General features: G+C 68.5%; 61 protein-coding genes (2 of these 61 only partly in view). 37 read left to right on the top strand and 24 right to left on the bottom strand.

The window, feature by feature from the left end:
- On the top strand, positions 1-186 hold the 3' end of the coding sequence (locus AC5Y4Q_RS08665; protein ID WP_125225019.1) for an NAD-dependent epimerase/dehydratase family protein. The gene continues 840 nt to the left of window position 1, outside the view; the window shows 186 of its 1,026 coding nt (coding positions 841-1,026); its start codon lies off the left edge, out of view; it ends in the stop codon at positions 184-186.
- The gene (locus AC5Y4Q_RS08670; RefSeq protein ID WP_064924345.1) at positions 183-563 is read left to right on the top strand and encodes a DUF427 domain-containing protein; all 381 of its coding nucleotides are present in this window, start codon (positions 183-185) and stop codon (positions 561-563) included. The genes AC5Y4Q_RS08665 and AC5Y4Q_RS08670 overlap by 4 nt, the downstream gene beginning before the upstream one ends.
- Here the strand turns inward: AC5Y4Q_RS08670 and AC5Y4Q_RS08675 are convergent.
- Positions 560-949, bottom strand: coding sequence for a nuclear transport factor 2 family protein (locus AC5Y4Q_RS08675; protein WP_064924346.1), 390 nt, complete (start codon positions 947-949; stop codon positions 560-562). The two genes, AC5Y4Q_RS08670 and AC5Y4Q_RS08675, sit on opposite strands and share 4 nt — an antisense overlap.
- A gap of 64 nt (positions 950-1,013) precedes the next feature.
- Here AC5Y4Q_RS08675 and AC5Y4Q_RS08680 point away from each other — a divergent pair, with 64 nt between their 5' ends.
- Positions 1,014-1,928, top strand: a complete 915-nt coding sequence (locus AC5Y4Q_RS08680; protein WP_125225018.1) for a DNA-3-methyladenine glycosylase family protein — start codon at positions 1,014-1,016, stop codon at positions 1,926-1,928.
- Here AC5Y4Q_RS08680 and AC5Y4Q_RS08685 read toward each other — a convergent pair.
- Positions 1,915-2,508, bottom strand: coding sequence for a TetR/AcrR family transcriptional regulator (locus AC5Y4Q_RS08685; protein WP_125225017.1), 594 nt, complete (start codon positions 2,506-2,508; stop codon positions 1,915-1,917). The genes AC5Y4Q_RS08680 and AC5Y4Q_RS08685 overlap by 14 nt on opposite strands.
- Before the next feature lie 115 nt (positions 2,509-2,623).
- Between AC5Y4Q_RS08685 and AC5Y4Q_RS08690 the strand changes: the two genes are divergently transcribed.
- From AC5Y4Q_RS08690 to AC5Y4Q_RS08700, 3 genes are all read left to right on the top strand, one after another.
- Entirely contained in the window at positions 2,624-3,289 is a 666-nt protein-coding gene (locus AC5Y4Q_RS08690; protein WP_064924349.1) for a TetR/AcrR family transcriptional regulator, read from the top strand.
- A 70-nt stretch (positions 3,290-3,359) separates the two neighbouring features.
- Positions 3,360-4,286, top strand: a complete 927-nt coding sequence (locus tag AC5Y4Q_RS08695; RefSeq protein WP_419179724.1) for a class I SAM-dependent methyltransferase — start codon at positions 3,360-3,362, stop codon at positions 4,284-4,286.
- A gap of 201 nt (positions 4,287-4,487) precedes the next feature.
- Positions 4,488-5,351: an SDR family oxidoreductase gene (locus AC5Y4Q_RS08700; RefSeq protein ID WP_499958658.1), complete on the top strand. Its 864-nt coding sequence runs from the start codon at positions 4,488-4,490 to the stop codon at positions 5,349-5,351.
- A gap of 10 nt (positions 5,352-5,361) precedes the next feature.
- Here AC5Y4Q_RS08700 and AC5Y4Q_RS08705 read toward each other — a convergent pair whose 3' ends face one another.
- The 3 genes from AC5Y4Q_RS08705 to AC5Y4Q_RS08715 all read right to left on the bottom strand — a co-directional run bounded on the left by AC5Y4Q_RS08705 (position 5,362) and on the right by AC5Y4Q_RS08715 (position 8,055).
- A complete protein-coding gene (locus AC5Y4Q_RS08705) occupies positions 5,362-6,900 on the bottom strand; it encodes a PE-PPE domain-containing protein (RefSeq protein ID WP_125225016.1) in 1,539 nt (512 codons plus the stop codon).
- A gap of 95 nt (positions 6,901-6,995) precedes the next feature.
- Positions 6,996-7,811 (bottom strand): tyrosine-protein phosphatase, encoded by an 816-nt coding sequence (locus AC5Y4Q_RS08710; RefSeq protein ID WP_064921100.1) that lies wholly within the window; start codon positions 7,809-7,811, stop codon positions 6,996-6,998.
- Between the two features lie 100 nt (positions 7,812-7,911).
- A complete protein-coding gene (locus tag AC5Y4Q_RS08715) occupies positions 7,912-8,055 on the bottom strand; it encodes a hypothetical protein (protein ID WP_109535621.1) in 144 nt (47 codons plus the stop codon).
- 130 nt (positions 8,056-8,185) lie between these two features.
- On the opposite strand from AC5Y4Q_RS08715, the gene AC5Y4Q_RS08720 reads away from it, so the two are divergent.
- Positions 8,186-8,866, top strand: coding sequence for a TetR/AcrR family transcriptional regulator (locus AC5Y4Q_RS08720; protein ID WP_064921116.1), 681 nt, complete (start codon positions 8,186-8,188; stop codon positions 8,864-8,866).
- On the opposite strand, the gene AC5Y4Q_RS08725 is transcribed toward AC5Y4Q_RS08720, so the two are convergent.
- Positions 8,847-9,755 carry an alpha/beta hydrolase gene (locus tag AC5Y4Q_RS08725; RefSeq protein ID WP_064921099.1) on the bottom strand — a complete coding sequence of 303 codons (909 nt, stop codon included), beginning with the start codon at positions 9,753-9,755 and terminating at the stop codon, positions 8,847-8,849. The two genes, AC5Y4Q_RS08720 and AC5Y4Q_RS08725, sit on opposite strands and share 20 nt — an antisense overlap.
- A 50-nt stretch (positions 9,756-9,805) precedes the next feature.
- Here AC5Y4Q_RS08725 and AC5Y4Q_RS08730 point away from each other — a divergent pair, with 50 nt between their 5' ends.
- A complete protein-coding gene (locus AC5Y4Q_RS08730; protein ID WP_125225032.1) occupies positions 9,806-11,146 on the top strand; it encodes an FAD-binding oxidoreductase in 1,341 nt (446 codons plus the stop codon).
- Between the two features lie 9 nt (positions 11,147-11,155).
- Here AC5Y4Q_RS08730 and AC5Y4Q_RS08735 read toward each other — a convergent pair whose 3' ends face one another.
- The gene (locus AC5Y4Q_RS08735; RefSeq protein ID WP_125225015.1) at positions 11,156-11,692 is read right to left on the bottom strand and encodes a TetR/AcrR family transcriptional regulator; all 537 of its coding nucleotides are present in this window, start codon (positions 11,690-11,692) and stop codon (positions 11,156-11,158) included.
- Positions 11,693-11,856: 164 nt separating this feature from the next.
- Between AC5Y4Q_RS08735 and AC5Y4Q_RS08740 the strand changes: the two genes are divergently transcribed.
- Entirely contained in the window at positions 11,857-12,447 is a 591-nt protein-coding gene (locus AC5Y4Q_RS08740; RefSeq protein WP_125225014.1) for an SDR family NAD(P)-dependent oxidoreductase, read from the top strand.
- Here the strand turns inward: AC5Y4Q_RS08740 and AC5Y4Q_RS08745 are convergent.
- Both AC5Y4Q_RS08745 and AC5Y4Q_RS08750 read right to left on the bottom strand, forming a co-directional pair.
- On the bottom strand, positions 12,444-13,250 hold the full coding sequence (locus AC5Y4Q_RS08745) for a thioesterase family protein (protein ID WP_064921096.1): 807 nt from the start codon (positions 13,248-13,250) through the stop codon (positions 12,444-12,446). The two genes, AC5Y4Q_RS08740 and AC5Y4Q_RS08745, sit on opposite strands and share 4 nt — an antisense overlap.
- Before the next feature lie 11 nt (positions 13,251-13,261).
- The gene (locus AC5Y4Q_RS08750) at positions 13,262-14,080 is read right to left on the bottom strand and encodes an SMP-30/gluconolactonase/LRE family protein (RefSeq protein ID WP_125225031.1); all 819 of its coding nucleotides are present in this window, start codon (positions 14,078-14,080) and stop codon (positions 13,262-13,264) included.
- Positions 14,081-14,209: 129 nt separating this feature from the next.
- Between AC5Y4Q_RS08750 and AC5Y4Q_RS08755 the strand changes: the two genes are divergently transcribed.
- Positions 14,210-15,103, top strand: a complete 894-nt coding sequence (locus tag AC5Y4Q_RS08755; protein WP_125225013.1) for an acyl-CoA thioesterase — start codon at positions 14,210-14,212, stop codon at positions 15,101-15,103.
- On the opposite strand, the gene AC5Y4Q_RS08760 is transcribed toward AC5Y4Q_RS08755, so the two are convergent.
- On the bottom strand, positions 15,098-15,778 hold the full coding sequence (locus tag AC5Y4Q_RS08760; RefSeq protein ID WP_125225012.1) for a DUF427 domain-containing protein: 681 nt from the start codon (positions 15,776-15,778) through the stop codon (positions 15,098-15,100). The two genes, AC5Y4Q_RS08755 and AC5Y4Q_RS08760, sit on opposite strands and share 6 nt — an antisense overlap.
- A gap of 146 nt (positions 15,779-15,924) precedes the next feature.
- On the opposite strand from AC5Y4Q_RS08760, the gene AC5Y4Q_RS08765 reads away from it, so the two are divergent.
- From AC5Y4Q_RS08765 to AC5Y4Q_RS08795, 7 genes are read left to right on the top strand one after another with little or no spacing between them, the layout of a single operon-like run.
- Positions 15,925-16,482, top strand: a complete 558-nt coding sequence (locus tag AC5Y4Q_RS08765; RefSeq protein WP_125225011.1) for a hypothetical protein — start codon at positions 15,925-15,927, stop codon at positions 16,480-16,482.
- On the top strand, positions 16,482-17,198 hold the full coding sequence (locus tag AC5Y4Q_RS08770; RefSeq protein WP_125225010.1) for an NIPSNAP family protein: 717 nt from the start codon (positions 16,482-16,484) through the stop codon (positions 17,196-17,198). Before AC5Y4Q_RS08765 ends, AC5Y4Q_RS08770 begins: the two co-directional genes overlap by 1 nt.
- Positions 17,195-18,421, top strand: a complete 1,227-nt coding sequence (locus AC5Y4Q_RS08775) for a cytochrome P450 (protein WP_125225009.1) — start codon at positions 17,195-17,197, stop codon at positions 18,419-18,421. The genes AC5Y4Q_RS08770 and AC5Y4Q_RS08775 overlap by 4 nt, the downstream gene beginning before the upstream one ends.
- A gap of 3 nt (positions 18,422-18,424) precedes the next feature.
- Positions 18,425-19,393, top strand: a complete 969-nt coding sequence (locus AC5Y4Q_RS08780; protein WP_125225008.1) for a zinc-binding dehydrogenase — start codon at positions 18,425-18,427, stop codon at positions 19,391-19,393.
- A complete protein-coding gene (locus AC5Y4Q_RS08785) occupies positions 19,390-20,145 on the top strand; it encodes an HpcH/HpaI aldolase family protein (protein WP_109535620.1) in 756 nt (251 codons plus the stop codon). Before AC5Y4Q_RS08780 ends, AC5Y4Q_RS08785 begins: the two co-directional genes overlap by 4 nt.
- Positions 20,142-20,882, top strand: a complete 741-nt coding sequence (locus AC5Y4Q_RS08790) for an SDR family NAD(P)-dependent oxidoreductase (protein WP_064921090.1) — start codon at positions 20,142-20,144, stop codon at positions 20,880-20,882. Before AC5Y4Q_RS08785 ends, AC5Y4Q_RS08790 begins: the two co-directional genes overlap by 4 nt.
- Positions 20,864-22,345, top strand: a complete 1,482-nt coding sequence (locus tag AC5Y4Q_RS08795; protein WP_125225007.1) for a flavin-containing monooxygenase — start codon at positions 20,864-20,866, stop codon at positions 22,343-22,345. The genes AC5Y4Q_RS08790 and AC5Y4Q_RS08795 overlap by 19 nt, the downstream gene beginning before the upstream one ends.
- Here the strand turns inward: AC5Y4Q_RS08795 and AC5Y4Q_RS08800 are convergent.
- Positions 22,326-23,438, bottom strand: a complete 1,113-nt coding sequence (locus tag AC5Y4Q_RS08800; protein WP_125225006.1) for an alcohol dehydrogenase catalytic domain-containing protein — start codon at positions 23,436-23,438, stop codon at positions 22,326-22,328. The genes AC5Y4Q_RS08795 and AC5Y4Q_RS08800 overlap by 20 nt on opposite strands.
- Positions 23,439-23,452: 14 nt before the next feature.
- Between AC5Y4Q_RS08800 and AC5Y4Q_RS08805 the strand changes: the two genes are divergently transcribed.
- From AC5Y4Q_RS08805 to AC5Y4Q_RS08880, 16 genes are all read left to right on the top strand, one after another.
- Positions 23,453-23,914 (top strand): acyl-CoA thioesterase, encoded by a 462-nt coding sequence (locus AC5Y4Q_RS08805; protein WP_064921088.1) that lies wholly within the window; start codon positions 23,453-23,455, stop codon positions 23,912-23,914.
- Positions 23,915-23,993: 79 nt separating this feature from the next.
- Positions 23,994-24,434: an SRPBCC family protein gene (locus AC5Y4Q_RS08810; protein ID WP_064921087.1), complete on the top strand. Its 441-nt coding sequence runs from the start codon at positions 23,994-23,996 to the stop codon at positions 24,432-24,434.
- A gap of 87 nt (positions 24,435-24,521) precedes the next feature.
- Positions 24,522-26,141 carry a fatty-acid--CoA ligase FadD5 gene (fadD5, locus tag AC5Y4Q_RS08815; protein ID WP_064921086.1) on the top strand — a complete coding sequence of 540 codons (1,620 nt, stop codon included), beginning with the start codon at positions 24,522-24,524 and terminating at the stop codon, positions 26,139-26,141.
- Between the two features lie 299 nt (positions 26,142-26,440).
- A complete protein-coding gene (locus tag AC5Y4Q_RS08820; protein ID WP_109401185.1) occupies positions 26,441-27,178 on the top strand; it encodes an MlaE family ABC transporter permease in 738 nt (245 codons plus the stop codon).
- A 1-nt stretch (position 27,179) separates the two neighbouring features.
- Positions 27,180-28,049, top strand: coding sequence for an ABC transporter permease (locus tag AC5Y4Q_RS08825; RefSeq protein WP_064921084.1), 870 nt, complete (start codon positions 27,180-27,182; stop codon positions 28,047-28,049).
- Between the two features lie 5 nt (positions 28,050-28,054).
- Positions 28,055-29,269 carry an MCE family protein gene (locus AC5Y4Q_RS08830; protein ID WP_064921083.1) on the top strand — a complete coding sequence of 405 codons (1,215 nt, stop codon included), beginning with the start codon at positions 28,055-28,057 and terminating at the stop codon, positions 29,267-29,269.
- Positions 29,266-30,294, top strand: a complete 1,029-nt coding sequence (locus tag AC5Y4Q_RS08835; RefSeq protein ID WP_064921082.1) for an MCE family protein — start codon at positions 29,266-29,268, stop codon at positions 30,292-30,294. Before AC5Y4Q_RS08830 ends, AC5Y4Q_RS08835 begins: the two co-directional genes overlap by 4 nt.
- On the top strand, positions 30,291-31,889 hold the full coding sequence (locus tag AC5Y4Q_RS08840) for a virulence factor Mce family protein (protein WP_064921110.1): 1,599 nt from the start codon (positions 30,291-30,293) through the stop codon (positions 31,887-31,889). Before AC5Y4Q_RS08835 ends, AC5Y4Q_RS08840 begins: the two co-directional genes overlap by 4 nt.
- Positions 31,890-31,895: 6 nt before the next feature.
- Positions 31,896-33,461: an MCE family protein gene (locus tag AC5Y4Q_RS08845; protein ID WP_064921081.1), complete on the top strand. Its 1,566-nt coding sequence runs from the start codon at positions 31,896-31,898 to the stop codon at positions 33,459-33,461.
- A gap of 17 nt (positions 33,462-33,478) precedes the next feature.
- The gene (locus AC5Y4Q_RS08850; RefSeq protein ID WP_064921080.1) at positions 33,479-34,630 is read left to right on the top strand and encodes an MCE family protein; all 1,152 of its coding nucleotides are present in this window, start codon (positions 33,479-33,481) and stop codon (positions 34,628-34,630) included.
- Positions 34,624-36,216 carry an MCE family protein gene (locus AC5Y4Q_RS08855; RefSeq protein ID WP_064921079.1) on the top strand — a complete coding sequence of 531 codons (1,593 nt, stop codon included), beginning with the start codon at positions 34,624-34,626 and terminating at the stop codon, positions 36,214-36,216. The genes AC5Y4Q_RS08850 and AC5Y4Q_RS08855 overlap by 7 nt, the downstream gene beginning before the upstream one ends.
- Entirely contained in the window at positions 36,186-36,839 is a 654-nt protein-coding gene (locus tag AC5Y4Q_RS08860; protein WP_235663908.1) for an Rv1363c family protein, read from the top strand. The genes AC5Y4Q_RS08855 and AC5Y4Q_RS08860 overlap by 31 nt, the downstream gene beginning before the upstream one ends.
- The gene (locus AC5Y4Q_RS08865) at positions 36,836-37,780 is read left to right on the top strand and encodes an RDD family protein (RefSeq protein ID WP_064921077.1); all 945 of its coding nucleotides are present in this window, start codon (positions 36,836-36,838) and stop codon (positions 37,778-37,780) included. The genes AC5Y4Q_RS08860 and AC5Y4Q_RS08865 overlap by 4 nt, the downstream gene beginning before the upstream one ends.
- Entirely contained in the window at positions 37,777-38,322 is a 546-nt protein-coding gene (locus AC5Y4Q_RS08870) for an Rv1363c family protein (protein ID WP_064921076.1), read from the top strand. Before AC5Y4Q_RS08865 ends, AC5Y4Q_RS08870 begins: the two co-directional genes overlap by 4 nt.
- Positions 38,289-39,002 carry a mammalian cell entry protein gene (locus AC5Y4Q_RS08875; protein WP_065019321.1) on the top strand — a complete coding sequence of 238 codons (714 nt, stop codon included), beginning with the start codon at positions 38,289-38,291 and terminating at the stop codon, positions 39,000-39,002. The genes AC5Y4Q_RS08870 and AC5Y4Q_RS08875 overlap by 34 nt, the downstream gene beginning before the upstream one ends.
- 3 nt (positions 39,003-39,005) lie before the next feature.
- Complete coding sequence (locus AC5Y4Q_RS08880) at positions 39,006-39,671, top strand: YoaK family protein (protein ID WP_499958671.1); 666 nt, start codon at positions 39,006-39,008, stop codon at positions 39,669-39,671.
- 56 nt (positions 39,672-39,727) lie between these two features.
- Here the strand turns inward: AC5Y4Q_RS08880 and AC5Y4Q_RS08885 are convergent, their stop codons facing one another.
- From AC5Y4Q_RS08885 to AC5Y4Q_RS08930, 10 genes are all read right to left on the bottom strand, one after another.
- Complete coding sequence (locus AC5Y4Q_RS08885; protein WP_499958673.1) at positions 39,728-40,555, bottom strand: mannan-binding family protein; 828 nt, start codon at positions 40,553-40,555, stop codon at positions 39,728-39,730.
- Between the two features lie 10 nt (positions 40,556-40,565).
- Positions 40,566-41,174 carry an Rv1363c family protein gene (locus tag AC5Y4Q_RS08890; protein WP_064921072.1) on the bottom strand — a complete coding sequence of 203 codons (609 nt, stop codon included), beginning with the start codon at positions 41,172-41,174 and terminating at the stop codon, positions 40,566-40,568.
- Between the two features lie 19 nt (positions 41,175-41,193).
- Positions 41,194-42,444 carry an MlaD family protein gene (locus AC5Y4Q_RS08895; RefSeq protein WP_125226039.1) on the bottom strand — a complete coding sequence of 417 codons (1,251 nt, stop codon included), beginning with the start codon at positions 42,442-42,444 and terminating at the stop codon, positions 41,194-41,196.
- A complete protein-coding gene (locus AC5Y4Q_RS08900) occupies positions 42,441-43,652 on the bottom strand; it encodes an MCE family protein (protein ID WP_125226038.1) in 1,212 nt (403 codons plus the stop codon). The genes AC5Y4Q_RS08895 and AC5Y4Q_RS08900 overlap by 4 nt, the downstream gene beginning before the upstream one ends.
- 38 nt (positions 43,653-43,690) lie before the next feature.
- A complete protein-coding gene (locus tag AC5Y4Q_RS08905; RefSeq protein ID WP_064921108.1) occupies positions 43,691-44,776 on the bottom strand; it encodes an MCE family protein in 1,086 nt (361 codons plus the stop codon).
- 92 nt (positions 44,777-44,868) lie between these two features.
- Positions 44,869-45,918: an MCE family protein gene (locus AC5Y4Q_RS08910; RefSeq protein ID WP_064921070.1), complete on the bottom strand. Its 1,050-nt coding sequence runs from the start codon at positions 45,916-45,918 to the stop codon at positions 44,869-44,871.
- Complete coding sequence (locus AC5Y4Q_RS08915; protein ID WP_064921069.1) at positions 45,911-47,002, bottom strand: MlaD family protein; 1,092 nt, start codon at positions 47,000-47,002, stop codon at positions 45,911-45,913. The genes AC5Y4Q_RS08910 and AC5Y4Q_RS08915 overlap by 8 nt, the downstream gene beginning before the upstream one ends.
- Positions 46,999-48,579, bottom strand: coding sequence for an MlaD family protein (locus AC5Y4Q_RS08920; RefSeq protein ID WP_499958676.1), 1,581 nt, complete (start codon positions 48,577-48,579; stop codon positions 46,999-47,001). Before AC5Y4Q_RS08920 ends, AC5Y4Q_RS08915 begins: the two co-directional genes overlap by 4 nt.
- Complete coding sequence (locus AC5Y4Q_RS08925) at positions 48,579-49,436, bottom strand: ABC transporter permease (RefSeq protein WP_064921067.1); 858 nt, start codon at positions 49,434-49,436, stop codon at positions 48,579-48,581. Before AC5Y4Q_RS08925 ends, AC5Y4Q_RS08920 begins: the two co-directional genes overlap by 1 nt.
- Before the next feature lie 3 nt (positions 49,437-49,439).
- Entirely contained in the window at positions 49,440-50,309 is an 870-nt protein-coding gene (locus tag AC5Y4Q_RS08930; protein ID WP_064921066.1) for an MlaE family ABC transporter permease, read from the bottom strand.
- Positions 50,310-50,678: 369 nt separating this feature from the next.
- Here AC5Y4Q_RS08930 and AC5Y4Q_RS08935 point away from each other — a divergent pair, with 369 nt between their 5' ends.
- Together AC5Y4Q_RS08935 and AC5Y4Q_RS08940 are read left to right on the top strand one after the other, a co-directional pair.
- Complete coding sequence (locus AC5Y4Q_RS08935) at positions 50,679-51,272, top strand: hypothetical protein (protein ID WP_064921107.1); 594 nt, start codon at positions 50,679-50,681, stop codon at positions 51,270-51,272.
- 36 nt (positions 51,273-51,308) lie between these two features.
- Positions 51,309-51,896 (top strand): Rv1363c family protein, encoded by a 588-nt coding sequence (locus AC5Y4Q_RS08940; protein ID WP_065018845.1) that lies wholly within the window; start codon positions 51,309-51,311, stop codon positions 51,894-51,896.
- Positions 51,897-51,914: 18 nt separating this feature from the next.
- Here AC5Y4Q_RS08940 and AC5Y4Q_RS08945 read toward each other — a convergent pair whose 3' ends face one another.
- Positions 51,915-53,003, bottom strand: a complete 1,089-nt coding sequence (locus tag AC5Y4Q_RS08945; RefSeq protein ID WP_064921065.1) for a phosphodiester glycosidase family protein — start codon at positions 53,001-53,003, stop codon at positions 51,915-51,917.
- Between the two features lie 121 nt (positions 53,004-53,124).
- Positions 53,125-53,847 carry a pirin family protein gene (locus AC5Y4Q_RS08950; RefSeq protein ID WP_125225972.1) on the bottom strand — a complete coding sequence of 241 codons (723 nt, stop codon included), beginning with the start codon at positions 53,845-53,847 and terminating at the stop codon, positions 53,125-53,127.
- 99 nt (positions 53,848-53,946) lie between these two features.
- Between AC5Y4Q_RS08950 and AC5Y4Q_RS08955 the strand changes: the two genes are divergently transcribed.
- Both AC5Y4Q_RS08955 and AC5Y4Q_RS08960 read left to right on the top strand, forming a co-directional pair.
- Positions 53,947-54,117 carry a hypothetical protein gene (locus tag AC5Y4Q_RS08955; protein WP_165604272.1) on the top strand — a complete coding sequence of 57 codons (171 nt, stop codon included), beginning with the start codon at positions 53,947-53,949 and terminating at the stop codon, positions 54,115-54,117.
- 12 nt (positions 54,118-54,129) lie between these two features.
- Positions 54,130-54,969, top strand: coding sequence for an SDR family oxidoreductase (locus AC5Y4Q_RS08960; protein WP_064921063.1), 840 nt, complete (start codon positions 54,130-54,132; stop codon positions 54,967-54,969).
- Here AC5Y4Q_RS08960 and AC5Y4Q_RS08965 read toward each other — a convergent pair whose 3' ends face one another.
- A protein-coding gene (locus tag AC5Y4Q_RS08965) for an NDMA-dependent alcohol dehydrogenase (protein WP_064921062.1) crosses the window boundary here: on the bottom strand, positions 54,970-54,992 show its 3' portion. It continues 1,102 nt past the right edge of the window; 23 of the gene's 1,125 nt are visible here — the last part of the coding sequence; the start codon falls outside the window, past its right edge; the stop codon is at positions 54,970-54,972. It abuts the gene before it with no gap.

A 54,992-nucleotide genomic window follows, 5' to 3' on the forward strand; every position in this document is an offset into this window, starting at 1 on the left:
GCCGAGCTGTCGCTGAAATCGGTGCGGATGATGCGCGCGGAGTCCGAACTCGACCATTCCAAGGCGGTGCGCGAACTGGGCTGGCAGCCACGACCGGTCGAGGAATCGATCCGGGAGGCGGCGCGTTTCTGGATGAAACTGCGCGACGCCAGGAAGCATGCGGACAAGCGAGGCACCCCAGCATGAACAATCGACCGGTTCTCACCCCGACCGCCGAATACCCGATCACCGTGACCCCGACCGGCCGGCACGTCACGGTGCGCATCGGCGGCGAAGTCATCGCCGATACCAACGATGCGCTCACCCTGCAGGAAGCAAATCATGCTGCGGTGCAATATATTCCGCTGGCTGACGTCCGGCGCGAGCTGTTGACCCGGACCGAGACGACCAGTTACTGCCCGTTCAAGGGCGACGCCGCTTACTACACGGTGACCACCGCGGCCGGCCAGACCGTCACCGATGCGATCTGGACCTACGAGCAGCCGTTTCCCGCGGTCGCCGCGATCGCCGGGCACGTCGCGTTCTACCCGGACAAGGCCGAGATCAGCGTCGCTGCAACCTAAATCCCCAGCACCTCAGCGGCGAATCGTGTCTCGGTGTACTCACGCACCGACACAATCCGGCCGTCGTGGGTGTCGACGATGAACACCAGCGGGCTGTCGTAATGGGAGCCGTCGGCGGTGGTGCAGTCACCGTGCGCCTCGATCACCACCGTTTCGCCCTCATTGATGCAGCGGGTCAGCTCGAGAGTGATCCGCAGGCCGTGGCGGCGCTCCTCCACTTGCTGGCGCAAGGCGCCTGCGTCGATCGCCTCGCGGGTCAGGATGCTCCAGTAGGTGAAGTCCTCGCTGACCAGAGTGAAAATGTCGTCCAGGTCGTCGTCGCCAGAGATGCCCTGTAGGAACATCCACGCCAATTCCGCCTGCGGATCGTCGAACGGGGTGGCCACTTCCTCATGGTGGCGCGGCGACGGGATGCGGTCAACGTGCAAACGGCGGTCCTAGGATCACGTCATCAACAGTTCGCTTTGCCGTACCGTCACCTTCCCCGGGCCGGCCAGCCCCGCGCTGACCTTGTCGCCGCTGCGCCGCGGTCCCGGCGATCCCTGCTTGCAGATCATTGACGGCGTCATCTGGCGGACCAGCCTGATGCCCAGTGGGCCGGTGACCGCGCGGATCACCCAGGCGGCGCCGGCGGTGGTGGACTGCGCGGCGTGGGGCGCCGGCGCCGCCGAGTTCCTCGACGGCGTGCCGGGACTGCTGGGCGCCGACGACGACGTCTCGGACTTCGCGCCGACCGAACCGACGGTGGCCGCCGCGCACCGGCGCCTGCCACACCTTCGACTGGGCCGCACCCACCGGGTGCTCGAAGCGCTCATCCCGGCCGTGCTCGAGCAGCGGGTGCCGGGTGTTGATGCGTTCCGGGCCTGGCGGGTGCTGGTCAGCGAGTTCGGTGCCCCGGCGCCGGGACCGGCGCCGGCGCGGATGCGGGTGCCGCCACCGGCCGAGGTGTGGCGAACCATTCCGTCGTGGAAGTTCCACCGCGCCAACGTCGATGGTGGCCGGGCCCGCACCGTCGTGCGCTGCGCGCAGCGGGCGGGATCGCTGGAACGACTGGTGAACCGTCCGGCAGCCGAGGCCCGGGCGGCGCTGATGTCGCTGCCCGGCGTCGGGGTGTGGACTGCGGCCGAGACGGCGCAGCGTGCCTTCGGCGATGCCGACGCGCTGTCGGTCGGCGACTACCACATCGCGAAGATGATCGGCTGGACGCTCCTGGGCCATCCGATCGACGACGACGCCATGATCGACCTGATGGAACCGATGCGACCGCACCGGCACCGGGTGGTGCGGTTGCTGATCGAAAGCGGGCTGGCCGTCGAGCCGCGGCGCGGCCCACGGCTGGCGGTGCAGCGCATCAGCTCGCTGTGAACGGCTGTTCGGGGAAGGCCGTGCTCGCGGCGCCGGCGAAGCGGCCCGAGTCGAGCGCCTCGAGCAGTTGGGCCGATAGCCACTCGATTACGGCGCGGTCGCGCGGCAGCAGCGCCTGCTCGTACCCGATCAGCAGGTACATGCCCCAACTGGCGAACAGGTGGGCCGGACGCTCCTCTCGCAGGACCTGCAGCGCCGACTCGTACATGATGTTGAAGCGTTGCCGGTCCACCTCGGCCTGCACGGCGTGCACCGTCGGATCCGCCCAGCTCCACGCCCGGATCGCGGCCTCGGCTCCGTGCGGCAGTGCCAGGCCGATCTGGATCAGGCTGTCGAGCCGTTCGCGGGGGTCCGGCATGGCCCGCACGAACTCCACGTGCTGGACGGTGCGCTCCTCCAGCCAGTGTTGTACCAGGTCACGGGTGTACACCGGCCAGCTGGTGAAGTAGTGGTAGAACGAGCCCGTCGTCACCCCGAGTCGGTTGCACACCTCGGCCAGCTTGAGACCGCCGTAGCCCAGTTCGGACAGCACATCGAGACCTGTCTCGAAATATGCCTGCCGGGAAAGGACCGCGCCCATAAGTCGACTTTAGTTCGCTGGATCCCGCGTGGGAACGTATCGGGGGATACAGAAGTGAATGATCGTAATGGGGAATTTACCGACGAGTAACGGGTGCGGTGACAGAATCTACATCGTGCAGGAAGCGGCGTTTCACCGGCTCGGGCGCCCGCGTGGCGCGCGATCAAACGTGACCCGGGAACGCATCGTGATCGCGGCCAGCGGGGTCTTCGGGGAGTTCGGCTACCACGCGACGACATTTCAGGCGGTTGCTGCCCGCGCGCATCTGACCCGGCCGGCGATCAACCACTATTTCGCGAGCAAGCAACTGCTCTACCAGGCGGTGCTGAACCGCAACGAGTCGATCCTCGACCACGCCGTGGAGCGGGCGCGCACCGAGCACGGTCTGATCGCCCGGCTGTCGTCGGTCATCTATGCGTTTGCCCAACTCGGCGAAGAAGACCGCACCGCCGCGGCCTTCGCCGTCACCGCGGTGCTCGACGCTCAACGAGACCCGCAGCTGCGGGTGTTGGTCGGTGACCTGCAGGGCCCCACCCGGCGGTTCCTCACCGAGACGCTGACCGAGGCCATCGACCGGGGGGAACTCGCCACCGCGGCGACGGTCGGCGACCTGACGGAGACGCTGTTGGCGCTGCTGTGGGGACTCGGGTTCTACATGGCCGCGGTCGGCGACCGTGACGAGTCAGCCGCGGTGATCGCCAACATGCAGGCGCTGCTGGCGAATCGACTCTGGCAGCTGCATCAGCCGGGCCCGCCGGTTGCCGCCGAAAGCAGTGAATAGCTCGCCTAACTTTTTCGGTAGCATGGCTTGCGACAGCCACGGCAAGCAAGCGAGGTAACCGATGAGTTCACTGCGTACCCATGACGACACCTGGGACATCGCCACCAGCGTCGGTTCGACGGCGGTGATGGTGGCCGCAGCCCGCGCGGTCGAGACCGACAGCCCCGAGGCGCTGATCTCCGATCCCTACGCCAAACTTCTGGTCGCCAACGCCGGCACCGGCGTGTGGGAGACACTGCTCAACGAAGCGCTGATCGACAAGTTAGAGTCCGTCGACCCCGAGATCGCCGCGGTGTATCACCACATGCGCAACTATCAGGCGGTCCGCACCCACTTCTTCGACGCCTACTTCGCCGCGGCGGTCGACGCCGGCATCCGCCAGGTGGTGATCCTGGCCTCCGGGCTGGACTCCCGGGCCTACCGGCTGGACTGGCCCGCCGGCACTACCGTCTATGAGATCGACCAGCCGAAGGTCCTGGCCTACAAGGAGACGACGCTGGCGGCCCACGACGTGACGCCGTCGGTGCCGCGCCGCGCGGTGGCGATCGACCTGCGCCAGGACTGGCCCACCGCGCTGATCGGCGCCGGCTTCGACCCGGCGGCCCCGACGGCGTGGCTGGCCGAGGGCCTGCTGATGTACCTGCCTGCCGACGGCCAGGACCGGTTGTTCGAGCAGATCACCGCGCTGAGCGCCCCGGGCAGCCGGATCGCGGCGGAGACCGCGGCCAACCACGCCGACGAGCGGCGCCAGGAGATGTCGGAGCGGTTCAAAAAGGTCGCAGAGCAGATCGGCCTGGAGCAGACCGTGGACGTGCAGGATCTGATCTACCACGACGAGAACCGGGCGGCGGTGTCGGAATGGCTCAACGGGCACGGGTGGCGTGCCACCGCGCAGCACTCCACCGACGAGATGCGCCGCCTGAACCGCTGGGTGAACGTGCCGATGGGCGACGACGCGCAAGCGTTCGCGGAGTTCGTCACCGCGGTGCGCAGCTAACCGCCGGGGCTGATTCGGCGGTTCAGCGTCGCCTCTCCTTCGTCGAGGCTCGCTAACCGCCGGGGCTGGTTCGGCGGTCCAGCTTCGCCTCTCCTTCGTCGAGGCTCGCTAACCGCCGGGGCTGGCGGGTCGGCCCGCAGTAGGAATGGGCTGCCGGTTGCTTTAGCCTGGCGATGAGCAAGCCCACGCGAAAGGAACCTCATGCCCGGAGTGCAGGATCGTGTTGTCGTCGTCACCGGAGCCGGTGGGGGCCTGGGCCGTGAGTACGCCCTGACCCTGGCCCGCGAGGGTGCCGCGGTGGTGGTCAACGATCTCGGCGGCGCCCGCGACGGCACCGGAGCCGGCCACAACATGGCCGATCAAGTGGTCGCCGAGATCAAAGAGGCCGGCGGGCGGGCCGTCGCCAACTACGACAGCGTCGCCGACGCCGACGGGGCGGCCAACATCATCAAGACCGCGATCGACGAGTTCGGCAAGGTCGACGGGGTGGTCAGCAACGCGGGCATCCTGCGTGACGGCACCTTCCACAAGATGACCTTCGACAACTGGAACGCCGTGCTGCAGGTGCATCTCTACGGCGGGTACAACGTGGTTCGGGCCGCTTGGCCGCACTTCCGCGAGCAGAGCTACGGCCGGGTCGTGGTCGCCACCTCCACCAGCGGACTGTTCGGCAACTTCGGGCAGGCCAACTACGGGGCAGCCAAGCTCGGCCTGGTCGGCATGATCAACACGCTGGCCATCGAGGGCGCCAAGTACAACATCAAGGCCAACGCGATCGCCCCGATCGCCGCCACCCGGATGACCGAGGACATCCTGCCGCCGGAGGTGCTGGAGAAGCTCAAGCCCGAGTACGTGGCACCGGTGGTCGCCTACCTGTGCACCGAAGAGGTCGCCGAGACCGGTTCGGTGTTCATCGCCGGCGGCGGCAAGGTGCAGCGGGGGGCGCTGTTCGAGAACGCCGGCGCGGTCTTCGAGAACCCGCCGTCGGTCGATGACGTCGCGGCCCAGTGGTCGACGATCGCCGACCTGTCGGCGGCCAAGGCGGCCAGCTTCTCACTGCAGTAGCCGCTCTACCTCAGAAGCCGAGGCCGGCGAACGCGGCGTTGATCTCTGCGATCGTGTTGGTGATGAGCTGGACCTCGAAACCGGCTGCCAGCGTGTAGATCGCGGTGTTGGCCGCCATCGGCAGTCCGAACGCGTCGAGTAGATCACCGTTTTGCAGGTTGGTGGTGAGCAGGCTCAGATCGTAGGACGGCACGCTGGTGACCAGGGCGTTGATGATGTCCGAGGTCCCCGACAGCGCGCCGTTGATCGCCGATGTCGCGCTGGTGAACGCGTCGACGATGTCGGTGAACGACGGCAGGGTCGTGGCCGCCGCGTGGGTGACCGCGTCGGCGACCGCGGGGGAGAACGCCGCCATCATCGCCGCCGGGTTCGCCAGATCGGCCTGAAATGCCGTCCAGCCTTGCTCGACCCGGTCGACGAGGTCGTTGAACACCGTGGTCGGGTCGACGTCGGGGAACAGCCCGAACGGGGTGGCCACGTTGGCCGGTGCGGTCGAGTAGCCGAAGTCGCCGTCGCCGTAGCCGAGGTTGATCAGGTACGTCAGGGCCGGACCCAGCAGGTCCTGCAGTGGTTTCGGCAGCAGCGCCACCAGCGGCGCGGTTATGGGCTGCCCGCCCAGCGTGTCGATCATGTAGTAGTCGGTGAGGCTGCCCGTGGTGCCCAGGGACTGCGAGCCGGGCAGAAGATGCGCGTTGGCGATGTCTTCGGCGGTTGGTCCGCTGCCGTCGACGCCGCCGTTCAGGTACGTGCCGTGCAGTGTCCGGATGCCCAGAAAGGCGTTCAGGTCGGCCAGGAAGTTCAACGGGTAGCGGGGGAAGTCGGTGAAGCCGTCGTACTCCATCGAATAGATGGACGTCTGGAAGGCATCCGACGGGGTGGAGCTGTCGAAGCTGAAACCCAGGCTCGGCAGGTTGAGCGGCAGGTCGTGTACCTGTCCCGACGTCGTCTCGAAGCCGCTGAAGCGCTCCAGGATGCCGCCGTTGGGGGCGCTGGGGTCGCCGATGAGCAGGAACTGCACGGGCGAGTTGCCGAGGCCTTCGCCCTGGAGCTTCTCCATCTCCAGGCTGGCGATGGTCGCGCTCTGCGAGTATCCGAACACGGTGGTGGCGGCCCCGGCCGCATTGTTGGCCTTGATCCAGTCGTCCAGAATCGTCAGGCCCTGGCCCACCGAGGTGCTCTGGGCCGGAAAACCGCTGGCATCGTTGGGGTAGTTGAAGCGCAACACGTTGATGCCGTCGAGCGGATACAGCCCCTCCGGGGTGAAGACGCCGTTGGCGAGCACCCCGGGGTAGGTGGTGCCCGGATAGATGGGATGCAGCGGATTGTCGATGTAGAGCTGGTCTGCGGCGCCCACATACTGGGAGCCGGGGATCGGTACGCCGCTGCCGCCGATCACCAACCCGATCGACGGATCGGCGGAGGGATCGCCGGCCGTGAGTCGCACGGCGTGGGACTGGAGGTCCGGGGGTGCGATCGGGCTGACGACGACGATGCCGGCGCCGACCAGGGCGCATCCGATCATCAGATAGGGGCGATGTGCAGCTTTCATGAGAAACCCCCTAGGCGAACCTCAAATATCGACGCTAACTTTCCGGTTCGGTGGAGGCAAGGGGGAATTTCAGGCGGGAGGGATTCCCAAGCCGATCAGGCCACCAGCGCGGCGCGCAGCCCCTCCCGGTCGGCGTCGGTGACCCCCGAGGCGCCCAGGAAGCCGTCCAACGAACCGAAGTTCTGCTCGATCGAGCGTTGCGCGGCTTCCAGGTAGTCGGCGCGTACGCCGAGCACCTCGTCGGAGAGCCGGGCCTCGGTGAAGGTCAGCACCTCGGGGGTGATCTCGTCCTCCGGGCGCTGCCGGATCATGTCCATGATCCGCTCCCGCAAGATCGGTACCGCGGTGTTGCTGCGGAGGTAGTCGGCCACCACCGCGTCCCAGTCGACCCCGGCCGCCTGCAGCACCACCGCGATGACGAACCCGGTGCGGTCCTTGCCGGCGAAGCAGTGTGCCAGCACCGGCCGGCCCGCAGCCAGCAACGACACCACCCGCTGCACCGCCCGGCGGGAGCCGCCCAGCGTCGGGAAGCGCTGGTACTCCTCGAGCATGTAGCGGGCGGCGACGTCAGCGGCCGAGTCGGCGTCGGGCTTCTCGGCCATCATCTTGCGGAAGGCGTCCTCGTGCGGCGAGGAACTGTCGGGCGACTGGTCGCCGGCCAGGTCGGGGAAGGGCAGCAGGTGGATATCGACCCCCTCGGGTACCAGGCCGGGCCCGCGACGTGTCACCTCCCGCGGGGATCGCAGGTCTGCGACATCGGAGACGCCGATCCGCAGCAGCTGTTCGCGGCCGCGATCGTCGAGGCGGCTCAACTCGCTAGAACGAAACAGGCGGCCCGGGCGCAGCGCGCCGGTGGCCTGGGAAACGTCGCGGAAATTCCACGCTCCGGGCAGTTCCGGCTGGGAGGTCACCTGGCCACGATAAGACACGGCCCAGCCGGCCCCGCCGGCCAGACGTAATCGGCCCCCGATCCGCTGGGTGGATCGGGGGCCGTGACGTGTGCTCGTGGAACTAGATCGGCGGGTAGTTCTGCGGGGGGTAACCGCCACCCCCGTCGACACCGCGCAAACCCCAGGTGAGGTACTTGAAGAAGAACTCGGCTTCGTCGGTTATCTCATAATCCGGATTCGGATCGTAACCGTAACCAGGACCCATGTCATCAACCCCTCAGCTCGGATGGCACCAGTTTAGTCGGCTCGTCAACGGTCCAACACCGGACTGCATAGAATCCTTCCAACCAGTTGATTGAGTCCGGGTAGCTCCGGCGGCCGAATAGCGAGTGCACATGTCAAACGACAAGGGCGGGTCGGGGAACTCCGCCCAGGGACCCTCCCGCCGCGAGGAGCTGCTCGCGGTCGCCACCAAGCTATTCGCCGCCCGCGGTTACCACGGCACCCGGATGGACGACGTCGCCGATGTGGTTGGCCTGAACAAGGCGACCGTCTACCACTACTACGCGAGCAAGTCGCTGATCCTCTACGACATTTACCAGCAGGCCGCCGAACGCACGCTGGCCGCCGTGCACGATGACCCGTCCTGGACCGCGCGGGAGGCGCTCTACCAGTACACGGTGCGGTTGCTCGACCAGATCGCCGTCAACCCGGAGGGCGCGGCGGTCTACTTCCAGGAACAGCCCTACATCACCGAATGGTTCACCGAGGAACAGGTCGCCGAGGTCCGCGAGAAGGAGGCCCAGGTCTACGAGCACGTGCACGGGCTGATCGACCGGGGCATCGCCAGCGGGGAGTTCTACCAATGCGATTCGCATGTGCTGGCGCTCGGCTACATCGGGATGACGCTGGGGGCCTATCGCTGGTTGCGGCCCAGCGGCCGGCGCAGCGCCAAGGAGATCGCCGCGGAGTTCTCTACGGCGCTGCTGCGCGGGCTGATCCGCGACGAGGCGATCCGGGTCGAGTCACCGCTGGGTAATGGCGACTCGGGGGCGGCTAAGGCGCCGGTGCTTTGAGGTTGCGGTCCAGGAACTCGATCTGGTCGGCGACCACCCGCTCGAAGGCCTCGCCGACGTAGATGTCGAAATGCCCCTCGGCGTAGCGCTTCACCGTGGCGCGGGGCGCCTGCGCGGCGTAGCGCAACGTCGGGCCCGCCGGGGCGACGGAGTCGGTGTCGCAGACGCAGAACAGAATCGGGCAGCTGACCTTGGCCGCCTCACGGCCCGGCCGGTAGGTCAGGACCTTCATGCCGATCCGCGCGGCGACCTCGTTGCGCACAGGCTGTCCTTCCGGCATCAGCTTCAGGTAGCCCGGGTAGGCGTCGGGTGTGCTCATCAGCGCGACCTCCCCGGGCCGGCCGGCGGTGGCCACCATCACCGGCGGGTTGCCCAGCCGGGCCGCGGCCAGATCACGCAGGGCCAGCAGGGTGATCCGCGCGGTGGTCAACGGCGGAATGGTGCGCGCCGAGGCGATCCCGTCGGTGAACGGGCACTGCGCCACCACCGCCGCCACCGGTAGTCGGGCCGCGGTGGCGATGACGTGCCCGCCGGCAAACGAGGTGCCCCACAAGCCGATTCGGGCCGGGTCGACGCCGGCCAGGGTGTGTGCGAAGTCGACGGCGGCGGCCCAGTCCGCCAACTGCATGCCCACATCGAGCAGCTGGCGCGGGGCGCCGCCGCTGGCCCCGAAGTTGCGGTAGTCGAAGACCAGGCAGGCGTAGCCGGCTGCGGCGAACCGCTCGGCGTAGGCGTCCAGGCGCATGGTGCGGACCGCACCCAGTCCGTGCGCCATGACCAGCAGCGGCGCCCCGTTCGGGCCGCCTGCGCCGGCCGGGTCGGGCCGGTACAGCCAGGCGCTGATGGAGGCATTGCCGGATCGGAAGGAGACGTCGTCGCGGGTAGCCATAGGGAAAAAGGTAGCGCGGCATGTGGTAGACCGGGGCGGTGACAGCGAGCCTGCTGCAGCGCCTGGCCGATGTGGTGGGTTCCGCCTATGTCACCGACGATCCCGACGTGCTGGCCGGACGCAGCGTCGACTACACCGGCCGCTACCGGGGCCGGGCCAGTGCGCTGGTGCGGCCGGGGTCGCCCGACCAGGTCGCCGCGGTGCTGCGGATCTGCCGGGACGGCGGCGCGCACGTCACCGTGCAGGGCGGCCGCACCTCGCTGGTGGCCGGCACCGTCCCCGAACACGACGACGTGCTGCTGTCCACCGAGCGGCTCAACGCACTCGGCGACGTCGACGCGACCGAGCGCCGGGTCGCGGTGGGCTCCGGCGTCACGCTCGCCGCGGTGCAGCATGCCGCCGCGGCAGCCGGCCTGCTGTTCGGGGTCGACCTGACCGCCCGCGACACCGCCACCGTCGGCGGGATGGCCTCGACCAACGCCGGGGGGCTGTGCACCGTGCACTACGGCAACATGGCCGAGCAGGTGCTCGGCGTCGAGGTGGCGCTGCCCGACGGCTCGCTGCTGTCTCGGCACAGCGCGGTGCGCGCGGACAACACCGGCTACAACCTGCCGGCGCTGTTCGTCGGCGCCGAGGGCACCCTGGGCGTGATCACCGGCCTGGATCTGCGGCTGCGCCCAGCCCCGGCGCACCGGGTCACCGCGGTCTGCGGCTTCACCGAGCTCGACGCCCTGGTCGATGCCGCGCGGGTCTTCCGCGACCTGGCGGGCATCGCAACGCTGGAATTGGTCGACGCCCGCGTCGCCGCGCTCACCGCCGAGCGGCTCGGTGTCGCCGCGCCGGTGGACGGCGCGTGGCTGCTGCTGGTCGAGCTGGCCGGCGACACCGACCAGACCGAGCGCCTCTTCGGGCTGCTGCAGCGGGTGTCCTGCACCGGTGAGCCGGCGGTCGGCGTGGACACCGCCACGCAGCAGCGGCTGTGGCGGGTGCGTGAGGCGGTGGCCGACGTACTGGGGGCGTTCGGCCCGCCGCTGAAGTTCGACGTCTCACTGCCGTTGGCCGCCGTCGCCGGATTCGCCGCCGCGGCGGCCACCGTGGTGGGCAGGCACGCACCCGAGGCGCTGCCGGTGTTGTTCGGCCATATCGGCGAGGGCAACCTGCATCTCAACGTGCTGCGCTGCGCGGCAGCGGCCGAACCCGCGCTGTATGCGGCGATGATGGAGCTCATCGCCGAGTGCGGCGGCAACGTCAGTTCCGAACACGGGGTGGGCAGCCGCAAGCGGGCCTACCTGTCGATGTCGCGCGGGCCGGCCGATATCGCCGCGATGCGGACGGTCAAAGCCGCGTTCGATCCGACCGGCTACCTCAACGCCGCGGTGCTCTTCGACTGACCCGTGTCCTCAGTCGCGGTGTTTGATCCCGACGGCCTGGCGCAGCTGGGCGAGGAACTGGTCGGAGTCGTCACTGCGGATGATGTAGTGCGAGATGGCAATCCGGATCGCTGCCGCCGCCTTCACCGCGGCATCCGGACCGGACAGCATCCGCTGCAGCCCCTCGCGCATCGGGACGATGATCCGGGAGAAGTCGCTGAGCACATGCTTGGGTTCGATGTCGATCATCCGCACCCCGGTGGAGGAATGCTGATAGTCGACAATGAAACGCAGTGCGGCATCAAGCTTTTCGGCTCCCTTGAGACCCTGGGTGGCCTTGCTGAGGCCGCTGTCGAAGATGTGCCGCTCATAGCGGGAGAACGCCGAGATCAGCTCCTCTTTCGACGGGAACCACCGGTACAGGGTGGGGCGTGACACCCCGGCCTGGGCGGCCACCTCCGACAGGCTGAGCTTGGTCATCCCGTTGCGGCCGAGCACTTCGGCGGTGGCCGCGAGGATCCGCTGCCGGGTTGAACTGTCGGGGCCGTCCACCGTGCTGCGGGTCATGGGAGAGACTTTACAAAAAATAGCGAGAGTGTCACGCTGGTTCGGTGTCTGACCATCGTTCCTCACCGTCGCGGGACCACCCTGGCTAGTCCGGTAGGGCAATTATCGTGATCGAAGCGCCACAAGTCACGTGCGAGGAACGCAGCCACCCACCGCGTGTCGTCATGATCATCGCTGACGCGTCCGGGATCGGGCGGGCGGCCGCGGCCCGCCTGGCCGGCCACGGCCACCTGGTGCTGATCGGGAGCCGCGAGCTGGAGAGCACCGAACGCTTGGCGGCGCAGCTTCGCGCGCGCGGGGGCAGTGCGTTCGCCGCCCGCCTGGATCTGACCGACCCGCACTCGATCAACGGGTTCCTGGCCGCCGCGGAGTATCTCATCGGCACCCCCGACGTGCTCATCACCGATCTCGGCCTCGCGGCCCCGGGCTCTCGCGCGCACGGGGTCCGGGTGGGAGCGCAAATCCTTGCCGCCCGGGTGATTCCGGCGATGATCGCGCGGGGGCGTGGTGATGTGGTGTTGGTCGGCCCGGAATTGGCCGGGGCGCGCGGCGCCGCGGCCCGCCGCGAGTTCGACGCCTGGTCCGCGGCCTTGGACGCCGAGTTCGTCGGAACCCAGATGCGGGCGTCGACCGTTCGGTCGGCACAGCCCGGCGCCGCATCGAGCGCCGACGCCGGGCATCTGCTCGCCGCGATGATCACCGGCGCGCGGCTGTGTCTGATCGAGCTGCTCCCGCCGGCGGTACCGGCCCGCTAGCGCCGCCGCACCAGCACCGATTGCTGGATGCCCGCCACCGCGCCCTGCTCGTCGAACAAGGTGCCGATGGTCGTGCCGATGCCGTCCGGCCCGTAGTTGGTCTCGGCGCGGATCCCGATCCACTCGCCGTCGGGGATCCGGTGCACGTGCACCACCAGGTCGGTGTTGAGGAACGTCCACGTTCTGATGTCGAGTTTGGCTCCGACACCGTTGGCGTCGTCGGCGACCGCGAACAGCCGCTGCAGCGGGGTCATCGCCTCGCCGGCCACCAGGTCCACGGTCGGGGAGATCCAGGACTCCCCGGCGCCGGGGGCGAGCGGCTGGGTCAGCCACCGCCAGTCCAGGCTGTGCACGTAATTGCGGTCCCAGTTCGCCGCCATGTTGTTGCTGCGTGCCTCGCTGAGCGGCCGCAGCGGCGGAGCCGAGGCGTGCATGAGCTCCTCGGTGTCCAGGGTCTGCAGCCGCCAACCGGTCGCCCGAGCAACCGGCCGCGGGTGTTGGTCGGGGCCCGGCGCCAGCATCTCGGCGCTGATGAGTTCGATCTGCTTCCCGGCCCGCTCGACCTGGGCGCGGACCCACAGCGCACCTTCGACCGGGACCGGCCCCAACAGATCGATGGCGACGCGGCTCAATCGGGTGTCGTCCCGCGTCTCCTGGCGCTCCAGCGCGCGCACCAGCAGCGCCGAAACCGGTGCGGCGTGCTGGATCTGAGCCGACCAGGTGCCGCGCACCAGGTCGGTGGCACCGAACTTCTCGCCCCGGGGATCGGCGGTGTCCAGCAGTTCGTAGTACGAGTCGGACATGCGTTCGCCTTTCAGGGCCGCCCGGCGCCGGGTATCTCCACGGTCACCGTGTCCAGCCGGGAGTCGCGGGTCCCGATCAGGCGCTGGGGGTAGGCGTCGGTGCTGGACAGCAGAAACAGTGTGCGGCGCGCCGGACCGCCCAGGGTGCAGGCGATCGCGGCCCGGTCGCCGATGTCGATGCGGTGGGTGACGGTGCCGCCCTGCGTGATGCGCTCGAACTGGTGGGCCAGCGTCATCGACGTCCAGACTCCGCCCGCCGCGTCGAGCGCGATGCCGTCGGGCGGCCCGTCGAGCCCGTCGGCGAAGATTCGGCGGTCACGCAGCTCGCCGGCGGCGCCGATGGTGAACGCGGTGAGCCGGCGGCCCATCGATTCGGCGACGATCAGCGTGTCACCGTCGCCGGTGATCACCATCCCGTTGGGAAAGTCGAGGTCCTCTGCGACGGTGTGCACGCCGGCATCCGGATCGATCCGCACGATCACCCCACCGGTGTAGGCCTGCGAACCGATGTAGCTGCGCCCGGCCGTATCGACCACCATGTCGCCGAGGGCCGCGGGCACCTCGGCGCGCAGGTCGGCCAGCGTGGTGACCGTGTCGCCGTTGTAGCAGAGCACCTGCCGGTCCTCGGCGGAGGCGATGAGCAGCGAGCCGTCCGGCCGGAACCCCAGCCCGGTGGGGCTGTGCCCGGGCAGCGGCACCGTGGTCATCGAGCCCTGCAGGTCAACGGTGTGGATCGCTTCGCCGAGCATGTCGGAGAACCACAGCAGGCCTTCGAACCAGCGCGGGCCCTCGCCGAAGCAGAAGCCGCCGGCCAGTGGTGACGCAGTCAGGCCGGTGGCCGGTGTGCCGGGCCCGGAGCCTGTTTCGGTGGTGCTCGACACGGGCGTCCTCCTGTCCGGCGGTCGCGGGTGCGACCTGGCCTACTTTACAAAACGTGGCTTAAATGTCACGCTCGCAAAATGTCGGAGCCGAGCATCGAGACGTCCCCATCCACCCACTGGTCAGTCACCGGCCTGCTCGACCTGTTCGACGTGACGCCGCAGGGCCCGGACCGGTTCACCGGTGCGACCGGCCTGGCCGCCGACGACGAACGGCAGGTGGTGGAAGGCACCCAGCTTCTGGCGCAGGCCATCGTCGGGACGGCGAAACGCTTCGGCGACAAGTCGATCCGTTCGGCGCACGCCGTATTCGCCCGCGCCGTGCTGGTGGGCGCGCCGGCGGAGTACACCATCGACGTGGTCAACGAGGGCCGCTCGACGGCCACCGCGGTCATTTCCGTGCTGCAGAACGGCAAGCGCTGCGCGACGATGACCGTACTCGCCGATGTCCCGTCGGCCGACGTCATCACCCACCACCTGCCGCGCCCGGACGTCGCCCCCCCGGCGCAGGCCCACCCCTGCCAGATGCCGATGGCGGGCCGCCAAGTGCGGCTGGTCGACGTCGTCGACGTCAACAGTCCCGACGAGGTGGGCCCGCCCGAGCTCTACGCCTGGCTGCACTACGACCCCATTCCCACCCGCGACGATCTCGCCAAGGCGCTGATCGCCTATTTCACCGGCCATTTGGGGATCTCGACCACGATGCGCGCACACGCCGGCATCGGCACCAGCCAGTCGCATCTGACGGTGTCCACCGCGCCGATGACCGTCACGGTCAGTTTCCACGAACCGGTGCGCTGGGACGGCTGGATTCTCTACGGGCACGAGAGCACCCAGGTGGGCGCGGGCATGTCCTACGTCCGCGGCACCGTGCACACCCAAGCGGGTGACCTCATCGCCTCGTTCGCCCAGGACGGTCTCATCCGCCCGCTGCGCACCAGCGACGGCAAGATCGCCGAACAGGCCCGGCTATAGGCCGGCGGGCAGTTCGGCGAAGCCGTCGACGCGGGTCATATCGAAGCTGAAAAACCCTGCGACAGGGAGGCTTTCGGGCGGCGGATCCGGGTAGCTCCAGGCCACGTCCTCGACGACGGTCTCGCCGACGACCGCCGACCAATACCTGGCGTAGCCCTTGTAGTTGCAGTAGGTCGAGGTCGTCGACGCCTGCAGCAGATCGGTGCGGACGTGGTCCGGGGCGACGTATAACCGCGGCGCAAGGGCCGTCTCGAACAGGATCACGGTGTCATCGGTGTCCACGAGGCCCACTCCGGCGACCTCGACCCGCAAGGCGCGACGGGTGCGCCGGCAGTCGACCCGGTGATAGGGGTTGGGCGGGTAGTGCACCAGCTCGCGACCCTCTTCGAACCAGGTGTCCACCGCATCCCACGGGATTTGGACGAACCCCGGCGCCTCCGGCACCGCCCGATGCGGCAGATCCCCGACCACGTCGGCCGGGAAGGCATAGCTCAGCGGCTGACCTCGGCGGTGCACCAGCAGGACACGTTCGGTGTCGAGCACGGTGCGGTCGCCGCGAAGCGCCTGCACCCGGCGCGGGTGCGGCTCGACGTAGACCAGGTCTGCGGTGATCGCGGGCGCGAACCAGCCGGCTCGCTCGGTGCTGAGCGGGCCGTGCCCGGCGACCAGACTCACAGCGGCTCCCCCCTTTGTTCAACAATTCGTGACTTTACAACTTCAGCGTCAACTGTAATATCTCCCAGAGTTGGGCTCCGCGGTCGAGCGGAGCGCATCCGGCCGGTGGTGCCGTCCGGATTCTCACGACGAGCTGGGATGATGCGATGACAAGCACCGCTGCGGCGCTGGACCCGCCGTCCGAGGAGCCGCATCTGCGCTATCACCTTGATGTCATGGCACTCGACGTCACCGCGCTGGTGCAGGCGGCCGGCGGGTGGCTGTATCACCGGGTGGCCACCGGGTGGGACGTCACCGTGATGGTGCCGGCGCACCAGAACCTCCGGGCGTTGCAGATCCTCGGCGTGCACACCGCCGACCTGGAGGCCGAGCTGTCCGCAGCGACCGGCGACGTGGCCGGACACGGCCTGGCTGTCGCCGCCGACGCGTCCGCCAGAGATCCCCGGATCCGCCAGCGGGTGCAGGCGGCGCTGCGGTGCCGTGTGACCGAGGTCGTCCTGTGGGGCGAAAGCGGGCCGGTGGCGGTGAATCACCGCCTCTGCGCCGTGCGGCACGTGCTCACCGTGGCGGGGCGCGCCTTCAAGCGGCAAGCCCTGCTGGCCGCCGGCGCCCCGGCCGACGGCCGAATCGACGCGCCGGAGATGTTCCGGAGCGACCAGAAGCGCTGCCTGCCGGTCCGTTCCGATCTGGTGCCGGTCGATTGATGCGCAAACACTACGACCACACGCTGCTGTATCTGCACGAGACCATCGAGCTTGGCCGTGGCGGGAGCGCCGAATTCACCGGCGCGTTCACCGAGCTCTACCAGCCGATGATGAGCGAGCTGGGCGCGCGGCTGTTCGGGCTGTGGGAGACCACCCGCTACAACGGTCACTGGCCGCAGGTCACGATCCTCTGGGAGATCGACGCCTTCGCCGACTACGCCCGCATCGGGCGGGCGCAGGGCCGTGGTGGCAGCCATGAGCACACCGCCACCGAGTGGGCGAAGTACCTCACCGGCATCGGCGCATCCGGGGAGGGCCGCATCATGTATCCCGGCCCGCACAACAAGACCCTGGCACAGCTGCGCGACATCGACTTCGATGCCACCCTGGTGATCCAGGAGATCATGCAGACCAAGCCCGGCCGCCAGGACGACTACATCCGGGAACTGGAGCGCCTGTACGTGCCATGGTCAGAACGCACCGGCAAACGCTGGCTCGGTTCGTTCACCACCACGTTCCGTTTCAACGAGGTCATCCACTACTGGGCGCTCGACGGCGACTGGGATTGCTTCGCGCAGCACTACCCGTCCTGGAAGGATCAACCGCCGGCTGAGATCGTCACCTGGATGAGCATGGCGCCGGCACTGCGGGACGGCTGGGAGGACGCCATCCTGCAGGCGCTGCCGCCGTGTCCGCTCCAGGGTGGCGCCGAATGAAAACGGCTGCGCCTCCGGACTTCTCGTATGATCCGTTCGACCCGGCGGTGATGGCCGACCCGCTGCCGTACTATCGCGTGCTGCGCGATCACCACCCGGTGTACTACGTGCCCAAATGGGACCTGTACGCGCTTTCCCGATTCGACGACATCTGGGAGGTGCTCGCGGTCAGCGACGGCACGTTCGTCGCCTCCGAGGGAACGCTGCCCGCGGCCAACGTCCTGGCCCACCACAACAGCGGACCGGTGCCGGATCCCCCGCTGCACCCCCTGCCGTTCCACGCGGTGTTCGACAAACCGATCTACGACGACATCCGCCGGCTGCAGTCACCGGCATTTCGGCCCCGGTCGGTGAACGACTGGGCGGACCGGATCCGCACGCTGGCCAATCAACGGCTCGATGAGCTGCTGCCACAGGGCAGCTTCGACCTGACCGGTGACTACGGCGGAATCGTGGTGGCCCAAGTGGTCTGCGAGTTACTCGGCATCCCCCTCGAGCTCGCCGCCGACGTGCTGGCGGCGGTGAACGCCGGCAGCCTCGCGCAGGCCGGCAGCGGGGTCGACACCGCCGCCGCGCGGCCCAACTACCTGGAATACCTCATCCCGGCCGTGCAAGCCCGGCGCGCCGAGCATCGGCAGGACGACCTGCCGATCGTCGACGGGATGCTGCACTACCGGTTACCGGACGGCCGTGCGCTCGATGACGTCGAAGCGGCAACACAACTGCTGTGCATCTTCATCGGCGGTACCGAGACGGTGCCCAAGATCGTCGCGCACGGGCTGTGGGAGCTGGCGCGGCGACCCGAGCAGCTCGCCGCGGTGCGCGCCGACCTGAACAGAGTGGAACAAGCCCGCGAGGAGATGATCCGCTACTGCGCTCCGGCGCAATGGTTTGCGCGCACCGCCCGCAAACCGTTCACGGTGCACGACACCACGATCGCACCGGGGCAGCGCATCATCACCTTGCTGGCCTCGGCCAGCCGCGACGAACGCCAGTACCCCGACCCCGACGAATTCCACTGGGATCGCCCGATTACCCGATCGCTGGCGTTCGGCCGTGGACAGCACTTCTGCATCGGCTACCACCTGGCCCGCCTCGAAGTCACTGTGCTGGTGGCCGAATGGCTGCGCCGCGTCGGCGACTACCGCATCGTCGAAGACGGGGCGACCAGGCTGCCGTCGAGCTTCCAGTGGGGCTGGAACACCATCCCGGTGGAGGTCTGAGCCATGTGGGCCCACCGGCTGATCGCCCCTTACCAATTCGAGCGGATCGAGGTCCCCGACCTCACCGAGCACCAGGTCGGCGACGGGCAGGTGCTGCTGGCGTTCGTCGCCGCCGGGGTGTGCGGCAGCGACTTGCCCGCGTTCCGTGGGGCGCAGGGCCGGCTGCCGGGGGACAGTGGTGTCAGCGCAGCGGAGAAGAACGGCTTCCCGATCCACGAGATCGTCGGGGATGTGCTCGCCAGCCGGCATCCGCGGCACCGCCCCGGCGACCGGGTCGTCGGGTGGGCATCCGGTTTCGACGGCCTGATGCAGCGGGTCATCGCCGACGGTGACGGACTCGCCCGCTACGACCCGGCGCTGGCGCCCGCGCAGGCGGTGGGACTGCAACCGCTGGCCTGTGTGCTCTACGCCGTCGAACAGCTTCCCGACCTGGCCGGCCGCCACGTGGCGGTGCTCGGCCAGGGCTCGATCGGCCTGCTGTTCAGTGCGGTCGCCAACGCCGCGGGCGCCCGGCGGGTCACCGGCGTCGACCCCGTCGACCGGCGCGCCGTCGCGGCCGCCTTCGGCGTCGACACCGCGGTGCGGTCCACCAGCGATCGCTGGGTACAGCGCCTCGATGCCGACGACCGCCCCGAGATCGTGATCGAGGCGGTCGGCCACCAGGTCGCCACCTTGAGCCACGCCATCGAAGCCGTCGCGCCCGGCGGCACCGTCTTGTACTTCGGAGTTCCCGACGACGACAGCTACCCGATCAGCATGCGCACGATGCTGCGCAACAACCTGACGTTGATATCGGGGGTGACCCGCGACCGCGCGCGGATGCTGGATGCCGCCGGTAGGTTCGCCGCCGAGCAGCCCGCACTACTGGGCGACTACGTCACCCACATCTTCGGTTGCAACGACGTGCAGGCCGCGTTCGAACTGGCGACCCGTCCGGTACCGGATCGGGTCAAGATCGCGATCGTCGCATGATGCCCGCGTTGCGGGCCGCCCTCGGCGACCGGACACCGCTGTGGGGCGGCTGGATCACCGGGCCCACGGTGCTGGGGCCGGAGGAATTCGCCCGGGCGGGCTACGACTACGTGGGTTTCGACGCCCAGCACAGCTACCTCGACGACGCCGCGATCGCCGGCATGCTGCGCCAGATCGAACACCTGCCGATCGCCACCGCGGTGCGGTTGCCGAATGCGGATGCCGCGCCGATCGGCCGGGTGCTCGACGCCGGGGCCGACGCGGTCATCATCGCGCTGATCGAGACCGCCGAGCAGGCGGCGGCCGCGGTGTCCGCCACGCGCTACCCGCCGGACGGGGTCCGCAGCTTCGGTCCGTTGCGGCCCGCGCTGGGCCGCGACCTGTCCGCTCTCGAATCACGCGCGGAGGTGTTCGCGATGATCGAGACCGCCGCCGCCCTGGCCGATGTGGACCGGATCTGTGCGGTGCCCGGGCTGGCCGGGGTCTACGTCGGGCCCGCCGATCTGGCGATCTCGATGGGAGTGCCGGTAGCGCAGGCCACCACCCACCCCGGCCTGCGGGAGGCGATGACCCGGATCCAGCGCGCGGCGTCGGCGGCGGGGGTCATCGCCGCGATCCACGGCGGATCCGGTGCGGCCGGACGCATGCTGGCCGGGCTGGGTTATCAGATGATCACGCTGGCCGCCGAAGCCCAGGCGCTGCGGTGCGGGGCGCTCGAGCATCTCAACGAGGCTCGGGGCAGCCACGAATGACGCACGCACGGGTCGCCCTGGTCACCGGCGCCGCCCGCGGGCAGGGCTGGGCGATCGTGGAACGGCTGCGCGCCGACGGGTTCGCCGTCGCCGCCTGCGACATCGATGAAGCGGAATTGGCGGCCGCCCTGCAAAGCCGTGCCGGCCGGGTCGACGACGCGGTGATCGGGCTTCCGCTCGATGTGACCTCCCCGCCGCAGTGGCAGGCCGCGGTGGCCGCGACCGTGGCTCGCTTCGGGGCGCTGACCGCGCTGATCAACAACGCGGGCATCCTGCACCGGGCGGCGATCGCCGAGGAGACCCCGGGCGGCTTCGAAAGCGCCTGGCGGGTCAACTGTCTGGGCCCGTTCCTGGGGATCCAGGCGGCGCTGGCGCAACTTCGCGCCGCCGAGGGCGCCGCCATCGTGAACACCTGCAGCACCGGGGCGATCCGGCCCTTCCCGCAGCACGCCGCCTACGGGTCGTCGAAGTGGGCGTTGCGCGGGCTGACCCAGACGGTCGCCGCCGAGCTCGCCCCGACCGGGATACGGGTCAACGCGGTGTTTCCCGGGCCGATCGCCACGCCGATGCTCGATGACACCACCCAACAGCGGCTTGCCGCGGTGGCCGCGACCGGTCGGCTCGGCCGCCCGGGCGAGGTGGCCGACGCGGTGTCGTTCCTGGTCTCTGATGCGGCGTCGTTCATCACCGGCGCCGAACTCGTCGTGGACGGTGGCCAATGCCTGCAGATCCGGTGAACATCGGCATCATCGGCGCCGGGCCGGGCGGGCTCGCGCTGGGAATCCTGTTGCGGCGCGCCGGCTTTACCGACTTCACCATCTTCGACCGGGAGGACGGCGTCGGCGGCACCTGGCGGATCAACACCTATCCGGGGCTGGCGTGCGACGTCAAATCGCACCTGTACTCCTACTCGTTCGACCTCAACCCGCACTGGTCGCGGCAGTGGTCCAAGCAACCCGAGATCCTGGCCTACTTCGAACGCTGCGCCACCGAGCACGGTCTCGGGCCGCACCTGATGCTGCGCACCGAGATCCGCTCAGCCCGGTGGGAGCAAGACCGTCGTCAGTGGTGCCTGACCACCAGCGACGGCGCCGAGTACCGGTACCGCATCGTGGTCTCGGCGGTCGGCCTGTTCACCCAGCCAGTGCTGCCCGACCTTGCCGAGGAGCAGCCGTTCACCGGCACCGTAATGCACTCGGCGCGCTGGGACCATTCGGTGCGCCTCGACGGCGCCCGAATCGCGGTGCTGGGAACCGGTTCGACCGCGGCGCAGCTGGTGCCGGAGCTGGCCCGGGTCGCCGAGAAGGTCTATTCGGTGCAGCGGTCGCCGACCTGGATCCTGCCGAAACCGGATCGCCGCTACACCGCCCGCGAGCACTGGGTGTTCACCCGCATCCCACTGGCCAAGCGGCTGTATCGGATTCGGCTATGGCTGCGCAGCGAGGCCAACATCGCGGTGATCGAGAACGGCAGCGACAAGACGGCTGCGTTCACCGCCACCGCGCGCGCCCTGCTGGACACCAGCATCAGCGACTCGCGGCTCCGCGCCATGCTGACCCCCGACCACCCGCTGGGCTGCAAACGGCTGGTGTTCTCCTCGGACTACCTGCCCGCGCTGGGTCGGCCCAATGTCGAGGTGGTCACCAGCCCGGCCAAGGCGTTGCGGTCCCGGTCCCTGGTCACCGAGGACGGCACCGAGTGCGAGGTCGACGTGGTGGTCTGCGCCACCGGGTACGCCGCGGCGGACTACCTCGGCCAGATCGAGGTGGTGGGCGAGGGCGGCAGTCTGCGGCAGGCGTGGCGCGACGGGCCGCGCGCCTACCTGGGCATGGCGGTGCCCGGGTTCCCCAACTTCTTCATGCTGTATGGACCCAACACCAACGTCGGCTCCAACAGCGTCATCTTCGTGCTGGAAGCCCAGGCGCGCTACATCGTCCGGGTGCTGCGGTACCTGCGGCGCAGACGCCACACCTATGTCGCGGTGCGGCCCGCCGCGTTGGCCGACTTCATCGCCAAGATCGACCGCTGGATGCACGGCACGGTCTGGACCACCCGGTGCAGCAACTATTTCCGCGCGGCCAACGGCCGGGTGGTCACCCAGTGGCCGCGTAGCGCCGGTGCGTTCTGGGCGATGACCCGACGGTTCCGGGCCGGCGACTTCGTCTTCGAGCCCGACCCGGTCAGGCCTGGCCGAACGTGATGACCTGGCGCACCGCGGCGCCGTCAGCGAGCCGGTCCATCGCCTCGTTGATGTCGTCGAGGGTGATGGTCGCCGACACCAGCTGCTGCACCGGCAGCCGGCCGGCGCGCCACAGCGCGACGAATTTCGGGATGTCGCGCGCGGGCACCGCCGACCCGAGATAGCTGCCGATCAGCGAGCGACCCTCGGCGACGAAACCCAGCGGGGACAGGCTGATCCGGGCATCGGGTGCAGGCAGGCCCACCGTGATGGTGCGGCCCCCGGGGGCGGTCAGATCGATCGCGGTCTGCAGCGCCGCCGGATGACCGACCGCCTCGATCACCATCGGAGCGCGCACCCCGGCGTCAACGGCCTGCTGCGGGGTGTAAGTGCGTTGCACGCCCAGACCACTGGCCGCGGCGAGCTTCTCGGGGAGCTGATCGATCGCGATCACATCCACACCGTCGTGCGCCAGCACGGTCAGCACCGCCGCCATGCCGACCCCGCCGAGCCCCACCACGGCCACCGTCTGCCCGGCCACCGGGCGGGCCACGTTGAGCACCGCCCCGCCACCGGTCAGCACCGCGCATCCCAGCAGCGCCGCCACCGACGGGGGAACGTCGTGGGGCACCGGCACGGCGCTGGCCGCGCTGACCACCGCATGGGTGGCGAAACCGGAGACACCGAGGTGGTGGAAGACCGGCTGCCCGGCCCGGCGCAACCGGATCCCGCCGTCGAGCAGGGTGCCGGCGCCGTTGGCCGCGGTGCCCGGCCCGCACGGGGTCAGGCCCTCGGTGGCGCACGCCGGGCACTGCCCGCACCGCGGCAGAAACGTCAGCACCACCCGCTGCCCGGGCGCGATGGTGACGCCGGCGCCGATCGCCTCGACGATGCCGGCCGCTTCGTGGCCGAGCAGCATCGGCACCGGCCGCACCCGGTTGCCGTCGACCACCGACAGATCCGAGTGGCAGACCCCGGCGGCTTCCACCCGGACCAGCAGCTCCCCCGGGCCCGGCGGCGCCAGGTCCAGCTCTGTCACCGTGAGCGGCCGAGACCGGGCATACGGTCGTGGCGCCCCGATCCGCTCCAGCACCGCGCCGCGGATGGCAACCATGTTGGAATACAACCATGAGTTCGCCGCCAGCGCCGGAAGGGTTGACCAGCCAGGACTTTCCGGTGCACTGGCCGGTGTTGACCCGCTGGGCCGACAACGACATGTTCGGTCACCTCAACAACGCGGTCTACTACCAACTGTTCGACACCGCGATCAACGGCTGGATCGCCGCCAACGTGCCAGACCTGGACCCGGTCGCGATGCCGGAACTCGGGGTGGTGGCGGAGTCGGGCTGCCGCTTTCTGGGGGAACTCGGCTTCCCGGACCGGCTGGCGGTCGGCCTGGCGGTCACCCGGCTGGGGCGCAGCAGCGTCACCTATCGGCTCGCGGTGTTCCGGGCCCCCAGCGCCGGTGACACCGCCGCTCCGTTGGCCGCGCTCGGACATTGGGTGCACGTCTACGTCGACCGCAGCACCCGGCGGCCGGTGCCGATCCCCGAGGGCATCCGGGCCTTGCTGGCCACCGCGCAGGTGTAGCGCGAAACCGACGTTTGGCAGCCAAACTGCGAGTGGACGCCTGCAAAACGCCGGTCTCGGCGGTGGTTATGCTCGGCGGGTGCCGCTTGTGAGCAAGACCGTCGAAGTCGCCGCCGACGCCGCCACCATCATGGGGATCGTCGCGGACTTCGAGGCGTACCCGCAGTGGAACGACGAGGTCAAGGGCATCTGGGTGCTGGCCCGCTACGCCGACGGCCGGCCCAGCCAGCTGCGGCTGGACGCGTCGTACTCCGGCTTCGACGGCACCTTCATCCAGGCCGTCTACTACCCGAGCGGCACCCAGATCCAGACCGTGCTCCAGCAGGGCGACCTGTTCACCAAGCAGGAGCAGTTGTTCTCGGTGGTCGAAATGGGCGCCACCTCACTGCTCACCGTCGACATGGACATCGAGACCGAGATGGCGGTGCCCAAGCCGATGGTCAAGAAGGCCGTCAACAACGCCCTGGAGTATCTGGCCGACAATCTCAAACGGCGCGCCGAAGAGCTGGCGGCGGGTTAGCCTCAGCGTCGATCGCAAACGCGGCGGAGCCGGGTGCAGCGGGTCGGCGCCGTCCGCACAGTGTCGTCACGAAGCGGGAGATCCGAATTGACCCATCTGACAGTCGATCCCGCCGAGCAGCCCTACCGCGCGCGACGCCAGAACTGGGTCAACCAACTGGACCGGCACGCCCTGATGCAACCGGACGCCCCGGCGCTGCGGTTCCTCGGCCAGACCACCACCTGGGCGCAGCTGCGGGAAAGGGTCGGCGCGCTGGCCGATGCGCTCAGCCGCCGCGGAGTCGGCTTCGGCGACCGGGTGATGATCCTGATGCTCAACCGCACCGAGTTCGTCGAGGCGGTGCTGGCCGCGAACATGCTGGGCGCGATCGCCGTCCCGGTGAACTTCCGGCTCACCCCGCCGGAGCTGGCGTTCCTGGTCACCGACTGCGAGGCGCGGGTGCTGATCACCGAGACGGCGCTGGTGCCGGTGGCCGCCGGGGTGCGCGAGCTGACCGGCCTGCTGGAAACGGTAGTGGTGGCCGGTGATGCGGCCAGCGATGACACCGACGGTCTGATCGGCTACGAGGACCTGATCACCGAGACCGGTGAGCCGCACGCGCCGGTGGACATCCCCAATGACTCGCCCGCGCTGATCATGTACACCTCGGGAACCACCGGCCGGCCCAAGGGCGCGGTGCTCACCCACACCAACCTCACCGGCCAGGCCATGACCGCGCTCTACACCGCCGGCACCGGCCCCGGCGACGTCGCGTTCATCGGGGTGCCGTTCTTTCACATCGCCGGCGTCGGCAACCTGCTGCCGGGGATGTGGCTGGGCATCCCGACGGTGATCAACGCGCTCGGCGCGTTCGACGCCGGTCAACTGCTCGATGTGCTGGCCGCCGAGAAGGTCACCGGCATCTTCCTGGTGCCGGCGCAGTGGCAGGCGGTCTGCGCCCAACAACGGGCCAAGCCGCGCGACATCCGGTTACGGACCATGTCCTGGGGCGCGGCGCCGGCCTCCGATGCGCTGCTGCGGCAGATGGCGGAGACCTTTCCGGGCACCAAGATCCTGGCGGCTTTCGGGCAGACCGAGATGTCGCCGGTCACCTGCATGCTGCTCGGCGAGGACGCCATCCGCAAGCTCGGATCGGTCGGCACCGTCATTCCGACCGTCGCCGCGCGGGTGGTCGACGAGAACATGAACGATGTCGCCGTCGGTGAGGTCGGTGAGATCGTCTACCGGGCGCCCACCTTGATGAGCGGCTATTGGAACAACCCGGAGGCCACCGCCGAGGCCTTCGCCGGCGGCTGGTTCCACTCCGGGGACTTGGTCCGGATGGACGCCGAGGGCTACGTCTGGGTGGTCGACCGCAAGAAGGACATGATCATCTCCGGCGGGGAGAACGTGTACTGCGCCGAGGTGGAAAACGTCCTGGCCGGTCATCCCGACATCGCCGAGGTCGCCGTGATCGGCCGCCCGCACGAGCGGTGGGGCGAGGTCCCGATCGCCGTCGCCGCGGTCACCCGGCCGGATCTGGTCCTGGCCGATCTCGACGACTATCTGACCGAGCGACTGGCGCGTTATAAGCACCCGAAAGGGTTGGAGATCGTCGACGCTCTGCCGCGAAACCCGGCCGGCAAGGTGCTCAAGACCGAGCTGCGGAGCCGCTATGGCAGCGCCCCCGGATCGGAGTCGGTCACCGCCGCAAGCGATACCGCCTAGACCACGACCGGTGAGGTGGCGGCACGTTACTGTCCGGTAGGAAACCTGCGCACGTTGCACCGAATCGATGCCACTCTCACGCGGCCATCAGGTATGGTCCGATGGTCGCCAACGGCACGTTGGGCCGCTAAGGTGACGCGGGTCTCGTAGGAACACATGGACGGACGGAGAGACACTGTGCGACGCGATCCCCTGCTGCGTCGTAACGCGGGGTCTCCGGTGAGGGGGGTGTTGTGACGGCTCCTGCACGTCCCCGCCTGGCTGATTTCGCCCGTGACCGGCTGGTGCCGCCGCTGGTCATGGTCGGCGGGTTTTTCCGGATGTGTGCACTGACCGCGCGGGCACTGTTCGTGCCGCCGTTCCAGTGGCGCGAGACCCTGCAACAGGGCTGGTTCATCACCAGCGTCGCCATCATTCCGACCATCGCGGTCGCCATCCCGCTGACCGTGCTGTTGGTCTTCACCCTGAATATTCTGTTGGCGCAGTTCGGTGCTGCCGACGTCTCCGGCGCCGGCGCAGGCATCGCCGCGGTTACGCAGCTGGGGCCATTGGTCACCGTGCTGGTGGTCGCCGGCGCCGGCTCCACCGCGATCTGCGCGGACCTGGGCGCGCGCACCATCCGCGAGGAGATCGACGCGATGGAGGTGCTCGGGATCGACCCGATCCATCGGCTGGTGGTGCCCCGGGTCATCGCCGCCACCGTGGTCGCCTTGCTGCTCAACGCGCTGGTGATCGTGATCGGCCTCGCCGGCGGCTTTTTGTTCGGTGTCTACCTGCAGAACGTGTCCGGCGGCGCCTACCTGTCCACGCTGACGCTGCTGACCGGCCTGCCCGAAGTCGTCATCTCAACCGTCAAGGCGAGCGTCTTCGGTCTTATCGCAGGCTTGGTCGGTTGTTATCGGGGTCTTACCGTTCGGGGCGGGTCCAAGGGACTCGGCACCGCCGTCAACGAGACGGTGGTGCTCTGCGTGCTCGCGCTGTTCGCCGTGAACGTGGTGCTGACCACCATCGGCGTGAAGTTCGGAACGGGGACCTGACATGTCGACATCGGCAGTGCTGCGGGGCCGGTTTCCCGGCCTGATCGCGAACTATCAGCGCTACGTCGGGGCCGCAGGGCGCTCCCTGGAGAAGAGCGGTCAGCTGGGCTGGTTCTCGCTGACCGCCATGCGGCAGATCCCTTGGGCGCTGCGCCGGTATCGCACCGAGACCCTGCGCCTGGTCGCCGAGTTGGGGATGGGCACCGGCGCGATGGCCGTGATCGGCGGCACCGTGGCCATCATGGGCTTCGTGATGCTGGCCGGCGGCTCACTGATCGCGATCCAGGGCTTCACCTCGTTGGGCAACATCGGGGTGGAGACCTACACCGGTTTCGCGGCGGCGCTGGTCAACGTCCGCGTCGTCGGCCCGGTCAACGCCGGCATCGCCTTGGCGGCCACGGTGGGAGCCGGAGCCACCGCCGAACTCGGCGCGATGCGGATCAGCGAGGAGATCGACGCCCTTGAGGTGATGGGCATCAACTCCATCTCCTACCTGGTGTCGACCCGGGTCGTGGCCGGCTTCACCGTGATCATCCCGCTGTACGCGCTCGCGCTGATCATGGCGTTCGCCTCACCGCAGATCGTCACCACCTTGTTCTTCGGTCAGTCCTCGGGCACCTACGAGCACTACTTCCGTACCTTCCTGCGTCCCGACGACGTGTTCTGGTCGTTTCTGGAAACCATTTTGATCGCGGTGGTGGTCATGGTCACCCACTGCTACTACGGCTTCAATGCCAGCGGTGGCCCGGTCGGTGTCGGCAGCGCCGTCGGCCAGTCCATGCGACTGTCGCTGGTGACGGTGCCCACGGTTGTCCTGCTCGCAGCGTTGGCGCTCTACGGCGTCGACCCCAACTTCAACCTGACGATGTGACGGCCATGGCAACCGGGAAGCAGAACAAGGTGCATAACCCGCCATACCGAGTGGCGGGAGTGGTGACCTTCGCGGTCCTGGCGCTGATCGCCGGGCTGGTGTACGGCCAGTTCCGCGGGGCCTTCACCAAGACCACGTCGCTGACCATGGTGGCGCCGCGTGCCGGTCTGGTGATGGACCCGGGCGGGCCGGTCACGTACAACGGCGTCCAGATCGGGCGGGTGGCCAACATCGCGCCGACGGAGTACGACGACAAGCCGGCGGCCAAGTTCACCCTCGACGTGGACCCGAAGTACCTCAAGCTGATCCCGTCGAATGTCAAAGCCGACATCTTGGCGACCACGCTGTTCGGCAACAAGTACGTGTCGCTGACCGCGCCGGAGCACCCCTCACCGGAGCGCATCACCGCCAAGCACATCATCGCGACCTCGGTGACCACCGAGCTCAACACGCTGTTCGAGACGGTCAACAACCTCTCCGAGCACGTCGACCCGATCAAACTGAACCTGACGTTGCACGCCGCCGCGGAGGCGTTGACCGGGCTCGGCGACAAGCTCGGCGAATCCCTGGTCAACGGCAACAAGATTCTCGACGACGCCAACGCGTACATGCCGTCGTTCCGCCGCGACCTCAAGGGTTTCGCGACCCTGGGTGAGGTCTACGCCGACGGCGCGCCGGACCTGGTCGGCTTCCTGGACACCTCGGTCGTCACCGTCAAGACGATCACCAACCAGCAGAAGGAACTGGACGCCGCACTGCTGGGCGCTGCCGGCGTGGGCAACCTGGGGGCGGACGTCACTCAGCGGTTCGGGCCGTACTTCCGGGCCCAGTTCTCCGATCTGGTTCCGGTGTCGGCGCTGCTGGACGAGTACAGCCCGGAGTTGTTCTGCGCCATCCGCAACCTCGCGCAGGGCGCCCCCAAGGTCTACCAATTCCTTGGCGGCGGTGACGGTTACGCGCTCGACACGGTCAGTGAACTGGTCGGTCCGGCCAACCCGTACATCTACCCCGATAACCTGCCGCGTTACAACGCCCGCGGTGGACCCGGCGGCGCGCCGGGCTGCTGGCAGGAGATCACCCACGACTTCTGGCCGGCGCCTTACCTGGTGGCCGACACCGGAGTCAGCCAAGCGCCCTACAACCACTTTGATACCGGATCGCCCTTCGCCGTTGATTACGTCTGGGGTCGCCAAGTCGGGGATAACACGATCAACCCATGAACATCACCAGAACCGCTATCAAACTCGGCGCCGTCGGCTCGGTGCTGCTGCTCTTCACGGTCGGCTTGGTCGTGGTGTTCGGCCAGGTCCGATTCGACCGGACGGCCGGCTATTCGGCCGAATTCACCAATGCCAGCGGCCTGCGCCAGGGACAGTTCGTGCGCGCCTCCGGCGTGGAGATCGGCAAGGTCAAAAAGGTGCGCCTGGTCGACGGCGGGCGTCGGGTGGTGGTGGATTTCAACGTCGACCGTTCCGTGCCGCTGTTCCAGTCGACCACCGCGCAGATCCGGTACTCCGACCTCATCGGTAACCGCTACCTGGAGCTCAAGCGGGGCGAGGGCGAAGGGGCCGACCAGCGGTTGCCGGTCGGCGGATTCATCCCGTCGTCCCGCACCGAGCCGGCACTGGACCTGGACGCCTTGATCGGTGGCTTCAAGCCGGTGTTCCGTGCGCTGGATCCCGACAAGATCAACACCATCGCGTCGACTATCGTCACCGTCTTCCAGGGCCAGGGCGGCACCATCAACGACATCCTGGAGCAGACCGCCCAGCTGACCTCACACATCGCCGAGCGGGATGCCGCGATCGGTGAGGTGGTCAAGAACCTGAACGTGGTGCTCGACACCGCGGTGCGCCACCGCCAGACGTTCGACGAAACCGTCGACAACTTCGACAAACTCGTCAAGGGCTTGAACGCGAACAACACCGGCCTGGCCAACGGCACCGCCGAATTCGGCAATGCCGCCGGCAATCTGGCCGATCTGCTGGCCGACAACCGGCAGCAGTTGCACAGCCTGTTCCCGGTGGCCGGGCCAGAGCCGCCGGACCGGCTCAACGACATCGATGAACTGCTGCAGAAGATTCCGCGGGCGCTGAAGCTGATCGGGCGCACCGGTGTCTACGGCGACTTCTTCAACTTCTACATCTGCGACGCGACGATCAAGCTTCCCGGATTGCAGCCAGGCGGGCCGGTGCGCAATGTCCGGTTGTGGCAGCAACCGACGGGGAGGTGCACGCCGCAGTGAGGACCCTGGAACCGCCCAACCGGGCACGGATCGGCATCATCGGCGTCGTCACGACGGCGCTGGTGACCCTGGTGGGGCAGAGCTTCACCACCGCGCCGATGCTCTTCGCCGAGCCGAGTTATTACGGGCAGCTCGCCGACACCGGCGGGCTCAACGCCGGTGACAAGGTGCGCATCTCGGGTGTGGACGTCGGCAAGGTCCAGGACCTGTCGATCGAGAACGACCACGTGCTGGTGAAGTTCTCGGTCGGCGCCCACCCGATCGGCAGTGACAGCCGGATCGGGGTCAAGACCGACACCATCCTGGGCAAAAAGATTCTGGCGATCGAGCCCAAGGGCGAGCGCCGGATCGCGCCGGGGGGCGTCCTGCCGTTGGGTCAGAGCACGACGCCGTATCAGCTCTACGATGCGGTCTTCGACGTCACCAAAGCCGCGTCCGGGTGGGACATCGACACGGTCAAGAAGTCGCTGAAGGTGCTCTCGGAGACCGTCGATGAGACCTACCCCGACCTGAGCGCCGCGCTCGACGGTGTCGCGAAGTTCTCCGACACCGTCGGCAAGCGTGACGAGGAGATCACCCACCTGCTCGCCCAGGCCAATCAGGTCGCGGCCGTGATCGGCGACCGCAGCGACCAGGTCGACGCGCTGCTGCGCAACACCCAGACCCTGCTGGCCGCGTTCAACCAACGCAGCCAGGCGATCTCGGCGTTGCTGGGAAACATCGCCTACTTCGGCGAACAGGTTCAGGGCCTGGTCCGCGACAACCCGGGCCTGGATCTGCGGCATGTGTTCGAAGAGGCCGCCAACATCACCGACATGCTGGTGCGCCGGCAAGACGATCTCCGCGAGATGTTCACCATCTTGGGCAGGTACCTGACCATCGTCAACGACGCGGTGGCATCGGGGCCGTACTTCAAGGTCTCCACCTTGAACCTCATCCCGTTCTGGATCCTGCAGCCGTGGGTCGATGCCGCGTTCAAGAAGCGCGGCATCTCGCCGGAGGAGTTCTGGCGCAACGCCGGACTGCCGGAGTTCCGCTACCCCGACCCCAACGGAACCCGGTTCGCCAACGGTGCCCCGCCGCCCGCCCCGCAAGTCCTCGAAGGCACACCCGAGCACCCCGGGCCGGCGGTCGCGCCGGGCTCACCGTGCTCGTATGCACCGGCGGCCGGGATGTTCCCGACACCGGGCAACCCGCTGCCCTGCGCGAACCTGGATCCGAACTCCGGGCCGTTCGGCCCGAGCGGCCCGTACCCGGGTCCGGTCGACGTGTTGTTCTCACCGCCGAACCCCGACGGCGTGCCGTCGTCCCCGGGGATCCCGATCGCCGGCCGGCCGGGCGAGACGCCGCCGGTGGTGCCGGGCACCCCGGTGCCGATGCCGGACGCCAACCCCGGCGCGCGCTCCGAACCGATGGGTCCGATGCCCGGGCCGGCTCCGGCCAACCCGGGCGCGGCGCCTCCTCCGGCGCCCAGGGCACCTGGCCCGCCGGCTCCGCCCGGACCGGGCAACCAGTTGCCGGCGCCGTTCATCACCCCCGGTGAAGGCGGAAACAGCCAGCCCGGCGGTGGCGGCGGCTCACTGGAGGGAAGGTAGCCGGACGTGAGTACCGTCTTTGATGTTCGCAACCTGCGACTGCCCGAACGGTCGCGGGCGACCGTGATCGTCGGATCACTGCTGCTGGTGCTGGCGCTGCTGGCCGGCTTCGGCGGCGTGCAGCTGTTCCGCAAGCTCAACAGCACCACCGTGGTCGCCTACTTCCCCCAGACCGACGCGCTCTACCCCGGCGACGCGGTGCAGATCATGGGGGTCCGGGTGGGCGCGATCGACAAGATCGAGCCGGCCGGCGACAAGATGAAGGTCACCTTGCACTTCAACAACAAGTACAAGGTTCCCGCCGACGCCAAGGCGATCATCTTGAACCCGACCCTGGTCGCCTCGCGGACCATCCAGTTGGAGCCGCCGTACCGGGGCGGGCCGGTGCTGGCCGACAAGGCCGTCATCCCCGAGGAACGCACCGAGGTCCCGGTGGAGTGGGACACGCTGCGCAACGACGTCACCAACATCATCAACAAGCTGGGGCCGACGCCCGAACAGCCCAAGGGGCCGATCGGGGACGCCATCGAGTCGTTCGCCGACGGGTTGAGCGGCAAGGGCCAGCAGATCAACACCGCGTTCAACAACCTGTCGGAGGCGCTGACCGCGCTGAACAAGGGGCGCGGCGACTTCTTCGCCGTGGTGCGCAGCCTGTCACTGTTCGTCAAGGCGCTCGACCACAACGACCAACAGTTCGTCGCGCTCAACCGGGACCTGGCCAAGTTCACCAACAACCTGACCGGCACCGACCAGGAACTCGCGCGCGCCGCCGACCAGTTCTACGCGACCATGACGATCGTGAAGGCGTTCCTCAACCAGAACGCCGACCTGCTGGTCCGCAACATCGACAACGTCGAGAAGATCACGACCGCGATCACCCAACCGGACCCGCTGGACGGCTTCGAAACCTCGCTGCACATCCTGCCGAACGTGTTGGCGGCGACCGGCGAGATCTACCACCCGGCGCAGGGCATGGTCCTCGGGTCCCCGGTGCTGGTGAACTTCGCCAACCCGATGGAGTTCATCTGCAGCGCGATCCAGGCCGGAAGCCGGCTGGGCTACCAGGACTCCGCCGAACTGTGTGCCGAGTACCTGGCTCCGGTGGCCGATGCGATCAAGTTCAACTATCTGCCGTTCGGGATCAACATCTGGACCAGCGCCTTCACCACGCCCAAGCAGATCGCCTACTCCGAGCCGCGGCTGCAGCCGCCCCCGGGGTACAAGGACACCACCGTTCCGGGTATCTGGGTGCCCGACACCCCGTTCTCGCACCGCAACACCCAACCCGGGTGGATCACCGCACCGGGCATGCAGGGCGTGGAGCCCGGCCACGACACCGCCCGGCTGCTGACCCCGGAGTCGCTGGCGCAGTTGATGGGCGGCCCGGACCCGGCGCCGGTCCAGTCGCAGTACCAGACGCCGCCCGGCCCGCCGAACTCCTACGACGAGGCTCCCGGTCCGCTGCCGTTCATCGGCCAGCCTCCCGGGGTGGCTCCGATCCCGCCGCCCCCGCCGGGACCCAACGTGATACCCGGCCCGGTGGCGCCGCTTCCCCCGCGGGGTGAGGGCTGATGAGACGGAGGACTGCGATGAAGACGGTCAGCCGGCGCAGCTGGCAGGGGCTGGTGCTGCTGATGGCCGCCCTGACCTTGACGTCGTGCAGCAGCTGGCGCGGTATCGCCAACGTGTCGTTGCCGGGCGGCCCCGGCAGTGGTCCGGGCGCCTACACCGTCTATGTCCAGGTGCCGGACACGCTGGCGCTCAACGGCAACAGCCGGGTCCTGGTCGCCGACGTCTTCGTCGGCGCGGTGGAGCGGATCGAGTTGAAGAACTGGATCGCGACGCTGAAGCTGAAGCTGAACAAGGACGTCCATCTGCCGCGCAACGCCACGGCGAAGATCGGCCAGACCAGCTTGCTGGGTTCGCAACACATCGAGCTGACGTCGCCGCCGAACCCGGAGGGCGAACTGCGCAACGGCGACACCATCGCCTTGAACAACTCGTCGTCGTACCCGACGATCGAACGCACGCTGGCCGGTATCGCACTGCTGCTGCAGCGCGGCGGGCTATCCGACCTGGACACCATCACCACGGAGTTCGCTGCGCTGTCGCACGGGCGGGCCGATCAGATCCGGGCCTTCCTGACCAAACTGGACACGTTCATCGGCAACCTCAACGACCAGCGTGAGGACATCACCCGGGCGATCGACTCGTCCAACCGGCTGCTGAGCTACTTCGGTGCGCACAACGACAGCATCGAGAAGGCCTTGAACGACTTCCCGCCGCTGTTCAAGTACTTCAACGCCCAGCAGCAGATCTTCATCAACGCGGTCGACGCGTTGGGCGCGATGGGCACCCAGGTCAACGAGCAGATCATTCCCGCGCGGTCCGATCTGCACAAGGTGCTGACCTCGTTCCAGTGCCCGGCGCGGGAACTCCGCAAGGCGTCGCCCTACATCCCCGACCTGATGCAGGTGATGATCACCGCGCCGTATCACGTCGACGGTGCGTTCAAGGCGGTCCGCGGCGACTTCATCAACACCTCGCTGGTGGTCGACCTGACCTACGCGTCCATCGACAACGCGATCCTGACCGGAACCGGCTTCTCCGGGATGCTGCGCGCCCTGGAGCAGTCCTTCGGCCACGACCCCGAGAAGATGATTCCGGACGTGCGGTACACGCCGAACCCCGCTACCGCACCCGGCGGTCCGTATGTGGAAAGGGCTGACCGGAATTGCTGAAACCTGCGATCAAACGTCAACTGGTCATCTTCACCGTCCTGACGACGGCGGCGTTGCTGGTGTTGGGCATCTACTACCTGCGGTTGCCGACCATGGCGGGCCTCGGCCAGTACACCTTGAAGGCGAATCTGCCCGAGGCCGGCGGTTTGTACAAGACCGCGAACGTGACCTACCGCGGCACCATCATCGGCCGGGTCACCGCCGTCGAGCCCACCGAGACGGGCGCGCAGGCGACGATGCAGATCTCCAGTAAGTACAAGATCCCCGTCGACGCCACCGCCAATGTGCATTCGGTTTCGGCGATCGGTGAGCAGTACCTGGACCTGGTGTCCACCGATAACCCGGGGCAGTACCTGAAAGCGGGCCAGACCATCACCAAGGGCACGGTGCCGGCCGCCATCGGCCCGGCACTGGACACCGCCAACCGTGGTCTGGCCGCGTTGCCGGCCGGCAAGATCTCGGCGCTGCTGGACGAGACGGCGACCGCCGTCGGCGGGTTGGGCCCAGCCCTGCAGCGGCTGGTCGATTCCACCCAGTTGATCGTCAGTGACTTCAAGTCGAATCTCGCCGACGTCAACGACGTCGTGAACAAATCGGCACCGATCATCGAGAGTCAGGTCGACTCCGGCGATGCCATCCACCAGTGGGCGCGCAACCTCAACATTCTCGGTGCGCAGGCGGCTAGCAGAGATGAGACGGCCAAGCACATCCTCTCGGACCTGCCGCCGCTGATCGACCAGGTGCACACGGTGTTCAACGACACCAAGGACTCGCTGCCGCAGCTGATGGCCAACGCGGCCATCCTGACCGAGATGGCCCGGCGCTACAACCGCAACACCGAGCAGGTCTTGGTGTTCCTGCCCCAGGCCGGATCGATCATCCAGACGGTCAGCTCGACCTTCCCGGGGCGGGCGTCACTGGGCGTGGCGCTGGGCGCGTTCCCCGGCCCGGTCTTCCCGGTGCCGGTTCCGGGTCTGAGCCTGAACTATCCGCCGCCGTGCCTGACCGGTTACCTGCCAGCCTCGGAATGGCGGGCGTTCGCCGACACCAGCCCCGCCGAGCTGCCGGACGTCGCCTGCCGGATTCCGCAGGACACCCCGGCCAACAACGTCCGCGGCGTGCGCAACATCCCATGTGTGGACGTGCCGGGCAAGCGGGCCCCGACGCCCAAGGAATGCCGCAGCGACAAGCCGTACATCCCGATGGGCACCAACCCCTGGTACGGCGACCCGAACCAGATCCGGAACTGCCCGGCGCTGGGCGCGCGCTGTGACCAGCCGGTCGAGCCGGGCCACGTGATCCCGGCGCCGTCGGTCAACACCGGCCTCAACCCGCTGCCGGCGGATATGGTGCCACCGACACCACCGCCGCTCAACGACCCGCTGACCCGGCCGGGCACCGGTAGCGTGCAGTGCAACGGGCAACAGCCCAACCCCTGCATCTACACCCCGGCCGGCGGACCAGCGGCAATCTACAATCCGCAGAGTGGCCAGGCGGTCGGGCCAGACGGCGTCGAATACTCCGTCGAGAACTCGATGAACATAGGAGACGACGCATGGAAGGGGATGCTGGCACCGTTCCGGTGAGCACGGACGGGGAGCAGCAGACCGCAGACACCGCCGATACCGCAGCGTCGACGGACGAGGACACCGCAGTCCAAGCGGCTACGCCCGACGCGGTCCCGGCCGACGGGGCAGACGCCGGCCCGCCGTCCCGCCTCGGCCGGCGCGCGCTGATCGGGATCTGTGCGTTGCTGGTGCTGTTGGCCGCCGGCCTGTCGGCGGTCGGCTACCAGGCCCTGCGTGACCACGCTGCCAGTCAGGCGATGGCCCGCGACAACGCCGAAGCCATCGAGGCGGCGAAAACCTGCGTGCTGGCGACCCAGGCCCCGGATCCGGGCGATGTGGCGTTGGCCCAGCAGAAGATGATCAACTGCACGGCCGGGGAATTCCGCACCCAGGCCGCGCTGTACGCCCAGATCCTTCCGCCTGCCTATCAGGCGGCCAAAGTCCACGTCGAGCTCACCGAGATGGGTGCCGCGGTGGAACGCAACAATCCGGACGGCTCGATCGACATCCTGGTCGCATTCCGGATCAAGGTCGACAACGTCGAGGCCAAGGGCCGCGAGGCCGGCTACCGGTTGCGCGCCCAGATGGTCCGGGAGGACGGCCAGTTCCGGATCGGCAAGCTCGATCAGGTGGCCCGGTGACCGAAGCCGTTGACGCCGTGCCGGTCAGCCCTCCGGCGCGGTGGCGTCACCGCCTGATCGCCTTCGGGATCGACCTGCTCCCGGGCGCGGTCGTGGTGGCGGCGATGGTTCTTGTGGCGATGTGCTTCCCGCGGGGCGGGGCGTGGTGGTGGCTGGCCATGACGGTCATCGGGGTGGTGATCCTGGCGACCGCGGTCAACCGGGTGCTGCTGCCGGTGATCACCGGGTGGAGCCTGGGCCGCGCCTTCGCCGGACTCGAGGTGACGCGCACCGGCGAGAACACCGGCGCTGTGGGCGCTGGACGGCTGTTGCTGCGCGAAGGGGCGCACCTGCTCGACGCCGTGTTCGCCGGCTGGCTCTGGCCGCTACGGGACCGCCGGGGGCGGACCTTCGCCGACCTGGTGGCGCGCACCGAGGTTCGGCCGGCACGGCGCCGGCCACCGGCGCGCATCCGGGGGAAGGTGATGGCGGTCTTCGTGGCCGCGGCCGTCCTAAGTACGGCCGGGGCGGGCGCGGCCTACGCGGTGGTCTACCGGGGTGAGCACAACTCGGATCTGGCCCGGGTCCAGATCGCCCGGCAGGGCCCGAAGATCGTGGCGGACATGTTGTCCTACGACCCGGCGACGTTACAGGACGACTTCGACCGTGCGCAGTCACTGGCCACCGAGAAGTACCGCGAGCAGCTGGTGCCCCAGCTGGACGCGATCCGCAACGCGACGCCGGTTCCCAATTTCTACCGGGTGACCGATGCCGCGGTGCTCGACGCCACGGCGCACCGCGCGACGATGCTCATGTTCCTGCAGGGCCAGCGCGGCACACCCGGCAAGGAGCGTTTGATCAGCGCCACCGTGCGGGTGGTGTTCGCCGAAGCGGCCGGAAACTGGCGTGTCGACGACCTGTCGGTGGTCAGCAAGCCGCTGCCCGCCGAGGGGGACAAATGAGCCCGCGGCGGCGCGTCCAGGCCGACGCCAAGCCGCTCTTCGCGGAGCGGAAGGTGCCTGACCGGCGGCTGCCGACGGTGATCGGCAGTGCGCTGCTGGCCGCCGCCGCAGCGATCGCCGTCTGCGCCGCCACGCTGGTCACCCATGAGCAACACCGGCGCGCCGCCCTACGCGATGTCGAGGCGCTGGCGGCGGTCGAATCGTTCATGACGATGTTCACCTCACCGGATCCGTTCCATGCCAACGACTACCTCAACAGCGTCCTCGACCACGCCACCGGGGAGTTCGCCCAGCAATACCAGGACAAGGCCAATCAGATCCTGGTCGCGGTGGCGCGCAGTGAGCCGACCGCCGGGACGGTGATCGCGGCAGGGGTGGAGCGGTGGAACGACGACGGCAGCGTCAGCATGCTGGTGGCCGTCGAGAACAGCGGTAAGTCGCCGGACGGTAAACAGGATGTCAAGGTCGCGACTCGCTGGTTGGCGACGGCGCAGAAGGAAGGGGACCAGTGGAAGATCAGCAATCTGAACCAGGTGCTGTGACCGATCCCGCCGCCGAATCCGCCGACGACGCCGAGTCGGCGGCCGAGGCCACCGGCGTGGAGGCCGACGGCGAAGCCGACACCCAGGCGGATCCCGACGCCGACGCCGAGACCGAGGCCGCGGGTGAACCCGAGACGACGGCGGAGGCCCGCCCCGGGCGCCGGAAGGCCGGCATCCGAATCGCGGTCGCAGCGGCGGCGGCGCTGTTCGTCGGCTCCGCGGCCTTCGCGGCGGCCGCAGCCCAGCCCTATCTGATCGACCGGGCGGAGGTGGCCACCAAACTGGACATCGCCCGGACCGCAGCCCGAGCGATCCACACGCTGTGGAACTACACGCCGGAGAACATGGACACGCTGCCGGACCGGGCGTCGATCTACCTCAGTGGCGACCTGGAAGCCCAGTATCGCAAGTTCATCGACGCGATCGCCGAGAGCAACAAGCAGGCCAAGGTCACCGATAGCACCGAGATCGTCGGCGCGGCAGTCGAATCCCTGAACGGGCCCGAAGCCACCGTCCTGATCTACACCAACACCTCGGCCACCAGCGAACTGACCAAGACCATCCCGCAGATCAAGTACCTGACCTACCGGCTGCACATGAAACGCGACCACAACCGCTGGGTGGTCACCAGGATGCCGACGATCACCTCGCTGGATCTGACGCCACGGTTCCAGAGCTGACCCATGGCTGTCGTGTCGCCGCTGTCGCAACGGCGCACGATGGTGGCATTGCTGCTGTTGACCTTTGCCACCGGCGTGGTCGACGGGGTCAGCGTATTGGTGCTCGGGCGCGTGTTCGTGGCCAATATGACCGGCAACGCGATCTTTCTGGGCTTCTTGTTCGTCGCCCACACCGGCATCGACCTGACTGCCGCAGCGGTCGCGGTCGGCGGCTTCCTGCTCGGTGCGATCATCGGCGGTCGCCTGGTGCGGTGCCTGGGCGAGCGTTCTCGAACCTGGGTCACCACCGCCCTGGGCACCGAGGTGGTCTTGCTGCTGGTGCTGCCCGCGCTGGCCGGCGCCGGTGTGCTGAACTACGAGGACGCCAGCAAGCTGGTTCTGATCGTCGGCCTCGCGGTGGCCTTCGGCGTGCAGAACTCGACCGCGCGCCAGTTCGGCATCCAGGAGCTCTACACCACCGTGCTCACTTCGACCATCGTCGGTATCGGGTTGGACAGCAGGCTGGCCGGCGGCACCGGCCAGCGCGAAAAGCTGCGCTACGGAGTGGTGTTGACGATGATCGCCGGCGCCGTCGTCGGAGCGACGCTGACGCATGCCTTCGTGGCGCCGGTGATCGCCCTGGCCGCGGCCGTGGTCTTGGCGAGCCTGCTGCTGTTCCGCTACGGCTAAGGGAAATCACCTGCGCGGGTGCAATCTCGGCGAACGGCAGGCGGGCAGCTTCCGCACTATTGTTGCGGCGGTCCCAGCGCCGCCTCTCCTTCGTCGACGCTGGCTGAACCGCCGTACTCCGGACGCAGGATCGAACGCAGCGCCGACAGCGGGATGTGCGCCTGGACGTTGCCGCCGTCCATGTACCACTGCATCTGGTTGTACTGGATCGGCGAATCATGGCTCACCGGATAGTCAGGCATGTAGAGGATCAGCTCATCGGGGGTCAGCGCCCACGACCGGTAGCCGCCGGAGAACACCTTGTCCGGAGTGAAGCGTTCCGGCACGAAGGGGTAATCACCGGGCCGGTGTTCCCAGAACGCCCGGTCGAGTGCCTCGATGATGTACGGCTCGCCCAGCTGGGGGATGGTCGCAAGCGGATCCACTCCCGGCCTGGTGATGTCGGCCAGCTGCAGTTGGCGGCCGCCGGCCATATCGAAGGTGAAGGTGCGGTAGGCGTTGTTGATGTACGGACCGTCGGAGTGATAGTCCTCGTGGAAGACCACCGAAAGCGCGTTGCCGTGCTGGAAGATCTCGAAATTCTCGTTGCCCCAACTGTCGGCCACCATCGAAGCGCCCTTGGTGCGCCAGTTGGTGAACAACTTCGACAGGTAGTCACGGATCGGCGGTCCGGCCACCGGGTGATCCACCAGATCCCCGGGCACCGCCATCCGGATATAGCGGGTAGCCAGCCGCTCGGAGTGCACGTCGGTGCTGCAGAAGTGCCCGTCCCAGTCGCCGCCCAGCCCGCTGCAGAACGACGGCGCCGACGCACCGGCCAGCGGGGCCGCGCACACCGTCAGCACCGCCGCCGCTATACCCGCCGATAGCCGCGTCGCCCACATAGCCTGCCTCCTACGGCAATTCGACCTTGCTCGCCAGCCACCGGCCGTCGACCTTCTGCATCGTCATCTTCATCCGGCTACGGTCCACCCGCGGGTCGGGGCGGGTGGTGTTGGTGACCGTCTGATCGACCATCAGCAACACCACCACCTTGTCGGTGGATCCGCTCTGCACCGCCGAGTCCACCACCTTGCCTTGCGCTGACGCCTTGTTGTCGATCAGCAGTTGGCGCAGCTGCACGCTGGCCTTGGTGTAGGTGTCCTTGAAATCCCCGGTCGCACCGTTGAGCACCGCGGCAAAATCGTCGTCTACTCGGTCGGAGTCGATGCTGGTCAACACCTGGGCGTAGTCCTCCGCGGCCCGTTGCCCGGCCGCCGCAGCGGCGGAAACCCGATGCTGTTGCCACAGCTGCCAGCCCAGCCCGCCGGCGAGGCCGAACACCACCAGGTAGGCGGCGGCCATACCCCAGGTCGCCAGTGCCGCCCGCGGTTTCCGCGGGGGCGGCGCCGCAGCGACCGGCGCCGCGGCGGCGTCGGCGGCCTGTTCGACGGCGGTCGACTCCGGCTCCTGCGCGGTCGATTCCACGTCTTGGGTGCTGTCCGGCTTCTTGGCGGTGCTCACCGCGGCGTCTCCTTGAACATCAGCGTGGCGGATCGATCAACAGCGGCGGCCCGCCGTACTCGAGCGGAATCGTGTAGCGGCCCTTGGGGGTTGGATCGGTGGTCGCGGCCAGGTCGGCTCCGGGCGGCGGACCCGCGGTGTCGTCGCCCGGCGGGCGCGGCGCATTGTGGGCGCCCCGCACCAACACCGACTGGTCGGTGTCGCGGCAGTAGCCGTACAGGAACGGTTCGGGGAAGTCCGCTGCCGACGGGTTGCGCCGCGGCGTCCCGTAGTCGCAGGTGTAGCGCGGGTAGATGTCGACGGTCGCCCACATCCCGTCCTCGTGGATGGCCGAGCTGAGCGCCTCCACCGTCGAACCCCGGTAGTTGGGGAACAGCGCGTTGAGCGCCGGTGTCCGCACATAGAGCAGCTGCGCCGTGGTGACCAGGTTGCCCAGCAGCCCGACCATGGTGTCGGAGTTGTCGTCGAAGAGGCCGTCGACCGACGACAGCATCGCCGGTGACTGATCGACCAGTTGCCGGTAGCCGCCGATCATCGGGTTGACGCCTTTGAGCACCTTGTCGATGTTGTCCGACGTCGCGGCCAGACCGTTGTTGACGTCGCTGAGCATGGTCAGCACTACCCGGCTGGTCTTCAACAGGCTCACCGTCTGCGGCAGAACCGAATCCAGGGTGGACAGCAGGAAGGTACCGCCGTCGACGATGTCGGTGAGCTTGCGCGGGCCGTCCTCGGAGAGGCTGAGTTCCTTCTTGATCAGATCGAGCTTGCGCGGGTCGGTCTGGGCCAGCATGCCGTCGGCGTCGGCCAGCAGCTGCGAGATCGGGATCGGCGTGGTCGCCTGATCGCGGGCGACCACGCTGCCGCCGGACAGGAACGGGCCGGTGTTCGATGGCGGCTCGAAGTCGATGTACTGCTCGCCGGCGGCCGACAGACCGGAGACCCGCACCGTGCTGGCCGCCGGGATCTTGACCGTCGAGGAGATGTTGGCGACCGCGTCGACCCCGTTCGGCGTGACCCGCAACGATTCGATCCGGCCCACCGGTACCCCGCGCACCGACACGTCCTGGTTGGCCAGCAACCCGCCGGAATCCGGCAGCGCGATCGTGATCTGGTAGGTCGAGCGCGCCGGATTCACCTGCAGTGCCCCGACGAGCAGGTAAGCGGTCGCCACTACCAGTGTCATCGCCAATGCGAGCCCGGACAGCAGGTTCTTGCGCCGGTACCCGGCGCGAACCAATGCGACGATGCGCCGGCTGAGTGCCTCGATCATGGTGTCGGCCCCGGTGTCGGCGGTCCGGGTTCGGCACCGGCCAACTCGGCTTCCGCCGGGGTCGGGGGTATCGGCGGACCGACCGCCGTCCACGGCGCCTGCCCCATGTCGGAGTCCGGGCCACGCCCCACCACGCGTTCTTGCAGCCGCCACAGCGCGTACTTGATCGAGCCGGCCATCTTGGCCCAGTCGTAGCGCTTCGGGCCGTGAAACGCCGGGTCGCCCTTGAACCCGGCATCGGGCATCGAACCCCACACCAGGCGGTCGATGCTGGCGTGCACCGAAACACCCGAGCCGACCGTCATTTTGACGATCGGTGCGACCAGCCGGTTCAGGGCGTACAGGCTGGTGTCGGGATCGGTGGCCACGTCGTTCCACGCGCCGGCGACCGTGTTGGCGTCCTTGATGAAACTGTGCCCGGAGTCGTCGGTCCCGGCGATCGAGGGGAACCGGGCCAGCTGCCGGCTGGTCGCGCCCAGTTGCTCGACCAGGTCGGCGAGCTGGCTGGTGTTGTCCACCAGGGTGTCGGTCGCCGGACCCGCGGCGTTGAGGACGTCGGTGAGCGCGGCGCTGCGCGCATCGAGCTGGTCGGCGAGTCTGCTGGTCTCGCGCAGCGCCGTCTCGATCTCGCCGGAGCGGGCGTTGAGTTTCGTCAGCAGTTCATTGGACTGGTTGATCAGTTTTCCGAACGCCTTGCCCTGGTCGCCGGTCGCCTTCCCGGCTCCGTTGACGATATTGGTGAAGTTCTGCACCGCGCCGCCGTTCACCAGCAGCGCCGCCGAGCTCAGCACCGACTCCACGGTGGCCGCCGACGCGGTGGACTCCAGCCCGATGGTGTCGCCGTTTTTCAGCAGCGGCGCCGACGGGTCGAGGGGCACCGGCGGCTTGATCGCCACGAACACATCACCCAGCGGTGTCGCCGAACGCAATTCCGCGGTGCTGCCCACCGGAATCCGGGCACCGTCCATGATGCGCAGCGTGGTGACCGCGGTGTAGTTGCGGGCCGCCATCGACTCCATCTGGCCGATGTCGGCACCGGAGAGCTTGACCTTGGCGTGCCCGGGCAGGTTCAGCGCGTTGGCGAACACCGCGGTGATCAGGTAGCCCCCGCTGCCGATGCCCGGCGCCGGCAGCGGCAGGCTGTTCAGGCCACTGGTGCCGCAACCCGCCGCCGACGAGGCGATGACCGCGCTGCACAGCAGTGCCATCGCTGCCTTGGGTCCCCGTCTGCGTCGTAGTCTCACGTCTACTGCCCCATCATCGAAAGGCCGTCGAGGACGTAGGTGAGGCCGAAGTCCGGCCCGTAGTCGGCCAAAGTCCCGGTTCCGCAACCCAGTTGACGGAGGTGCATCATGTTGCACAGCTCCTTGGTGCTTTGGCTGTCGACGAGAATCTTGTCGGCCAGGGCGTGCAGGCGGACCGCTCCGTTGTTGGTGTCGACGGCGTTGTAGATGTTCTCCAAGGTCAGCGGCAGCAGGTTGATGAGCTCGGCCAGGTCGCGCTGCTTCTCCACCAGGGTGGTCACCGCGGTGTCGCCGTTGAGGACGGCATGCTTGAGGTGGTCGCGATTGGCCTGCAGCAGCGTCGTCGCCTGGGTGACGATCTCGTTGAACTTGCGGCCGGTACGCCCGGTCCCGAAATCCTCGTTGGCCAGCATCTGACTCAACTGGCGTGTGGTGGAACCGAATTGGCGCAACTTCGCGTCATTGCGAGCCGCCGCGTCCATCAGCGAGCTGAGGTTGGTGATGATCGTGGTCAACTGATCACCGGTCGCCTCGCCGCGGTCGGAGCTCAGTTGTAGGGCTCGCGACAACTCGCTCAGCGCGGATTTGATCTTTTCGCCGTTGCCGTCGGCGATATCGGCGCCGGCGTTGATCACATCGGCTACCGGGCCATTGCCTTTGCCGTCGCCGCCGAGCGATTTGGAGACCTTGTCGAGCATGTCCAGCACGCGATCGAATGCCACCGGTGTCCGGGTGCGGTTCAGCCCGATGGTGGTGCGGTCGGCCAGCACCGGGCCGCCCGCATACGCCGGGGTCAGCTCGATCTGCCGCGCGGTGAGGATCGAGGTGTTGATGGTCACGGCGTGCACGTCGGCGGGGATCTTCACATCGCGGTCGACGGTGAACTCGGCCTCGACGTATCCCCCCTTCGGGGTGACCTTCTTGACCTTGCCCACCGGCATCCCGAGCACCGCCACCACGTTGCCCTCGTATAGCCCTGCGGCGCTGTCGAATTGGGCCGTGACCGTGATGTGCCCGCCGAACGGGCTCAGGTAGTAGGCCGCGGCGGCGGCGACGATCAGAGCCCCGGCGATCAGGGCGGCGAGCATCGCCCGGACGCGGCGCCGGCCGGTGCCGGCGTCGCCGTTACCGTTGCCCGGTTCTTCTATCGGCTCGTCGGCGAGGACGGCCGGTGCCGCGCTCATTTGCAGTCCTTGAAGTACTCGATCATGCCGAACTGCTTGGCGCGGCCGCTGATCGCGCACATCCACGAGTCGATCGCGATGCCGTTGCCGGCGAAGAACTCGATACCGGGGCCGTAGCCGGTGGCGTTGGTCAGGCCCCGCAGGGGCGGCGGCGCGGACTGGATCAGGCTGCGCAGCAGATCGTCATGCTGGCCGAGCATGTCCGACAGCGAACGCAGGTTGACCAGCATGTCGTCGAGCATCACCCGGTCGTTGACCACGACGTTGTTCAGGTTGCCGGTCAGATTGGTCAGCGCAGCCAGCATGGCGTGGAAGGTGTTCTGCCGCGCCACCAGTTCCCCGATGAAATCCTGGCCCTGGTCGACGAGGTTTCCCAGGCTGGTCTGCTGGTTGCGCAGGGTGGTGGCCACCCGCTGGGTGCTGGCGAGCAGGGTGCCGAGCTGATCGCGCCGGTCGGCGGTGATCTTGGACAGCGCGTGCAGATTGGCCATCGCTTGCGGAATCACCGGCGGGAGCCCGCTCAATTGTTGGCCGAGTACGGCTAGGGACTGCCCGAACTGGTCGGAGTCGACCTGGTCGAACGTGGTGGTGGCGTCCTCCAGCAGCGACTCCAGGGAGTAGGGCACCTCGGTGTGGGCGAGGGTGATCCGTTTGCCCGGCAGCGAGCCGGGGCCGTCGGGCTCCAACCGCAGATAGCGCGAGCCCAGAATGGTCATCACCTGGATCGTCGCCCGGGTGTCCTTGCCCAGCGGGATGTCATTGCGCACCGTCAGGCCGGCTTCGACATGGTCACCGGCCAGCCGCATGCTCGATACTCGGCCCACCTCGATGCCCGCGACCACGATCGGGTTGCCGGGGGCCAGTGCGGCGGCCTGGGCGAACTCCGCGGTGTAGCGCGTGTAGCCGAAGCCGAGCACCTTGACCAACAGTGCCGCGGCCACGACGACGGCCACCACGACCAGCGCCCCGAACCCCAGCCAGGTGGTGTTGTAGGACTCCAGCGGCCGCGTGCGCCAGTGACGGACGAACTTCAAGGCGCTACCCATCGGCGGTGTTCCTGCATCTCGGCGTGTGCCACGCCAGGTTCTCCCGGGTTATCGGGCGGGCATTGCCCGGGGTGGCCGCGTTGACGATGATCGTGGTGATGTCGTTGAAGCCGGGGAAGAAGCCGGTCGCATTCAGATCGCACAGGTAGGCGTTGCCGTAGGCGCCGTCTCCGAACGCCCGGCCCAGGCCCTTGAGCACCAGGGGCAGGTTGGCGCCGGTGAACGCCAGCTGCGGCTCGATCCCGGCCATGTGCTTGGTGAACCCGGGCTCCCGGTTGATCATCTCCTCCAGCGATCCGAATACCTCGTCGGCGATCGTCGAGAGCTGCCGGGTGACCTGGGCCAGGGAGCCGACCGAGGACTGCAGCGCCGGGCGGCGCGCGTCGAGGTCGGCGACCGCCGTGCGCGCCTGGGTCAGCGCATGGTCGAGCTGATCGTTCTGCTCGGCGATGGTGCCGGTCAGCTTGTTGAGGCTGGTGATGAGACCCCCGAGCACCTCGTCGCGTCCGGCCAGCGTTGCGGTCAGCGTCGACGACTGATCGACCAGTGCCGTGATCGACGCCCGGTCCCCCTGCAGGGACTGCAGCACACCCCGGGTCAGATCGTCGGCCTGTTTGGGGTTCAGCAGCGACATCAGCGGTTTGAAGCCGTTGAGCAGGGCGCCGACGTCGAAGGACGGTTCGGTGCGTTCGACGCCGAGCACGCTGCCGGGGGGCAGTACCGTCTCCTGGCCGGCGGGGCCACCGGCTTCGCCCAGCGACAGCCCGAGGTAGCGCTGCCCGATGATGTTCTGATACGTCACCGACGCGACGGTGTTGCCGTACAGCTTCTGGTCGCTTTGGACGATGAACGAGACCTTCGCCAGCTTCCCGTCCAGTTCGACCTTCTCGACCCGGCCCACCCGGACCCCGGCCATCCGGACGTCGTCGCCCTCGCGCAGCCCGTAGACGTCGGTGAACACCGCCGCGTAGGGCGTCGTCGCGCCGGCCACGTCACGGCGCAGCGTGGCATACACCAGCCAGGTCAACACCATCGAGATGACCATGAACAGGGACAGCCCGACCAAGGGGCCCCGGAATCTCACTTGTGGCCACCGCCTTTCGCCGGTGCCGGGACGAACGAGACCGCCGAGCCGCGCGCGACCGGACCGAGCAGCAGCTGGGTGGCCACCGAGGCCGGCTCGCTCTGACCGGTGACAAGCCCGGTGATCAGACCGAGCTGGTTGCGTTCGGTCTGACTGCCGACCGGCCCCACATTGCCGCCGAAGGACGCCGGCGCCGCCGGCTGCCACTCCGGGGCGTGCGGCTGGACCGGGATGATCGGGCTCGGCGGGGGCGGGGGAGCAGGGTCGAGCGGGTCGGCGGTGCTGGGCACCCGCGGGAAGGGCCCGGTCCACCACGGCAGCGGAGGGTTGGTGTCCTCGAGGCTGCGGTTGGGGTCGACCAGCGGCGGCCCGACGGCGCGCAGCTTCCCGTCGGGGCCGATCTCGGTGCCCGCCGGTGGCTCCAGGCCGGCGGGGAAGTTGTAGTTCTGCGGCAGCATGTTCTCGGGCAGCTCGGGGCGCACCGAGATCATCGGCGCGGTGAAGCAGCTCGGGCCCTTCACGTCGCCGTACTGCGGGCAGTCCGCTCGGGTGTAGGTGTGCATCGGGGTGAAGGACAGGTTGGCGCGCATGTTCCTGGTGACCAACTTGGGATCGTAGAGCTGGTCGAAGAACTTGTCGGAGAGCCGGTTGACCCGGGTGAAGATCGGAACAAACTTGTCGGCGTTGTTGGCCAGCACGCCGATGACGGGCGTGAGGTCATGGGTGATCTGGATCAGCTGATCGGTGTGGTTGTCGAGGGCTTCGCGGGTGACGCCGACGGTGTGCTGGCTGCCGGCGACCAACGAGGCCAGCTCGGCGCGCTTTTCGGCGAACGCTCGCATCGGCTCCACGGCCTGGTGCAGGGCGTCGACCAGGTCGGGGGCGCTTGCTTGCAGGCCGCGGGTGGCGTCGAGCAGCGCCGAGACCGTCGACGGGCCGGGCTCGGTGGCGACGATGCCGTTGAGCTGATCCAGCAGCCGCGACAGGTTCGCCCCGGCGCCCAGCAGCTTGACGCGCCGGTTGTCGGTGGCTGCGCCGACGGCGGCCAGGATGCCCAGGCTGTGGTCCTCGCGGCCGCGGCCGGTGGCGGCCAGGATGTCGCGGAGTTTGGAGATGGTGGTCTGGAAGATCACCGTCGACAGGTCACCGTTCTCGGGGATGTGCGTGCCGTCGCGAATCATCGACCCGCCGGCGGCGTCGGAGTCGACCAGCTGAATGGACGACACCGCGAAGACGTTCGACGGCACCACCAGGGCGGTCACCGAGGCCGGGATGTCCTTGGCGTAGCCGGGTTTGAGGTTGATGTGCACATAGTTGGGTTGGCCGTAGGCCGCCGGGATCACGTCGGTGACGCTGCCCACCAGCAGGCCGTGATACTTGACGTCGGACTGGGCGGGCAGCCCGTCGCCGACGTTGATCAGGTCGGCCACCACCCGCACGTAGTTGTTGAGCATGCCGGTGGACTTGGCCAGCAGGCCCGCGGTGGCCAGCGCGATCACGACGAGGACCGCGACCCCGGCGCCCAGCAGTTGGCGTTCGGAGGGCCCGCGCCCGTCGGTGTCGAGGGAGTTGCCCATCAGCCACCGAACCTTGCGCCGGCGTCGATGCTCCACAACGCCATGGTCAGCAGCATGTTGACCATGATCACGATCGTGATGGAGGCCCGCATGGCGCGGCCGGCGGCCACCCCGACACCTTCCGGCCCGCCGGAGGCGTAGAAGCCGTAGTAACACTGCACGGTGGAGGCCAGCCACACGAACACCACACACTTGAGCACCGAGTAGACGATGTCCTTGCCGCTCAGCATCATCGTGAAGTAGTGCAGGTACGGGCCGATGGACCCGCCGCCGATGATGCCGGTGACCACCTGACAGGTCAGGTAGGTGATCGCCAGGCAGGCCACATACAGCGGGATCACCGCGATGGTCGCGGCCAGCAGCCGGGTGGTGACCAGGAACGGGATCGGGCGGATCGCGATCGAATCCAGCGCGTCGATCTCCTCGGCGATCCGCATCGCGCCGAGCTGCGCAGTGAACCGGCAGCCGGCCTGCATGGCAAACGCCAGCGACGCCATGATCGGCGCCAGCTCGCGGGTGTTGACCAACGAGGAGATGATCCCCGTCGCCGGTCCCAGGCCGAGCAGATTCAAGAAGTTATAGCCCTCGATCGCCACCAGCGCGCCGGCGGTGAAGCCGAGCACCACGGCCACCCCGGCGGTGCCCCCGCCGACCACGATGGAGCCGTTGCCCCAGGCGATATCGGAGAGCAGCCGCAGGAACTCCTTGCGATAGTGCCGCAGCACAGTCGGGACACCGGCCGCGGCGCGGCCGAAGAAAACCAGCATGTGGCCCAGCCGGATGGTGGGGCCGGATGCCATCCGGTAGGCGCGCAGCAGCGGACGCGCGATCGCCGGGACATACGGAGAGACGGTCATCTCTTACAGCCCCGTCCGCGGATACAGCACGTTGTAGAGCTCGCTGATGGCGACGTTGACGATCATCAGCACCAGGATCGCCTCGACCACCGAAGCGTTCACCGAGTTGGCCACCCCGGCCGGCCCGCCCCGGGTGGACAGTCCCTTCTGGCAGGACACCACCGCGACGATCGCGCCGTAGACCACCGCCTTGATCAGCGCGACGATCATGTCGCCGGTGGTGGCGAACGAGGAGAATGTCGCCACGAAGCTGCCGGGCGCACCCTTCTGGAAGTAGACGTTGAACAGGTAGCTGGCCAAAAAGCCGACGAAGCAGGTGATCCCGGTCAGCGCGACGCCGATCATGATGGCCGCGCCGAAGCGCGGGACCACCAGGCGGCGGATCACCGAGACGCCCATCACCTCCATGGCGTCGGTCTCCTCCCGCATGGTGCGCGAGCCCAGATCGGCGGTGATGGCCGAGCCGACCGCGGCGGCCATCAGCATCGCCGCCACCAGCGAGGCGGCTTGGCGGATGACGGCCAGCCCGGCGGCCGCGCCGGCCAGTGAGGTCGCCCCGACCTGGTTGGCCAGCAGCGCGAACTGAATCGACAGCGTCACCCCGATCGGCAGCGCCACCAGGATCGTCGGCAGCACCGCGGTGTTGGCCATGAACGCGGCCTGCCGGACGAACTCGCCCCACTGGAACCGGCCGCTGAACAGGTCGGTGAAGAAGTACTGCACGGTGCGCACCGCCAGCACGCACTGTTCACCGACGGTGGTCAGCGCGGCCAGCGGGTGGCGCTGGACGTAGCCGACCGCCCAGTCCTCGATGGCGGCGACCCCGTCGAGGGGCGCCTCCTCGGCGAATTCCCGTTCGTCCTGGGTAGTCATCGGTCGCCGATCATGCACTTGTGGTCACCGAACGCCGACAATTCCACGCTGGTCCGATGATCCATGGCGGACATGGTAGCCACCGTTCTTACTCCAAGGTAGGGTTCGGCGATTCCGGCGCCAACGGGTGAAGGAACCGGTGGGAGGTGCACCGCGACGGTCCGAAGAGAACTCATCAGACGTCAGCGCGGCCTTTCATCCGGTCATGATGTCGGACACCACGGCCCGGCAGGGGCGCTTCGGCCAACATGACTCGGGTTATGGCCGGGTTACTCACCGGTAGCAGCGATTTCGCCGATTCAGCGCCCCGCCCGCGGCGGCGGTGGCGATACTCGACGCTGGAGAACGGCCGAGCGCGGGGAGATGCCGATGCGGAGATGGTGGGCGGGGATCGCCGCCGGCGTGACGGCGGCCGCGACGGCAACCGGGGTCCTGGCGGCGCCGGGATCCGCCGTCGCCGACCCCGACCAGCCGCCCGCGCTTCCGGTGTTCACGCCCACTCCCACCGACTGGTCGCCGCATATGGACTTTTGGCCGTACAACACGTTCACCTACCAGGTCACCCCCGAGATGATCGGCGGCATGTCGGACTCGTGCCAGTGGTTCAACGCGCAGTTCGACCCGTTGCTGGGCCAGATCAACGCCTTCAACCGCAGCCTGGGCGCCCACCACGACGTCTACGCCGAAGTGCAACCGCAGGCCGATGCAGTGGTGGCCAACATCGACCGGTCGACCGGTTTCCTGGGGCCGCGGCTGCAGCCGCTGACAATCCGCAACACCCCCGACAACTACGGGCCGTATTCCCCGATCTACGGCGGCGAGCAGCTGACCGGGGTGCTGTTCCAGTTGTCCCGCATCGCCGACAGCATGCGCAAGAAGCAGCCGGCCGGCTTCACTCGTCCCCATATCGATTCCGCCGCCGGGTGGGGCGACGCGTTGCGGAATTCCGGGGCCTGCACCTGAGCGCCCGCCGCTGCGGGCTGCGGTAGGTTCGGTCACGTGTCGGAGCAGACGGATTCGGCCGATGATCACGTCGAAGCTGCGGTCGAAGACGATGCCGTCGTCGAAACGGCAACCGACGAACCGCAGCCGGTCGATGCTGATGCCGGCCCGCGCGGGTCGCGGCGGCGGTGGATCGCCGCGGCGGTGTTGGGACTCGGCCTGATCGGCGCGGGCTACGAGGGCTGGCTACTGTTCGCGCATCATCAGCGCGCGGTGGCCGCCGCGCAGGCGCTCGACGCCGCCGAGAAGTACACCCTGGTGCTGACCGGGGTGGACCCGGGCGCGATCGACAAGAACTTCGCCGAGGTCCTCGACGGGGCCACCGGCGAATTCAAGAACATGTATGCCGCCTCCAGCGAGCAGCTGCGCCAACTGCTGATCGACAACAAGGCCGCCGCGCACGGCACCGTCATCGACGCCGCGGTCAAGTCCGCGGCCAAGAACAAGGTCGAGGTGATGCTGTTCATCGATCAGTCGGTGAGCAACAAGGCCTCTCCGGAGCCGAAGCTCGACCGCAGTCGCATCGTGATGACGATGGAGAAGGTGAACGGCCGCTGGCTGGCCGCCAAGGTCGACATGCCCTGAAATGGCAGCAGCCTGCCGTTAATTGAACGCCAACCAGCTGGGCAGCGCTCGTTCGTGGGCATCGCACAGCACCTGGGCGGTGTCGCACGACCCGCGCGGTACCCCGGCACCGGTCCACATGCCGCCGGCGTCGCGGCGCAGCACGACCGCCGACGACGAACCGCCGTCGAGCAGGACGGCGTGATCGCTGCCCAGGCCGCGGAACAGGTCCTGCATGTTGTCCGGGGTGTAGTGCCCGCCCTGGAAGATGTACATCTCGTCCTTGGCCCGCGAATAGCCCAGCGCGGTGCGCGCCGCGCTGGGCCCGCCGTCGTTGAGTTGCCCGGTGACGCCGGGCGCCAGCAGACCCAGCCCGCTCACCGCGACGAACCGGTCCCCGCGTTCCACCAGGCCGGTGACCGTGGGGCCGGCCGCGTCGTAGTCCCCGCCGTCGCGGCCGCCGCGCGGCCACAACACATACGGTGCACCGCGGGTCGGCAGGATCATCGTGGTCAGCGTCGACCAGTGCTCATTGCCGCCGGACAGTCCCTGCTTGCCGGCGTAGGGGATGGTGCCGGTGACCGCGACATTGGCCCGGCCCTTGCCGCGGGTGTTGTCCACGTAGACGCCCAGCGGTGAACTGCACTTGGTGGTCCGCCAGGAGCCGCCGCGCTGGCCGCGGATGTCGAAGAAGTTGGCGTTGATCGCCACCATCGGCCGGCCCAGCGCCTGCCAGGCCTGCAGCGGGGTGTACAGCTCCGAGGCTTGCAACAGGCCCTCGCCGGTGCGGGCCCGCGGATCGCGTTCGCAGCGGCTCTGCACGCCGCTGTGACTGTCGACCAGCAGGTGCGGCTCGATGCGCTGCGAGGCCGCCTTGAGCACGACCAGGTGCCCGCCGCCGGACATCTCATACCAGTCGCCGGCGGCGTTGAGCATCGGCGCGGGATGCCCGGCGCCGAAGTTGTAGACCACGTAGGAGCCCGGGGTGCGGGCGATCGCGGCGGCCAACTGGTCCTGGGCGGCGGCCCGCGCAGTCGGCTGGCCGGGACCGATCGCCAGGGCGGCGCACAGCAGTACCGCGCTGCAGCCAGCCGCCAGCCGACGCGCGAAAGCCACTGGAGTCGACACTGTTTGTCCCTTCGGCTCCGTCCCGACTGACACCAAGTTCTGAGGCTAGCCACAGAAACCACCGGGGTAGCACGCCGTAATCGGACTGTGCCGCGTCGGTGCCGGATCGGTGACCCGATGATCAGCCGCCGAGCAGTGCGTGCATCTGCCAGATCAGGATCTCGGCCGGCGCTGCGGCGCGCACCCGTTGACCGCCACCGCCGGTGAGGCGGACCGCGTCACCGGCATCCAGCTCGCCGGCACCCTCCAGGTCGGCCCGGCCGAGCGCGACGAATAGGTGCACGTAAGGGGCGTCGGGCAATTCGACGCTGCCGCCGGGTTGCAGCCGGGCGGCGTACAGCGTGGCGTCGGCGTTGCCGATGGTGATCGCCGCCGCCGGGTCCCTGCCGGAGGCGACGGTGACAAGACCACCGCCGGCCAGCGCGTCGCCGATCTCCTCCTGTTGATAACCCGGGGTGCGTCCCGGGGTGTCGGGCATGATCCACATCTGAACGAAATGCACGGGCGCACTGTCTGATTCGTTGCGCTCCGAATGCGCGATGCCGGTGCCGGCCGACATGCGCTGGGCCAGCCCGGGGCGGATCACCCCCGAGTTTCCGAGCGAATCGCGGTGGGTCAACTCGCCCGACAGCACCCAGGTGACGATCTCGGCGTCGCGGTGCGGGTGGGTGGCAAACCCCGAAGCCGGGTCCACGATGTCGTCGTTGTTGACCAGCAGCAGCCCGTGGTGGGTGTTGTCCGGGTCGTAGTAGTCGTTGAACGAGAACGAATGCCGCGAGGTCAACCACGGTGCCCGGGTGACCGCCCGGTCGGCGGCCCGCCGCACATCGAGCACGCCGGTCATGACCACCAAGGCTAGCGCGTGCCCGATGATTACCTTCCCCGCTCTTCGGGTACGCGCTGCAGGCGGCAATCCGTTCGACAAGCAGGCAGGTGATCCGCGATGGAACGTGAAAGCGCAAAACACAGCCCGCGGGAAGACGACCAGCTCAAGGCCGAACTACGCGGCACGCTGCAAGGCAATCGACCCAGCAGGGTCGAGGAATGGCGCGACCCGGAGCCCCCGGCTGATGACGACCCCGACATGGCCGGCCCTCGCCGCGGCCCTCAGTAGGAAGGGCCGCCGATGGGTTTTCCCGAACAGCAGCAGTCTCCGCCCGGGGTCCAGAGCCAGATGCGGCCGGTCCCCGACTGCGGCGAAACCAGCTATCAGGGCTCCGCCAAGCTGGCCGGCAAACGCGCGGTCATCACCGGCGGCGACAGCGGCATCGGCCGTGCCGTGGCGATCGCGTTCGCGCGCGAGGGCGCCGACGTGCTCATCGCTTACCTCGATGAGGATGAGGACGCCCGCGACACCGCCCGCTACGTCGAAGACGCGGGCCGCAAATGCGTGCTGGTCCGCGGCGATCTGTCCGACCCGAAGCACTGCCGGGATGTCGTCGACCGCGCGGCCGCAGCGTTCGGCGGTATCGATGTGCTGGTCAACAACGCCGCCTATCAGATGAGTCATCCCAGCATCGACGAGATCAGCGACGAGGAATGGGACTACACCTTTCGGCTCAACATCGGGGCCTACTTCTACCTGGTCAAGGCGGCACTGCCGCATATGGGCGCCGGCTCGTCGATTATCGGCAGTTCCTCGGTCAACTCCGACACCCCCAACCCCACGCTGGCCCCGTACGCGGCGACCAAAGCGGCGATCGCGAACTTCTCGGCGAGTCTTGCTCAGCTGCTCGGCGAGCGGGGAATCCGGGTGAACAGTGTTGCGCCGGGCCCGATCTGGACTCCACTGATTCCGTCGACCCTGCCGCCGGATGCCGTCGCGTCCTTCGGCGACAACGTGCCGCTGGGCCGCGCCGGCCAACCGGCCGAACTCGCGTCCAGCTACGTGCTGCTGGCCTCCGACGACGCCAGCTACATCTCCGGGGCGCGGCTGGCCGTCACCGGAGGCCGGCCGATCCTGTGACTACCAATCGGACTCGTCGAACG

This window comes from Mycobacterium sp. NGS16, assembly GCF_059813225.1.

Coding starts and splice junctions, on each gene's coding strand:
- AC5Y4Q_RS08900 (WP_125226038.1), bottom strand. CDS start 43,652: ATGGCACTGCTGTGCAGCGCGGTCATCGCCTCGTCGGCGGCGGGTTGC.
- AC5Y4Q_RS08700 (WP_499958658.1), top strand. CDS start 4,488: ATGCCCGGAGTGCAGGATCGTGTTGTCGTCGTCACCGGAGCCGGTGGG.
- AC5Y4Q_RS08960 (WP_064921063.1), top strand. CDS start 54,130: ATGGGTTTTCCCGAACAGCAGCAGTCTCCGCCCGGGGTCCAGAGCCAG.
- AC5Y4Q_RS08825 (WP_064921084.1), top strand. CDS start 27,180: ATGTCGACATCGGCAGTGCTGCGGGGCCGGTTTCCCGGCCTGATCGCG.
- AC5Y4Q_RS08830 (WP_064921083.1), top strand. CDS start 28,055: ATGGCAACCGGGAAGCAGAACAAGGTGCATAACCCGCCATACCGAGTG.
- AC5Y4Q_RS08850 (WP_064921080.1), top strand. CDS start 33,479: ATGAAGACGGTCAGCCGGCGCAGCTGGCAGGGGCTGGTGCTGCTGATG.
- AC5Y4Q_RS08935 (WP_064921107.1), top strand. CDS start 50,679: ATGCGGAGATGGTGGGCGGGGATCGCCGCCGGCGTGACGGCGGCCGCG.
- AC5Y4Q_RS08790 (WP_064921090.1), top strand. CDS start 20,142: ATGACGCACGCACGGGTCGCCCTGGTCACCGGCGCCGCCCGCGGGCAG.
- AC5Y4Q_RS08755 (WP_125225013.1), top strand. CDS start 14,210: ATGTCGGAGCCGAGCATCGAGACGTCCCCATCCACCCACTGGTCAGTC.
- AC5Y4Q_RS08745 (WP_064921096.1), bottom strand. CDS start 13,250: ATGTCCGACTCGTACTACGAACTGCTGGACACCGCCGATCCCCGGGGC.
- AC5Y4Q_RS08835 (WP_064921082.1), top strand. CDS start 29,266: ATGAACATCACCAGAACCGCTATCAAACTCGGCGCCGTCGGCTCGGTG.
- AC5Y4Q_RS08910 (WP_064921070.1), bottom strand. CDS start 45,918: ATGGGTAGCGCCTTGAAGTTCGTCCGTCACTGGCGCACGCGGCCGCTG.
- AC5Y4Q_RS08800 (WP_125225006.1), bottom strand. CDS start 23,438: ATGGTTGCCATCCGCGGCGCGGTGCTGGAGCGGATCGGGGCGCCACGA.
- AC5Y4Q_RS08715 (WP_109535621.1), bottom strand. CDS start 8,055: ATGGGTCCTGGTTACGGTTACGATCCGAATCCGGATTATGAGATAACC.
- AC5Y4Q_RS08870 (WP_064921076.1), top strand. CDS start 37,777: ATGAGCCCGCGGCGGCGCGTCCAGGCCGACGCCAAGCCGCTCTTCGCG.
- AC5Y4Q_RS08780 (WP_125225008.1), top strand. CDS start 18,425: ATGTGGGCCCACCGGCTGATCGCCCCTTACCAATTCGAGCGGATCGAG.
- AC5Y4Q_RS08955 (WP_165604272.1), top strand. CDS start 53,947: ATGGAACGTGAAAGCGCAAAACACAGCCCGCGGGAAGACGACCAGCTC.
- AC5Y4Q_RS08720 (WP_064921116.1), top strand. CDS start 8,186: ATGTCAAACGACAAGGGCGGGTCGGGGAACTCCGCCCAGGGACCCTCC.
- AC5Y4Q_RS08885 (WP_499958673.1), bottom strand. CDS start 40,555: ATGTGGGCGACGCGGCTATCGGCGGGTATAGCGGCGGCGGTGCTGACG.
- AC5Y4Q_RS08820 (WP_109401185.1), top strand. CDS start 26,441: ATGGTCGGCGGGTTTTTCCGGATGTGTGCACTGACCGCGCGGGCACTG.
- AC5Y4Q_RS08770 (WP_125225010.1), top strand. CDS start 16,482: ATGCGCAAACACTACGACCACACGCTGCTGTATCTGCACGAGACCATC.
- AC5Y4Q_RS08705 (WP_125225016.1), bottom strand. CDS start 6,900: ATGAAAGCTGCACATCGCCCCTATCTGATGATCGGATGCGCCCTGGTC.
- AC5Y4Q_RS08805 (WP_064921088.1), top strand. CDS start 23,453: ATGAGTTCGCCGCCAGCGCCGGAAGGGTTGACCAGCCAGGACTTTCCG.
- AC5Y4Q_RS08670 (WP_064924345.1), top strand. CDS start 183: ATGAACAATCGACCGGTTCTCACCCCGACCGCCGAATACCCGATCACC.
- AC5Y4Q_RS08735 (WP_125225015.1), bottom strand. CDS start 11,692: ATGACCCGCAGCACGGTGGACGGCCCCGACAGTTCAACCCGGCAGCGG.
- AC5Y4Q_RS08765 (WP_125225011.1), top strand. CDS start 15,925: ATGACAAGCACCGCTGCGGCGCTGGACCCGCCGTCCGAGGAGCCGCAT.
- AC5Y4Q_RS08905 (WP_064921108.1), bottom strand. CDS start 44,776: ATGCTCGCCGCCCTGATCGCCGGGGCTCTGATCGTCGCCGCCGCCGCG.
- AC5Y4Q_RS08895 (WP_125226039.1), bottom strand. CDS start 42,444: ATGATCGAGGCACTCAGCCGGCGCATCGTCGCATTGGTTCGCGCCGGG.
- AC5Y4Q_RS08860 (WP_235663908.1), top strand. CDS start 36,186: ATGGAAGGGGATGCTGGCACCGTTCCGGTGAGCACGGACGGGGAGCAG.
- AC5Y4Q_RS08785 (WP_109535620.1), top strand. CDS start 19,390: ATGATGCCCGCGTTGCGGGCCGCCCTCGGCGACCGGACACCGCTGTGG.
- AC5Y4Q_RS08925 (WP_064921067.1), bottom strand. CDS start 49,436: ATGACCGTCTCTCCGTATGTCCCGGCGATCGCGCGTCCGCTGCTGCGC.
- AC5Y4Q_RS08775 (WP_125225009.1), top strand. CDS start 17,195: ATGAAAACGGCTGCGCCTCCGGACTTCTCGTATGATCCGTTCGACCCG.
- AC5Y4Q_RS08920 (WP_499958676.1), bottom strand. CDS start 48,579: ATGGGCAACTCCCTCGACACCGACGGGCGCGGGCCCTCCGAACGCCAA.
- AC5Y4Q_RS08880 (WP_499958671.1), top strand. CDS start 39,006: ATGGCTGTCGTGTCGCCGCTGTCGCAACGGCGCACGATGGTGGCATTG.
- AC5Y4Q_RS08740 (WP_125225014.1), top strand. CDS start 11,857: ATGATCATCGCTGACGCGTCCGGGATCGGGCGGGCGGCCGCGGCCCGC.
- AC5Y4Q_RS08950 (WP_125225972.1), bottom strand. CDS start 53,847: ATGACCGGCGTGCTCGATGTGCGGCGGGCCGCCGACCGGGCGGTCACC.
- AC5Y4Q_RS08930 (WP_064921066.1), bottom strand. CDS start 50,309: ATGACTACCCAGGACGAACGGGAATTCGCCGAGGAGGCGCCCCTCGAC.
- AC5Y4Q_RS08795 (WP_125225007.1), top strand. CDS start 20,864: ATGCCTGCAGATCCGGTGAACATCGGCATCATCGGCGCCGGGCCGGGC.
- AC5Y4Q_RS08725 (WP_064921099.1), bottom strand. CDS start 9,755: ATGGCTACCCGCGACGACGTCTCCTTCCGATCCGGCAATGCCTCCATC.
- AC5Y4Q_RS08685 (WP_125225017.1), bottom strand. CDS start 2,508: ATGGGCGCGGTCCTTTCCCGGCAGGCATATTTCGAGACAGGTCTCGAT.